The organism is Mangrovicoccus algicola (genome assembly GCF_014903745.1).
GTDB classification, from domain to species: Bacteria; Pseudomonadota; Alphaproteobacteria; order Rhodobacterales; family Rhodobacteraceae; genus Mangrovicoccus; species Mangrovicoccus algicola.
In genome coordinates this window covers 1-55,562 of sequence record NZ_JACVXA010000027.1, presented here as the reverse complement: position 1 = coordinate 55,562, position 55,562 = coordinate 1, and the positions used below count along the sequence as shown (strand labels likewise).

The 55,562-nt window shown below is 68.0% G+C and carries 51 protein-coding genes, 1 tRNA gene and 1 pseudogene (1 of these 53 running past the window's edge); 19 read left to right on the top strand and 34 right to left on the bottom strand.

Annotated features, from left to right (window positions below):
* The 3 genes in view from ccmC to ICN82_RS10485 are tightly spaced (each overlapping or abutting the next) and all read left to right on the top strand, a layout consistent with a single transcriptional unit that may run on beyond the window.
* Positions 1 to 365, top strand: the final stretch of a protein-coding gene (gene ccmC / locus ICN82_RS10495; protein ID WP_193182443.1) for a heme ABC transporter permease CcmC. It extends 388 nt beyond the left edge of the window; 365 of the gene's 753 nt are visible here — the last part of the coding sequence; the start codon falls outside the window, past its left edge; its stop codon occupies positions 363 to 365.
* Positions 365 to 517 (top strand): heme exporter protein CcmD, encoded by a 153-nt coding sequence (gene ccmD, locus ICN82_RS10490; RefSeq protein WP_193182433.1) that lies wholly within the window; start codon positions 365 to 367, stop codon positions 515 to 517. Before ccmC ends, ccmD begins: the two co-directional genes overlap by 1 nt.
* A complete protein-coding gene (locus ICN82_RS10485; protein WP_193182431.1) occupies positions 510 to 1,046 on the top strand; it encodes a DsbE family thiol:disulfide interchange protein in 537 nt (178 codons plus the stop codon). The genes ccmD and ICN82_RS10485 overlap by 8 nt, the downstream gene beginning before the upstream one ends.
* Before the next feature lie 111 nt (positions 1,047 to 1,157).
* On the opposite strand, the gene ICN82_RS10480 is transcribed toward ICN82_RS10485, so the two are convergent.
* On the bottom strand, positions 1,158 to 2,111 hold the full coding sequence (locus tag ICN82_RS10480) for a glycosyltransferase family 2 protein (RefSeq protein ID WP_193182429.1): 954 nt from the start codon (positions 2,109 to 2,111) through the stop codon (positions 1,158 to 1,160).
* 155 nt (positions 2,112 to 2,266) lie between these two features.
* Between ICN82_RS10480 and ICN82_RS10475 the strand changes: the two genes are divergently transcribed.
* Positions 2,267 to 2,695, top strand: a complete 429-nt coding sequence (locus tag ICN82_RS10475) for a PRC-barrel domain-containing protein (protein WP_193182427.1) — start codon at positions 2,267 to 2,269, stop codon at positions 2,693 to 2,695.
* 94 nt (positions 2,696 to 2,789) lie between these two features.
* On the opposite strand, the gene eno is transcribed toward ICN82_RS10475, so the two are convergent.
* The 4 genes from eno to ICN82_RS10455 form a co-directional block, all read right to left on the bottom strand.
* Entirely contained in the window at positions 2,790 to 4,064 is a 1,275-nt protein-coding gene (gene eno, locus ICN82_RS10470; RefSeq protein WP_193182425.1) for a phosphopyruvate hydratase, read from the bottom strand.
* A 39-nt stretch (positions 4,065 to 4,103) separates the two neighbouring features.
* Entirely contained in the window at positions 4,104 to 4,994 is an 891-nt protein-coding gene (locus tag ICN82_RS10465; RefSeq protein ID WP_193182423.1) for a DMT family transporter, read from the bottom strand.
* 3 nt (positions 4,995 to 4,997) lie between these two features.
* The gene (locus ICN82_RS10460) at positions 4,998 to 5,417 is read right to left on the bottom strand and encodes a Fur family transcriptional regulator (protein WP_193182421.1); all 420 of its coding nucleotides are present in this window, start codon (positions 5,415 to 5,417) and stop codon (positions 4,998 to 5,000) included.
* 147 nt (positions 5,418 to 5,564) lie between these two features.
* Positions 5,565 to 6,266 carry a DUF533 domain-containing protein gene (locus tag ICN82_RS10455; protein WP_193182419.1) on the bottom strand — a complete coding sequence of 234 codons (702 nt, stop codon included), beginning with the start codon at positions 6,264 to 6,266 and terminating at the stop codon, positions 5,565 to 5,567.
* A gap of 175 nt (positions 6,267 to 6,441) precedes the next feature.
* Here ICN82_RS10455 and ICN82_RS10450 point away from each other — a divergent pair, with 175 nt between their 5' ends.
* Positions 6,442 to 7,320, top strand: a complete 879-nt coding sequence (locus ICN82_RS10450) for a DMT family transporter (RefSeq protein WP_226898420.1) — start codon at positions 6,442 to 6,444, stop codon at positions 7,318 to 7,320.
* On the opposite strand, the gene ICN82_RS10445 is transcribed toward ICN82_RS10450, so the two are convergent.
* The 3 genes from ICN82_RS10445 to ICN82_RS10435 all read right to left on the bottom strand — a co-directional run bounded on the left by ICN82_RS10445 (position 7,317) and on the right by ICN82_RS10435 (position 15,386).
* Entirely contained in the window at positions 7,317 to 8,744 is a 1,428-nt protein-coding gene (locus ICN82_RS10445; protein ID WP_193182416.1) for a protein adenylyltransferase SelO, read from the bottom strand. The genes ICN82_RS10450 and ICN82_RS10445 overlap by 4 nt on opposite strands.
* 85 nt (positions 8,745 to 8,829) lie before the next feature.
* Positions 8,830 to 13,536: a translocation/assembly module TamB domain-containing protein gene (locus ICN82_RS10440; RefSeq protein WP_193182414.1), complete on the bottom strand. Its 4,707-nt coding sequence runs from the start codon at positions 13,534 to 13,536 to the stop codon at positions 8,830 to 8,832.
* The gene (locus tag ICN82_RS10435; protein ID WP_193182404.1) at positions 13,536 to 15,386 is read right to left on the bottom strand and encodes an autotransporter assembly complex protein TamA; all 1,851 of its coding nucleotides are present in this window, start codon (positions 15,384 to 15,386) and stop codon (positions 13,536 to 13,538) included. Before ICN82_RS10435 ends, ICN82_RS10440 begins: the two co-directional genes overlap by 1 nt.
* Before the next feature lie 142 nt (positions 15,387 to 15,528).
* Between ICN82_RS10435 and ICN82_RS10430 the strand changes: the two genes are divergently transcribed.
* A complete protein-coding gene (locus ICN82_RS10430) occupies positions 15,529 to 16,443 on the top strand; it encodes an NAD(P)-dependent oxidoreductase (protein ID WP_193182402.1) in 915 nt (304 codons plus the stop codon).
* Between the two features lie 168 nt (positions 16,444 to 16,611).
* Here the strand turns inward: ICN82_RS10430 and phoB are convergent, their stop codons facing one another.
* The 10 genes from phoB to ICN82_RS10380 form a co-directional block, all read right to left on the bottom strand.
* Entirely contained in the window at positions 16,612 to 17,301 is a 690-nt protein-coding gene (gene phoB, locus ICN82_RS10425) for a phosphate regulon transcriptional regulator PhoB (protein ID WP_193182399.1), read from the bottom strand.
* A gap of 4 nt (positions 17,302 to 17,305) precedes the next feature.
* Positions 17,306 to 18,019: a phosphate signaling complex protein PhoU gene (phoU, locus tag ICN82_RS10420; RefSeq protein ID WP_193182398.1), complete on the bottom strand. Its 714-nt coding sequence runs from the start codon at positions 18,017 to 18,019 to the stop codon at positions 17,306 to 17,308.
* A gap of 68 nt (positions 18,020 to 18,087) precedes the next feature.
* Positions 18,088 to 18,885 (bottom strand): phosphate ABC transporter ATP-binding protein PstB, encoded by a 798-nt coding sequence (gene pstB, locus ICN82_RS10415; protein ID WP_193182396.1) that lies wholly within the window; start codon positions 18,883 to 18,885, stop codon positions 18,088 to 18,090.
* A gap of 18 nt (positions 18,886 to 18,903) precedes the next feature.
* Complete coding sequence (gene pstA, locus ICN82_RS10410) at positions 18,904 to 20,265, bottom strand: phosphate ABC transporter permease PstA (RefSeq protein WP_193182393.1); 1,362 nt, start codon at positions 20,263 to 20,265, stop codon at positions 18,904 to 18,906.
* The gene (gene pstC, locus ICN82_RS10405; RefSeq protein ID WP_193182391.1) at positions 20,265 to 21,464 is read right to left on the bottom strand and encodes a phosphate ABC transporter permease subunit PstC; all 1,200 of its coding nucleotides are present in this window, start codon (positions 21,462 to 21,464) and stop codon (positions 20,265 to 20,267) included. The genes pstA and pstC overlap by 1 nt, the downstream gene beginning before the upstream one ends.
* An 85-nt stretch (positions 21,465 to 21,549) precedes the next feature.
* On the bottom strand, positions 21,550 to 22,590 hold the full coding sequence (locus tag ICN82_RS10400) for a substrate-binding domain-containing protein (protein ID WP_193182389.1): 1,041 nt from the start codon (positions 22,588 to 22,590) through the stop codon (positions 21,550 to 21,552).
* Positions 22,591 to 22,745: 155 nt separating this feature from the next.
* Complete coding sequence (locus tag ICN82_RS10395; protein ID WP_193182388.1) at positions 22,746 to 23,768, bottom strand: ATP-binding protein; 1,023 nt, start codon at positions 23,766 to 23,768, stop codon at positions 22,746 to 22,748.
* Between the two features lie 94 nt (positions 23,769 to 23,862).
* Positions 23,863 to 24,390, bottom strand: a complete 528-nt coding sequence (locus ICN82_RS10390) for a gamma carbonic anhydrase family protein (protein WP_193182386.1) — start codon at positions 24,388 to 24,390, stop codon at positions 23,863 to 23,865.
* Positions 24,387 to 25,034: a guanylate kinase gene (gmk, locus tag ICN82_RS10385; RefSeq protein WP_193182384.1), complete on the bottom strand. Its 648-nt coding sequence runs from the start codon at positions 25,032 to 25,034 to the stop codon at positions 24,387 to 24,389. Before gmk ends, ICN82_RS10390 begins: the two co-directional genes overlap by 4 nt.
* Before the next feature lie 9 nt (positions 25,035 to 25,043).
* Positions 25,044 to 25,931 (bottom strand): endoribonuclease YicC domain-containing protein, encoded by an 888-nt coding sequence (locus ICN82_RS10380; RefSeq protein WP_193182382.1) that lies wholly within the window; start codon positions 25,929 to 25,931, stop codon positions 25,044 to 25,046.
* A 145-nt stretch (positions 25,932 to 26,076) separates the two neighbouring features.
* Between ICN82_RS10380 and ICN82_RS10375 the strand changes: the two genes are divergently transcribed.
* Entirely contained in the window at positions 26,077 to 26,838 is a 762-nt protein-coding gene (locus ICN82_RS10375; protein ID WP_193182381.1) for a PAS domain-containing protein, read from the top strand.
* Positions 26,839 to 26,937: 99 nt separating this feature from the next.
* Here ICN82_RS10375 and ICN82_RS10370 read toward each other — a convergent pair whose 3' ends face one another.
* On the bottom strand, positions 26,938 to 28,314 hold the full coding sequence (locus tag ICN82_RS10370) for a class II 3-deoxy-7-phosphoheptulonate synthase (RefSeq protein WP_193182379.1): 1,377 nt from the start codon (positions 28,312 to 28,314) through the stop codon (positions 26,938 to 26,940).
* Positions 28,315 to 28,484: 170 nt separating this feature from the next.
* Between ICN82_RS10370 and ICN82_RS10365 the strand changes: the two genes are divergently transcribed.
* The 6 genes from ICN82_RS10365 to ICN82_RS10340 all read left to right on the top strand — a co-directional run bounded on the left by ICN82_RS10365 (position 28,485) and on the right by ICN82_RS10340 (position 34,738).
* Positions 28,485 to 29,492, top strand: coding sequence for a GlxA family transcriptional regulator (locus ICN82_RS10365; RefSeq protein WP_193182377.1), 1,008 nt, complete (start codon positions 28,485 to 28,487; stop codon positions 29,490 to 29,492).
* Between the two features lie 117 nt (positions 29,493 to 29,609).
* Positions 29,610 to 30,791 (top strand): ABC transporter substrate-binding protein, encoded by a 1,182-nt coding sequence (locus tag ICN82_RS10360; protein WP_193182375.1) that lies wholly within the window; start codon positions 29,610 to 29,612, stop codon positions 30,789 to 30,791.
* Between the two features lie 86 nt (positions 30,792 to 30,877).
* Complete coding sequence (locus ICN82_RS10355; protein WP_193182373.1) at positions 30,878 to 31,657, top strand: ABC transporter ATP-binding protein; 780 nt, start codon at positions 30,878 to 30,880, stop codon at positions 31,655 to 31,657.
* A complete protein-coding gene (locus ICN82_RS10350; protein ID WP_193182371.1) occupies positions 31,654 to 32,364 on the top strand; it encodes an ABC transporter ATP-binding protein in 711 nt (236 codons plus the stop codon). The genes ICN82_RS10355 and ICN82_RS10350 overlap by 4 nt, the downstream gene beginning before the upstream one ends.
* Positions 32,365 to 32,435: 71 nt before the next feature.
* Positions 32,436 to 33,446, top strand: coding sequence for a branched-chain amino acid ABC transporter permease (locus ICN82_RS10345; RefSeq protein WP_193182369.1), 1,011 nt, complete (start codon positions 32,436 to 32,438; stop codon positions 33,444 to 33,446).
* Positions 33,443 to 34,738, top strand: a complete 1,296-nt coding sequence (locus ICN82_RS10340) for a branched-chain amino acid ABC transporter permease (RefSeq protein ID WP_193182367.1) — start codon at positions 33,443 to 33,445, stop codon at positions 34,736 to 34,738. The genes ICN82_RS10345 and ICN82_RS10340 overlap by 4 nt, the downstream gene beginning before the upstream one ends.
* 38 nt (positions 34,739 to 34,776) lie before the next feature.
* Here the strand turns inward: ICN82_RS10340 and ICN82_RS10335 are convergent, their stop codons facing one another.
* The 9 genes from ICN82_RS10335 to chvE are packed head-to-tail and all read right to left on the bottom strand — an operon-like array spanning position 34,777 to position 45,710.
* Complete coding sequence (locus tag ICN82_RS10335; RefSeq protein WP_193182365.1) at positions 34,777 to 35,766, bottom strand: aldose epimerase family protein; 990 nt, start codon at positions 35,764 to 35,766, stop codon at positions 34,777 to 34,779.
* Positions 35,763 to 36,614, bottom strand: coding sequence for an SMP-30/gluconolactonase/LRE family protein (locus ICN82_RS10330; protein ID WP_193182362.1), 852 nt, complete (start codon positions 36,612 to 36,614; stop codon positions 35,763 to 35,765). The genes ICN82_RS10335 and ICN82_RS10330 overlap by 4 nt, the downstream gene beginning before the upstream one ends.
* Positions 36,615 to 36,638: 24 nt before the next feature.
* Positions 36,639 to 38,165 carry an aldehyde dehydrogenase (NADP(+)) gene (locus ICN82_RS10325; RefSeq protein WP_193182359.1) on the bottom strand — a complete coding sequence of 509 codons (1,527 nt, stop codon included), beginning with the start codon at positions 38,163 to 38,165 and terminating at the stop codon, positions 36,639 to 36,641.
* Between the two features lie 16 nt (positions 38,166 to 38,181).
* A complete protein-coding gene (locus tag ICN82_RS10320) occupies positions 38,182 to 39,123 on the bottom strand; it encodes a Gfo/Idh/MocA family protein (protein WP_193182357.1) in 942 nt (313 codons plus the stop codon).
* Positions 39,110 to 40,852: an L-arabinonate dehydratase gene (gene araD, locus ICN82_RS10315; RefSeq protein ID WP_193182355.1), complete on the bottom strand. Its 1,743-nt coding sequence runs from the start codon at positions 40,850 to 40,852 to the stop codon at positions 39,110 to 39,112. Before araD ends, ICN82_RS10320 begins: the two co-directional genes overlap by 14 nt.
* Before the next feature lie 7 nt (positions 40,853 to 40,859).
* Complete coding sequence (gene araD1 / locus ICN82_RS10310; protein ID WP_193182353.1) at positions 40,860 to 41,840, bottom strand: AraD1 family protein; 981 nt, start codon at positions 41,838 to 41,840, stop codon at positions 40,860 to 40,862.
* A 3-nt stretch (positions 41,841 to 41,843) separates the two neighbouring features.
* Positions 41,844 to 43,049, bottom strand: a complete 1,206-nt coding sequence (gene mmsB, locus ICN82_RS10305) for a multiple monosaccharide ABC transporter permease (RefSeq protein ID WP_193182350.1) — start codon at positions 43,047 to 43,049, stop codon at positions 41,844 to 41,846.
* Positions 43,046 to 44,584 (bottom strand): multiple monosaccharide ABC transporter ATP-binding protein, encoded by a 1,539-nt coding sequence (gene mmsA / locus ICN82_RS10300; protein WP_193182348.1) that lies wholly within the window; start codon positions 44,582 to 44,584, stop codon positions 43,046 to 43,048. The genes mmsB and mmsA overlap by 4 nt, the downstream gene beginning before the upstream one ends.
* Before the next feature lie 58 nt (positions 44,585 to 44,642).
* Complete coding sequence (chvE, locus tag ICN82_RS10295) at positions 44,643 to 45,710, bottom strand: multiple monosaccharide ABC transporter substrate-binding protein (protein WP_193182342.1); 1,068 nt, start codon at positions 45,708 to 45,710, stop codon at positions 44,643 to 44,645.
* A 142-nt stretch (positions 45,711 to 45,852) separates the two neighbouring features.
* Here chvE and ICN82_RS10290 point away from each other — a divergent pair, with 142 nt between their 5' ends.
* From ICN82_RS10290 to ICN82_RS10265, 5 genes are all read left to right on the top strand, one after another.
* Entirely contained in the window at positions 45,853 to 46,863 is a 1,011-nt protein-coding gene (locus tag ICN82_RS10290) for a LysR family transcriptional regulator (RefSeq protein WP_226898419.1), read from the top strand.
* A 147-nt stretch (positions 46,864 to 47,010) separates the two neighbouring features.
* Positions 47,011 to 48,582, top strand: a complete 1,572-nt coding sequence (locus tag ICN82_RS21620) for a haloacid dehalogenase type II (protein ID WP_330998987.1) — start codon at positions 47,011 to 47,013, stop codon at positions 48,580 to 48,582.
* The gene (locus tag ICN82_RS10275; RefSeq protein ID WP_193182340.1) at positions 48,579 to 49,553 is read left to right on the top strand and encodes a threonine ammonia-lyase; all 975 of its coding nucleotides are present in this window, start codon (positions 48,579 to 48,581) and stop codon (positions 49,551 to 49,553) included. Before ICN82_RS21620 ends, ICN82_RS10275 begins: the two co-directional genes overlap by 4 nt.
* A gap of 125 nt (positions 49,554 to 49,678) precedes the next feature.
* Complete coding sequence (locus ICN82_RS10270; RefSeq protein WP_330998986.1) at positions 49,679 to 50,062, top strand: ArsR/SmtB family transcription factor; 384 nt, start codon at positions 49,679 to 49,681, stop codon at positions 50,060 to 50,062.
* Positions 50,059 to 50,415 (top strand): DUF1636 family protein, encoded by a 357-nt coding sequence (locus tag ICN82_RS10265; RefSeq protein WP_193182338.1) that lies wholly within the window; start codon positions 50,059 to 50,061, stop codon positions 50,413 to 50,415. Before ICN82_RS10270 ends, ICN82_RS10265 begins: the two co-directional genes overlap by 4 nt.
* Before the next feature lie 3 nt (positions 50,416 to 50,418).
* Here ICN82_RS10265 and ICN82_RS10260 read toward each other — a convergent pair whose 3' ends face one another.
* The 4 genes from ICN82_RS10260 to ICN82_RS10245 form a co-directional block, all read right to left on the bottom strand.
* Positions 50,419 to 50,835 carry a gamma-glutamylcyclotransferase family protein gene (locus tag ICN82_RS10260; RefSeq protein ID WP_193182336.1) on the bottom strand — a complete coding sequence of 139 codons (417 nt, stop codon included), beginning with the start codon at positions 50,833 to 50,835 and terminating at the stop codon, positions 50,419 to 50,421.
* Positions 50,823 to 51,524, bottom strand: coding sequence for a GNAT family N-acetyltransferase (locus ICN82_RS10255; RefSeq protein WP_193182334.1), 702 nt, complete (start codon positions 51,522 to 51,524; stop codon positions 50,823 to 50,825). The genes ICN82_RS10260 and ICN82_RS10255 overlap by 13 nt, the downstream gene beginning before the upstream one ends.
* A gap of 85 nt (positions 51,525 to 51,609) precedes the next feature.
* Positions 51,610 to 52,500, bottom strand: a complete 891-nt coding sequence (hemF, locus tag ICN82_RS10250; RefSeq protein ID WP_193182332.1) for an oxygen-dependent coproporphyrinogen oxidase — start codon at positions 52,498 to 52,500, stop codon at positions 51,610 to 51,612.
* A gap of 70 nt (positions 52,501 to 52,570) precedes the next feature.
* A complete protein-coding gene (locus tag ICN82_RS10245; protein ID WP_193182330.1) occupies positions 52,571 to 53,050 on the bottom strand; it encodes an acyl-CoA thioesterase in 480 nt (159 codons plus the stop codon).
* Positions 53,051 to 53,228: 178 nt separating this feature from the next.
* On the opposite strand from ICN82_RS10245, the gene ICN82_RS10240 reads away from it, so the two are divergent.
* Positions 53,229 to 53,303: transfer RNA gene (locus ICN82_RS10240), tRNA-Glu, on the top strand.
* Between the two features lie 113 nt (positions 53,304 to 53,416).
* On the opposite strand, the gene tolB is transcribed toward ICN82_RS10240, so the two are convergent.
* Both tolB and ICN82_RS10230 read right to left on the bottom strand, forming a co-directional pair.
* On the bottom strand, positions 53,417 to 54,751 hold the full coding sequence (gene tolB / locus ICN82_RS10235) for a Tol-Pal system beta propeller repeat protein TolB (protein WP_193182329.1): 1,335 nt from the start codon (positions 54,749 to 54,751) through the stop codon (positions 53,417 to 53,419).
* Positions 54,748 to 55,562 (bottom strand): annotated as a pseudogene (locus tag ICN82_RS10230) (cell envelope biogenesis protein TolA); the annotation flags it as partial. The gene tolB and the pseudogene ICN82_RS10230, both read right to left, overlap by 4 nt.

Genomic DNA, 55,562 nt, shown 5'->3' with positions numbered 1-55,562 from the left:
CCTTCCTGATCCTGTGCCTCTTCTACCTGGGCTATATCGCCCTGTGGCAGGCGGTTGAGGATCCCGATACCGCCGCCGACCTGACCTCGGTTCTGTGCCTCGTGGGATCGGTCTTTGCCATCCTCAGCCGCTACGCGGTGAATTTCTGGAACCAGGGGCTGCACCAGGGCGCCTCGGTGATGCGCGTGGGCGCCGTCACCGGCAGCGATACCGAGGAAAAGGTCTCCAACATCTTCTTCGCGCCGCTGGCGGTGTCGATGGCGGGGTTCGTGCTGCTATTCTTGGCGCTGGTGCTGCTTCGGACACGCACGGAAATCTACCGTCGGCGCCTGCGCGCGATCGAGGCGCGGGAAAGGATGGCATGATGCCGGATCTGGGAAAATACGCGGGCGCGGTCCTGTCCGCCTATGGCGTATCGCTGCTGCTGCTGGCCGCGCTGGTGGGGGTCAGCCTGCTATCGGCGCGCCGCGCGGGCCGGGCGCTGAGGGATGCGGAGGCACGGCGTCGCGATGGCTAGGGTTCCGCCGCTCGTCCTGCTGCCGCCGCTGGTCTTTGCCGGGCTGGCCGCCGCCTTCTACCTGGGGATGCAGCGCGAGGATCCCGATGCGCTGCCCTCCGCGCTCGAGGGGCGCGCCGCCCCCGCCACGGCGCTGGAGCCGCTGGGCAGCCTGCCCGAATTCGACCCCGCGACGCTGTCCGACGGGCAGGTGAAGCTGGTCAATTTCTGGGCCTCCTGGTGTGCGCCCTGCCGGGTGGAACATCCCAATCTCGAGGCGCTGGCCGAAGAGGGGATCCCGATCTACGGCATCAACTACAAGGACCAGCCCCGGCAGGCCCTGGCCTTCCTGGCAGAACTGGGCAACCCCTATGCCGCGCTGGCGCAGGATGCGGCGGGACGGGCCGGGATCGACTGGGGGCTCTACGGCGTGCCGGAGACCTTCGTGATCGACGGGACGGGCAGGGTGATCCTGCGTTTCCCCGGGCCGCTGACCGGGCGCGTGATCGAGGAAACGATCCGCCCGGCCCTGGCAAGGGCGCGGGGCTGATCCCAGCCCGCGCGCCTTGCGGCCCCGGCTGACGGTTGCAACCTGCAACCATCGCAGCGACGGATCATCGGCGCCTCGCCGTTCGGATGATCGTCGGCAAAGGTCGGTTTTTCAGATCCCGCAGGTCGCGAAGCTTTCGGGCAGGACATGACGGTTCTGCCGCATCTCATGTTCGGTTTGCTTTGACACGTGATCCAGGACGCGCTTCTTTTTCGGCGCGCGCAGGCGCAGGCGTTCGGGCCCATCCCCGCCGCCGATCGTCACCGCACCTGTCCTGCCGAACATCTGCCGGGCCACCGCATCCCCCGACAGGGGCTCTCCGGCCGGCATGCGCTGTTCCATCTTGGCCAGCTGCCCTTCGGCGATCGTGTCGTCCCATTTCCACGAATCCCAGGCCCCGGGCTGTGCATCCGTGTCGCGACGCCGTTGCTGACGCGTCAGGAACCGCCCAGCATCGATGAATTTCATGTGGACGAGGTACAGCTCGGGGTCGAAGACGAAGGGCTCCGTCACCGCATGGGGTGACATGGTCGCGGCATGCCCCAGAAGATGTGGCTTGGCATAAAGAGGGTTCAGCACGACATTGCGCCGCTGCTTGAAAATCGGAGCGCCAAGATCCAGAGATGACTCGTTGGCGCGGTCATGAAACAGGTCCAGACCGATACCGGCCACGATCCTGCCATCTGCAGCACGCGCGCGGATATAGGCCTCCAGATCGGCATGGATTGCCGGATCCGCAACGAAGATCTCGTCGGTGTCGTTGAACAGCACCACGTCGTAATAGCCGAAAAGCCCGGCAATGATTCCGTTGATCGCGATAAAGCGCTGCCGGTCGAAATGCACCGCCTGCCGGGCCTGCGACGTGTCTTCGCGCAGGGGCAGGCGGAAGACATTGACGCAGCCCCGGCCCAGTTCGGGCGGCAGCATCTCCCGCGGCGGCCGGGCCGATCCGTTGTCTAGAATGAACAGGTTCTCCGCGCCGAATTGGCGCGCGTAATACCGGAACCAGATCGGCAGGAAGAAATCCTCATCCTTCATCATGGTCACGCAGGCGATCTTGGTCATGGGCTTTCCGGGGTCTTTCGTATTGTGCATCCGCCGAACGGGCCGACTGTGCCCGGCATGCCGCCTCCCGGCAAGCGTCCATCGTGCCGCCCCCGGAACCGTCAGGGGGGGCTTTGCATTAACCGGGCATGAAACGCCAATCGAAGGAGCTTTCCATGACCCGTTTCGCCATTCCCGCCCTCGCCGCCGCGACTGCCATTGCCGCCGCGCCGCTCTGGGCCCAGGATACCGCGATCGACCCGGGCAACCTGATCCTCGCCGACGACCTGGACGGGGCAGAGATCTATTCGGATTTCGAAAGCGGCAACTGGGCGGAGGAACCCAGCGTCAGCACGATCGGCGACGACTGGAAACCGATCGGCCATATCGAGGATGTGGTGCTCGACATGAATGGCGACATGTACGGGATCGTGGCCGATATCGGCGGCTTCCTCGGGATCGGCGACCGCCATGTCCTGTTCGAAATGAACAATGTCATGATCCTGCCGAAGGCGGAGGGCAGCGACGACTACCAGCTGGCGGTGCGCGCGACGCAGGAAGAGCTGGAAGCGATGCCCGAGGTGGAAAAGGGCTGGCTCGACTAAACCGGTCGGCAGCCGCTGGACGCAACGCAAAGGGGGCCTTTCGGCCCCCTTCTTCGTATCCCGGCATCCGGCAGCCGCCGGTTGCAATCTGCAATCAACGCAGGATGGAACGGCCCGCATATTCGGCGGTGGCGCCCAGCATCTCTTCGATGCGGATCAGCTGGTTGTATTTTGCAAGCCGGTCGGAGCGGGCCAGGGACCCGGTTTTGATCTGTCCGCAATTGGTCGCCACGGCGAGATCGGCAATCGTGGCATCCTCGGTCTCGCCGGAGCGATGCGACATCACGTTCGTGTAGCGCGCGCGATGCGCCATGTCGACGGCCTTGAGGGTCTCGGTCAGGCTGCCGATCTGGTTCACCTTCACCAGCATGGAATTCGCCACGCCCTGCGCGATGCCGTCCGCAAGGCGCAGCGGGTTGGTCACGAACAGGTCGTCGCCGACCAGCTGCACCTTGTCGCCGATCTCGTCGGTCAGCAGTTTCCAGCCTTCCCAGTCATCCTCGGCCATGCCATCCTCGATCGAGATGATCGGATAGGCGTCGCACAGCGCCTTGAGATAGGCGACATTCTCGGCCGGGCTCAGCGACTTGCCTTCGCCCTTCATCTCGTATTTGCCGTCGCGGAAATACTCGGTCGAGGCACAGTCCAGCGCAAGGAAGATGTCCTCGCCCGGCTTGTACCCGGCCTTCTCGATCGATTTCAGGATGAAATCCAGCGCGTCGTTGGTGGAGGCCAGTTCCGGGGCAAAACCGCCCTCGTCGCCCAGGCCGGTGGACATGCCCGCCGCCGACAGTTCCTTTTTCAGGGTGTGGAAGACCTCGGATCCCATGCGAACGGCCTCGCGGATATTCTCCGCGGCGACCGGCATGATCATGAATTCCTGGATGTCGATCGGGTTGTCGGCATGTTCGCCGCCATTGATGATGTTCATCATCGGCACCGGCAGGACCCGCGCGGAGGTGCCGCCGACATAGCGATACAGCGGTTGCATGGTGAAATCGGCGGCCGCCTTGGCACAGGCCAGGCTGATCCCGAGGATCGCGTTGGCCCCCAGCCGTCCCTTGTTCGACGTGCCGTCCATCTCGATCATGGCGGCGTCGATGGCGGCCTGTTCGGTCACGTCCATCCCGACCAGACCCTCGGCCAGTTCGCCATTGACCGCGGCCACGGCCTTCAGCACGCCCTTGCCCATATAGCGCGCCTTGTCGCCGTCGCGCATTTCCACCGCCTCATGCGCGCCGGTGGAGGCCCCCGAGGGGACGGCCGCGCGGCCGGTGGTTCCGTCCTCGAGGATCACGTCGACCTCGACGGTCGGATTGCCGCGGCTGTCGAGAATCTCGCGGCCGATGATGTCGATGATCGTGCTCATGGTGTTGCTCCCTCTCGGAAAAACCTGTCCGCGCCCCTGTTAGCCTGCCTTCAGCGCGGAGGAAAGTGGGCGACTGCGCGCATGCCGTTCGCGATGCAGCGTATAGAGTCCCGAACCCAGGATCAGGGCGGCCCCGACCATCATCGGCAGGTCGGGCCTTTCCCCGAAGACGACGAAGCCCAGGGTGATTGCAAACAGCAACCGCGTGTAGCGGAAAGGGGTCACGACGGCGACTTCGCCGATGCGCATCGCCTGGGTGATGGCGAAATATCCGCAGATCCCGCAGCAGGCCGCCATGAGCAGAAGCCAGAGGTTGCGCGATGCAACCGGTGCGGCCCCCTCGAGGAAGGGCGTCAGTATGCCGCCCGCCACGGCCATGGCGCAGAACCCGTAGAAGGCGATCAGCAGGGACGGGATCTCGCGCGGGACCGCCCGCGTTGCCAGGTCCCGCGCGCTCATGCTGGCCGTCGCCGCCAGCGCCAGGAGGGAGACCGGGTCAAAACTGTCCAGCCCGGGGCGGATGATGACCAGCACCCCGGCAAATCCGGTGGCCAGCGCGGCCCAGCGGCGCCAGCCGAACACCGCCCCGAACAGCAGCACCGCCCCGAATCCGACCATCAGCGGCGCGGCCTGCATGATTGCCGAGGCGGTGGACAAGGGCATGCTGACGATGGCCGCGACCATGAAGACGGTTCCCGCGATCTCGGCGATGGTGCGCAGCAGCAGCGGCCGGTTCAGGAAGGCGGGCGAGACGACGCGGATGCCGCGCCGGCGGCACAGAAGCCAGAAGAACACCGCGCCGCAAAGGCCGACGAAGATCAGCACCAGCCCCGCGGGCATGGAGGCCGCCAGCGTCTTGACCAGCGCATCCTCCAGCGCGAAACTTGCCATGGCCAGGATCATGAAGCCGATCCCGCGAAGGTTTTCCAAGGGTCAGGCCCCCGGTTTCTTGGCGGGGACGCCGTAGAGTTCCAGGCGGTGACCCTTGAGGCGGTAGCCCAGCTTGGCCGCGATGCGTTCCTGCAGCGCCTCGATCTCGGGATCGACGAATTCGATCACCTCGCCGGTATTGAGGTCGATCAGGTGGTCGTGATGGTCGCGGTCGGCGGGTTCGTACCGGGCGCGCCCGTCGCCGAATTCCCGCTTCTCCAGGATCCCCGCCTCCTCGAAGAGCTTGACCGTGCGATACACCGTGGCGATGGAGATATTCGCGTCCACGGCCTGGGCGCGGGCATAGAGTTCCTCGACATCCGGATGGTCCTGCGTGTCCTGCAGCACCATGGCGATGACCCGCCGCTGTTCCGTCATCCGCAGGCCCTTGGCCTCGCAGAGCGCGATGATCCCGTCCGCCATGTATCCGTCCTCCGGCTCTGCGCCGCTTTCCGTGCGTGGCGGCAGATAGGGCGAGACGCGACCGTTTTGCAACCGTCGCGGCGGCGCCTTGATGCAGGCCGCGCTTGGCGGTTGCCGGTTGCAACCTGCAACCGGCGGCGCATGCACTCAGCGCGCGGTCACGCCCATCCGGGCATGGATCGCCTCGCGCGTGGCGGGATCGAGCTGCAGCGCAGCGGCAAGCGTGTCGAGATAGCGGATCTCCGCCTTGCTGTCGACGGTGATGGCCATCAGCGATACCGCATAGACTTGGGCGCGGCTCTGCTCGTTCGCATCCCGTGCCAGCGCCATCGGATCCAGCGGAGCGGCCAGTTCCGCGCGGACGAAGGCGATCTCCTCGGGGCTGGCGTCACCCAGATGGCCCAGGATCTTCTCCTGTTCGGCCGCGTCGATCTCGCCATCGGCCTTGGCCGCCTGGATCATCGCCCGGATCATCAGGCGGGCATTCTCCTCGGCCATCTGCCCCGCCGCGGTTCCCTCGGTCATCGAGAAGAAGAGATCCGCCGTCGTGCCGCCCGTGGCCGCCGCCATGCCCGACATCGCGTTCATCATGCCGCCCAGACCGGCCAGTTCGGCCGGATCGCGCCGCGCGCCCAGCCCGAAGCGGGACATCATGTCCTCGACCGCCTTGCCGCCGCCGGGCAGGCCCATCTTCTCCGCCATGGAGGCCATCTGCGCGGCCATGTCCGTGCCGGATTTCTCCATCGCGCCGCGCAGCCCCTGCATGCCGCCGGAATTGCCGAAGCGCGACAGCCCGCGGGCGGCGGCAAAGCCGATGCCCAGGCTGACCAGGGTTTTCATGAAGCTCATGATCTCTCTCCCATCCGCCCCGATTGCAGAATGAAACCGGGGTCCGTTGCTACGGTTGCACTTCGCAACCGGCGTTTCAAAGGAGAATTTGGCCCGGGCCCGCCCTTGACTTGCACCGGGAAAAGACTTCTGCACGGCGCGAGGAACAAAGGGCAGGGCGATGCGCAAGGACAGGATGGATTTGGCAGGAGCGGCCGGGCTGGTCCTGTTCGCGGCGGTCTTCGCGCTGAACCAGGTGGTGATCAAGATCACCAATGGCGGGTTCCAGCCGATCTTCGGCGCCGGGCTGCGCGGGCTGGGGGCGGCGATCTGCCTGCTGGTCTGGATCCGCTGGCGGCGCATCCCGATCCGCCTGCCGCGCGAGGCGCGCAAGGGCGCGGTGCTGATCGGGTTGTGTTTCACAACCGAGTTCCTGTGCCTGTTCCTGTCGCTGGACCTCACCAGCGTGTCGCGCTCGGTCGTGATCTTCTATTCAATGCCGGTCTGGCTCACCCTCGCGGGGCATTTCCTGATCCCCGGCGAGCGGATCACGCCGATGCGCGCCGCCGGGCTGGCCTGCGCACTGGCCGGGGTGGGGATCGCGCTGGCCGATCGCGGCGGCGGGCAGGCCAGCCTGGCGGGGGACCTGCTGGCGCTTGGCGCGGCGCTGGGATGGACCGGGATCGCGCTCTGCGCCCGGGTGACCCCGCTGCGCGACGTCCGTCCGGAGGTGCAGCTTCTGTGCCAGCTGGCGATCTCCACCGTACTGCTTCTGGCCCTGTCCCCGCTCTTCGGCCCGTTCCTGCGCGACCTGCAGGCGATCCACCTGTGGGGGCTGGGATTCCAGGCAGTCGTCGTGGCTTCGGGAGGCTTCCTGTTCTGGCTCTGGGTGCTATCGATCTACCCGGCCGGGCCGGTGGCCAGCTTCAGTTTCCTGACGCCGGTCTTCGGGGTCGTCCTGGGCTGGCTGATCCTCGGAGAACCGCTGGGGCCGGGCATCTTCCTGGCACTGCTCCTGGTGGCGGCGGGGCTGCTTTTGATCAACCGCCCCGTCCGCGGCGTGCGCACCGCCTAGGTGCCGCAGAAGGTCCGCAGGACCTCCTGACCCGGCTGCGGTGGCAGATCGAAACCGGCGGGCGGGGCCGCGTAGGGATCGGTCACCGCCGCCAGGAGCGCCGAGAACGGGTCGAGATCCCCGGCGACCGCCGCGGCGATGGCCTCCTCGACCAGGTGGTTGCGGGGAATGACCGCAGGGTTGCACCTTGCCATCATGGCGGTATCGGCACCGCCCTGGCGGTCGAGCCGCGCCCGGTATTGCGCCAGCCAGTCCCCCAGCGGCGCGGGATTCGCGAAGGCGCCCGCCGGATCCCCCCCGGCCAGCGCGCGGAAGGTGTTGGTGAAATCGGCGCGGCCGGTTTCCATCGCCGAGAGCAGGCCCAGGACAAGCCCCCAATCCTCCTCCTCGGCGGTCACGAGCCCCAGCTTGCCGCGGAATTTCGCGAGAAACGCCGCCTCGTAGAGATCGGGAAACCGATGCACCGCCTCCGTCGCCAGGGCCACCGCCCGGTCGCTGTCGGCATGGATCAACGGCAGCAGGCAGGTGGCGAATTGCGCGAGGTTCCACGCGGCGATCCCGGGCTGTGCGGCATAGGCATAGCGGCCGTGATGGTCGATGGAGGAAAAGACCTTGCCCGCCTTGTAGATGTCCATGAAGGCGCAGGGCCCGTAATCGATCGTCTCGCCCCCGACATGGCAATTGTCGGTATTCATCACGCCATGGATGAACCCCAGCGCCATCCAGTCGGCGACCAGCCGGGCCTGCGCGGCGACCACCTCGCCCAGAAGCTCCAGCGCGCCGTCGGCCCCGGGATAATGGCGCGCGCGGACATGATCGGCCAGCAGCGCGACCGCCTCGGCATCGCCGCGGGCGGCGAAATACTGGAACGTCCCGACCCGGATATGCGAGGAGGCCACGCGGGTCAGCACGGCGCCGGGCAAGGGACCCTGTTCGCGCAGCACCGTCTCGCCGGTGCTGACGGCGGCCAGGGCGCGGGTTGTCGGCACGCCCATCGCATGCATCGCCTCGGAGACCAGGTATTCGCGGATCACCGGGCCCAGCCAGGCCCGGCCGTCGCCCATGCGCGAGAAGGGCGTGCGCCCGGCCCCTTTCAGCTGGATGTCCCGGCGCTGGTGGTTGCAATCCACAACCTCCCCCAGAAGGATTGCGCGCCCGTCGCCCAGCTGCGGATTCCAGCCGCCGAACTGGTGCCCGGCATAGGCCTGGGCCAGGGGATCTGCGCCGTCGCGCACCCGGTTGCCCGCCAGCACCTCCAGCCCTTCGGGAGAGGCCAGGGCGGCCGGGTCGATGCCCAGCTGGAGAGCCAGCGCATCATTCACCCGGATCAGCCCGGGCGCGCGCACCGGTTCGGCCGGCTGGCGCGCGTAGAACCGGTCGGGCAGGCGGCCATAGCTGTTGTCGAAGGGGATATGCAGGGTCATGGCGGGCTCCGTTTCCTGCCCCCGATATGGGCAGGACCGGGCCCGGGGTCCAGACCGGGGGCGACGATCCGCCCCCGGGCCGCGTTCAGTAGTCGCGTTCGAAGGAGAATCCCAGCCGCGTGTCGCCTTCGCTGTCGAACCCGCCCCGCGCCGTCAGGCTGGGGGTGATCTCGTAGTTCAGCCGCACCCGGCTGGTGCCGCCGGCGCCCACGGTGACGTCGGTATAGACATCCTCGGAGAGGTACTTGCCGGCCGTGACCTCGGTATTGCCATCGTCATCGGCGCCGACATTGAGCTGATCGACCCCGACGCCGTCGCGCAGCTTGCCGAAGACGCCGCCGCCACCGCCGGTCAGCGTGTTGATCGCCGACAGGAGCTGCGCGACCTCCAGCGGCGACAGCTCGCTGATCGGACGGCCGAAGAACAGATGCGACAGCACCTCGTCCTCGGGCAGTTCCGGGCTGGAGGAGAATTCCAGTTCCGGGTCGTTGACGGGTCCCTCGATCAGGATCTGCGCATCGATGGGCGCGTCCTGCGAGGTGGCGACCATGTAGACATCGGGCACCAGATCGCCGCCCAGGGTGATCTCGGCCGTGTCCAGATTGAGCACCTGGGTCAGGATGTCCATGCGGCCGCGGACGACCTCGAACCGGCCCGAGGGGATGATCCGCTGGGTGGTGCCGCCGATATTCAGCGAGCCGCCGAATTCGGTATCCAGTCCGCGGCCGCGCACGAAAATCCGCGCGGGCGCCGAGATGGTGACATCCAACGGATAGGCCACGGGCGCGCCGGTGGTGCCGTCGCCCGCATCGGTCTGGATCAGCCCGGCGCGGTCGCGGGTGGCCCGGCTGTCCGAAGGTTCGCCCACATGCGTCATGTCGGGGATGGGGCCGCCGCCGCCCATGGCGGAGGGGATCTCGATCTCGGCGCGGTCGATATCGATCTGGCCGTTGATGGAGGCGCCCCCCGCCAGCGGACCTTCCAGGTCGATGCGCCCGCCCAGGTCAATGGTGTAGAGGCTGGGATCGACGAGCTTCAGCTGGTTCAGCGCCACCGCGATATCGCCGTTGAAGGGCGCGGCCAGATCGACCGGACCCGACACGGTGATGGTGCCGCCGGTTTCCAGCGCGGCGCGGAAATCCAGGTTGGCCCGGGACTGGGCGAAGCCCAGATCAAGCGCCATCTGGTTCAGCACGATGCGCGAGGTCGGATCGACGAACCGCGCCCCGGCAAAGCCCACCGTTCCCGAAAGCGCATCCAGCCCCGGGGCCCCGGCGAGACGCAGGTCGATGGAGGCCGCCCCGGTCAGGGACCGCGGCGCGATGAAGGCATTGGCCAGCGTCAGCGGGATCCGCCCGGTGATGCCCAGATCCGACGTGCCGTCCGGCCCCCAGGCGCGCCCGTCGATATCGGCGGACAGCCCGCCGGGGCCCGTCGCGGTGATGTCGGTGAAGAAATCCGTGCCATTGCCCGAAACCTTGCCCGAGACCGAGGCCGGGCCGGGGATCTGCGGCACGAAGACGCCGATATTCGAGATCCCGGCATCGATGTCGATATCCAGGTTGGTCGGCGCCACGTCGCCCGAGACCTGCGCGCGCAGCCCCGCCGGGCCGTTGGCGCCCAGGTCGACGGTCCAGGCGCTGCCGGCGCCGCGGGCATTGCCCTCGACCGTCAGCGGACCGGAGAGCTGCGGCACGAAGAGGCCCAGATCGGCCAGCCGTGCGGTCAGGTCCAGGTCGCCGCCCTCAGGGGCATAGGTGCCGCCGCCCTGCACCTGCAGGTCGGGATTGTCGATCTCCAGCCGCTCGATCGTGATCGTGCCGTCGCGGCGGCGCGCGGCTGCGTCGATGCGGGTCGTGCCGTCGAGAAGCTGATCGACCTGCGGGTTGCCGATGGCGATATCCTGGCCGTTGCCGGTCAGCGCGCCGTCGAAATCGCCGGTCGCGCTGTCGAACCCGCCGGAGACATCCGCCGTCAGCGTGCCCGCCAGCGGCATCCCCGCCAGACCCGCCAGCCGCGACAGGTCGCCGGTATCCAGCGCCAGCTCCGCCGTCGCCGAGAGCGCCGCGTTTAGCCCGCGCAGCGCGGCCTCGCCGGTGGCCGTCAGATCGCCCGCGGACAGGTGCAGGTCGGGAATGTCCAGCGTCCCGGAGTCCTGCGCATAGACCAGGTTGGTGTCCAGGCTGACCGGCGATCCCAGCTTGTCGGTGATCGCCGCGCCCCCGGCATCCAGCGTTACCGCGAAATTCGGCGCCGTGCCCGTGGCCGAGGCCGTGACCTCCACCGGGCCGTCCAGATGCGGCACGAAGGGGTTGATCTGCCCCAGCCAGGCGCGCAGGTCCAGGTCCGCCGCCTCGGGCGAAAGCTGGCCCGCGCCGGTCAGCGCAAGGGCCGGGTTGTGGATGTCCAGCCGCTCGATATCCAGCGAAGTGCCCGCGCCGGTCGCGGCGATGTCGATCACCGTCTCGCCGGCCAGCAGCGGATCGATCTGCGCATTGCCGATGGCGATATCGCGGCCGGTCCCGGCCAGCGTGCCGCCGAAGGACGTGTCGATGCTGTCGAAGCTGCCCTCGAGATCGGCGGCCAGCTGACCGGCCAGCGGCATCCCCGTCAGCCCGGAGAAGCGCGACAGGTCGCCGGTATCGAGGCTGAGCTCGGCATCCGCGGCCAGCGCGTCATCCTTCAGACCGCTCAGCCAGACCGTCCCGTCCGCCGCCAGATCGCCCGCGCGCAGCGCGAGATTGCGGATATCGACCGTGCCGGCCGCGCCGACATAGGCGATGTCGGAGCTCAGCGAGACCGGATCGCCCAGCTGCGCGGTGATCGCCTCGCCGCCCAGGTCCAGCTCCAGCCGGTAATCGGGGGCGGCGCCGCTGACACCGGCGCTCAGTTCCAGCGGACCGGAAAGCTGCGGCGCGACAAGGTTGGCCTCGGCCAGCCGCGCGGTCAGGTCCAGATCGGCGGTGGAGGAGCTGAGCTCGCCGGTGCCCTGCGCCGTGATCTGCGCGGTCTCCAGCATCAGCTCCTCCAGCCGGATCCCCGAAGCCGAGCGCCCGGCCTTCAGCGCCACGCGCGAGGCGCCGGCGATCAGCGGGTCGAGCTGCGGGTTGCCGATGGCCAGGTCCTGCGCGTCGCCCGAGAGATCGACGTCGAAGGCGCCGGTCAGCGCCGCAAAGCGCGCCTTCACCGCGCCGTCGAACCGGCCCTCCAGCGGCTGCGCCACGATCGGCGCGAACCGCGCCAGATCGCCGGTGCTCAGCTGTGCATCGGTGGTGATCTCGATATCGCCATTCTGCACGCCCGCGACGTCAAGGATGCCTTGCAGCGACAGATCCCCGGAGGACAGCCCGAGATTGCGGATTGCAACCGCCCCGGTGGCGGCATCGAAATTCAGGTCCGCATCGAAGGCGACCGGCTGGATCGTGCTGTCCAGCGCCGGATCGCCCACCGAGATCCCGTCGAGCCGCGCCGCGACGTGGCTGGCGAGATTGGCGAGCCCGGCCGGGGTGTCGGCCGTGGCGATGCTGCGTTCCAGCGTCCCGTCGAGATCCAGGTCGGACTGGGCGATGAAGATCTCGCCCTGGCGCAGCTGCGACAGGGCGATCTTCGCGGCGAAGGTGTCGCCCTGGGAGGCGTCGTAATCCACGGACAGATCGGCCGAGAGCAGCCGGGTCTCCGCGCCGGGGACGGGCAGGGTGACCAGCTGGTCGTCGCCGGTCCCGATGCCGCCGCGGATGCTGACCAGCCGGGGCAGGCCGCCGGGATCGAGCGCGACATTGCCCGTCAGGTTCAGCGCCCGCGAGGACAGGTTGAACTGCGGGATCTGCGTGCCTGCCTCCGGGTTCAGTTCGACCCGCGCCTCCAGCCCGACATCGGTGCCGAAGAAGTCGCGGTATTCGGGAACGAAGAGCGGGGTGATGTCGCCGCCCAGATCGGCATCGATCACCGTCACGACCGGCCCGGCCGTGCCGTCGCTCTGGCCCACCTCGACCTGGCCCGCCAGGCGTTCCTGCCCGTCGGTGGCCAGCTGGATATCGGCGGTGAAATCCGACAGCGGCGCATCGCCCTTGACCGACAGGTCGACCGAGGGGGCGCCGGGAAACTTGGCCAGCGTGGCGATCAGGCCTCCCTGATCCTCCTCCACGTCGAGATTGACGGTCAGCTGCCGCGTCTCGTTGACATAGCCGGTATCGACCAGGATGAGCCCGCGGATCGCGTCGGTGCGTTCGATGCGCAGGTCCAGGTTGCCTTCGCCGCCGATCAGCCGGGCCGCGCCCTCGATCGACATCTGTGCATCCTGGCCCACCAGCGCCGCGCCCAGGTCCAGTTCGGCCAGGCTCAGCTGGCCCAGCTCGATGGAGACGGGCAGCTCGGGCAGGGCGAAGGGGGCCGCGGGTTCCGCCTCCGCCTCGATCGAGGGCGTCTCGGGCGGGGGCGTGACGGGCGCGCGCTGCAGGTCGACCGAGCCGATCGCCAGGCTGTCGATTTCCACCCGCTTGCGCAGCAGCGCCAGCCGCCGCCAGTTCATCGTGACATCGTTGATCGCCAGCCAGGTGCCCTGGTCATCGGCCACCTCGATCGTGGCGATCTTCACCTCCGAGCTCAGCGCGCCTTCCAGCCCGATGATGCGCACCTCGCGCCCGTCGCCGCCAAGCGCGTTCTGGATGATGCCTTCGAGGAAGCCGGGATCCTGGGTGTCCTCCTCCTGCTGCGCCAGCATCGGCGCGGCGGGCAGGGCGATGGCCAGGGCCAGCAGGACGGGGGTGATATGCTTGTTGCTCATCAGGGTCATCAGAAGGCCTGTCCCACGCCGATATAGAGATCGACCCGCGAGAATTCCTCCTCAGGGCCCAGATAGGGCGTGGCGATATCGACCCGGATCGGGCCGATCGGGGTGGCGTAGCGCACGCCCAGGCCCACGCCGGAATGATAGTTGCTGTCCTCGTCGACCCAGGCATCCGCCCCGACCATGCCGTAATCATAGAAGGCCACGACGCCGAGACTGTCGGTGACGCGGGTCCGGATCTCTCCCGAGAGGCCCAGGAAGCTGCGCCCGCCGACCGTGTCGCCGTCATAGGTGCTGCCGCCGAGTCCCTCGTATTCCTGGCCGCGCACCGTGTCGCCGCCGCCCGAGAAGAACAGGAATTCCGGCGGCGTGCCTTCCAGCGACGCCCCGGTGACGGCGCCCAGCTGAAGGCGCCCCGCCAGGGTCAGCGGTGCCTCGGCGCCGAAACTGTAATAGGCGCGGTTGTCGAGATCGAGCTGGACCAGGCTCTCGGAGCCGTTCACCCCGTACATGGGCGTCGCCTTGTAGTTCAGATAGGCGCCGTAGAGGGGATCGCCCTCGTCGTCGCGCAGGTCCCATTCCAGCCGGGAGGGAAAGGCCAGGTGGTTGAATTCGCGCGTCCCGAAGGCATCCTCCACGTAGGAATAGCGATAGCCGCCGGCGATCTCGCCCAAGAGGTCGTCGCTGAAATAGCGCGTCAGCCCGATGCCCAGCGTGGCGATCTTCTCCTTGTAGTCGGGTTCGTCATCCAGCTTGATATTGGCATAGGCGAAGGCCACGTTGTCCGGCCCCAGGAAGGCGGGACGGCTCAGGCGCACGCCGAAATCATAGTCGATCCCGCTGCCTGCGGTGCCAACGCCCACCGTTTCGCCGCCGATATTCTGAATCTCCGCATCGAAGCGCAGCTGCTCGGCGCCGCCGAAGAGGTTGCGGTGCAGCCAGAATCCCGAAAGCAGCATGCCGTCCAGCGTCGAGTATTCCGCCGCGACGCCGAAACGATGCAGCGGCAGGTCGATCACCGTCAGCGTGTAATCCAGCGTGCCGTCGGGATTGGGGGTCTCGGCCTCCAGAAGGCTCACCGTGCGGAAGGCCCCGGTGCGGCGCAGGCGGTTGGCGGCGTCATTCAGTTCCTGCGGCGAGAAGATCTCTCCCTCGGGCAGGCCCAGGATCTCGCGCAGGCGCTTCTGCTTGACCTTGGACTGGCCCTCGATCGTCACCGTGCCGAAGCGCAGCTGCGGCCCGGGGCGCAGTTCGATATCGACATCCAGCGCCGCCTCGGGGTGATCGGCGACGATTTCCTCGTCGCCCAGCTCGGCCTTGGCATGCCCGGCCTCGCGCCATTCGCTGACCGCGGCATTCGCGGCCGAACCGATCAGCCCGCTGCGCGCGGGTTCGCCGGGCGCGAAACCGTCCACCAGCGGATCGCCCGCCGCCGCGGCCTCGGGTTCGCGCGGGGCGACCTCGGTGCGTCCGAATCGGAACTGCTCGCCCGGCGTGACGGTGATGGTGATGGCGCCGATCTCGCCCGGGACGGAAAGCGGGCTGATCTCGCTGGCCTCGCGGCCGTCGACGGCGACATTGACCACCGGTCCGTAATAGCCTTCGCCATACATCACGCTGACCATCTGGCGGTAATCCGACAGCGCGGCGGCAAAGATGTCCTGGCTGTCCGCGATCTCCTCGTCCAGGGCCCGTTTCGAGGCCGAGGCAAGCTCCATCTGCGATCGCAACTCCTCGGCGACATCCTCGGGCACGCCCTTGACGACGATATCGACCGAGGACAGCGCCAGTGCGGGCCCCGCAAGACAGGCCAGCACGGCGCCTGCCGCATATCCGAGTTTCGGGACAGATTGCACGAGCAGCCTCCAATTCTCTGCCGGTTTGCCCGGCTTCGTGGTTAACGTCGCCTGTTTACTTGCCTGCCTCAAGGTGTTTTCGCTTGTCCGGCCAGACTGGAAGGCGGCCGTTGCGGGGTGGAGACAGCGGGCGGCCCGCCAGATGAGGGGCGCAAAGAGGAAGGAGCCAAGAATGGCGAAGGTAGCATTTCTCGGACTTGGGGTGATGGGATACCCGATGGCCGGTCACCTGGTGAAGGCCGGGCACGAGGTTGCAGTCTACAACCGCACCGCGGCCAAGGCCGAGGCCTGGGTTGCGGCCCATGGCGGGCGCGCGGGCGCCACCCCGAAGGAGGCCGCGGCGGGCTGCGATTTCGTGATGACCTGCGTGGGCAATGACGATGATCTGCGCTCGGTGGTCCATGGACCGCAAGGCGCGCTTGCCGGAATGGCGCCGGGCGCGGTCCTGATCGATCACACCACCGCATCGGCCATCGTGGCGCGCGAGATCGCGGCCGAGGCCGCGTCGGCCGGGATCGGTTTCGTCGACGCGCCGGTCTCGGGCGGCCAGGCCGGGGCCGAGAATGGCCAGCTTGCCATCATGTGCGGCGGCGCCGAGGCGGATTTCGCCAAGGCCGATCCGGTGATGCAGGCCTATGCCAAGGCGACCGAGCATTTCGGCGAGGCCGGCGCGGGACAGCTGACCAAGATGGTCAACCAGGTCTGCATCGCGGGCATCGTCCAGGGCGTATCCGAAGGGTTGCATCTTGCAATCGAGGCGGGGCTGGACGCCAAGAAGGTCGCCGCGCTTGTCGCCCAGGGCGCGGGCGGCTCCTGGCAGCTGACGAACCGGGCCGAGACGATGGTCGACGGCAAGTTCGACTACGGTTTCGCGGTGGACTGGATGCGCAAGGATCTGGGCATCGCGCTGGAACAGGCCAAGGCGATGGAGATGAGCCTGCCGGTCGCGGCGCTGGTCGATCAGTTCTATGGCGACGTGCAATCCCTGGGCGGCGGGCGCTGGGACACGTCAGCCCTGATCCAGCGGCTGCGTCTGCTGAAGAACGGCAGCCTGTGAGCGCCTGAACGGCGCCCCGGAGGGCCCTTCGGGGCCCTCATGCCTCTTCCCTAGAACCGTGATTATGTCACGTCATGATAGCAAAGCTATCCATGACTTACATAATCAATCCAATGATTTCCGGTAATTAAGGGGTGAAGTTAACTTGAAACCACTCCGTATCGGCCATCATCCAAGGGCATAGCCTGCGCCGCGCACGGTCCGGACCGGATCCTCGCCGCCATGCTGGCACAGCGCCTTGCGCAGCCGACCGATATGGACATCGACCGTGCGCGTGTCGACATAGATGTCGCGGCCCCAGACCCGGTCCAGAAGCTGTTCGCGGCTCCAGACCCGGCCGGGTTTCTCCATGAAAGTCGACAGCAGCCGGAACTCCGTCGGTCCGAGCTTGAGAGGCTTCTCGGCGCGGAACACCTTGTAGCTTTCCGCATCGAGAATGATGTCCTCGAATTCCAGCGTCTCGCCGACCGTGGCGGGACGCGTGCGGCGCAGCTGGGAGCGCACCCGCGCCATCAGCTCCGCCACGGAATACGGTTTCGTCACGTAGTCATCCGCGCCCGTTTCCAGCCCGCGCACCCGGTCGCCTTCATCGGCCCTGGCCGAGATCATGATGATCGGCAGGTTGCGCGTCTCGGCCCGGCTCTTGATCTGGCGGCAGACCTCGATCCCCGAAACGGAGGGCAGCATCCAGTCGAGAACGACCAGATCGGGGCTGTCCTCGGCCAGAAGCATCAGCGCCTCTTCGCCGTCCGCGGCCTCGATGACGCGGAAGCCGCTGGATTCGAGGTTGTAGGACAGAAGATCGCGCTGTGCCGGTTCGTCATCGACGACAAGGACGGTGGGCTGGGACGGAGACATGCGGTTATTCCTCGGCGACCTTCTGGAAGGACGTGCGGTCGGCCTTGGGGCGTTCATCCGCCGGCAGGCTTCCGGTGACCAGGTAGACGACCTGCTCGGCGATGCCGGTGACGTGGTCGCCCATGCGTTCGATGTTCTTGGCGATGAAGTGCAGATGCATGCAGCCGGTGATGTTGCGCGGGTCTTCCATCATGTAGGTCAGGAACTGGCGGAACAGCGCGTTGTACATCTGGTCGACCTCGGCATCGCGCAGGATCACGTCCTCGGCCAGCTTGGGGTCGCGCTTGATATAGGCATCCAGCGCGTCCTGCAGCATCAGCTCCACCGCCTGGGCCATCCGGCGGATCGCGGGCGAGGTGTCGTGGATCTGGCTCATCTGGGTCAGCACGGTGGCGCGCTTGGCGATGTTCTTGGAATAATCGCCGATCCGTTCCAGGTTGCCCGAGACTTTCATCACCGACACGATGGTGCGCAGATCGACCGCGGTGGGCTGGCGCATCGCGATGACGCGGATCGCCTCTTCGTTGACGCTGGTTTCCAGGTCGTCGATGGCCTTGTCATTGGCGCGCACGGCATCGGCCAGCGTCTCGTCGCGCTCGTCCAGCGCCCGGGCCGCATCGGTGATCGCCGCCTCGACGAGGCCGCCCATTTTCATGATCGTCGCCTGGATCGATTCCAGGTCGCGGTCGAAGGCGGTTTGGATATGAGTTTCCGGCATTTCTTTTGCCTCATCCCTGAATGGGACAGGGATCGCCCTGCCCCGTTGAATGCGAAGACGGTCCGGCCTCAGCCGATCCGGCCGGTGATGTAGCTTTCGGTGCGGCTGTCCACGGGGTTGGTGAAGATCTGCCCCGTTTCCCCGAACTCGACCAGATTGCCGAGATGGAAGAAGGCGGTCTTCTGGCTGACCCGCGCGGCCTGCTGCATCGAATGGGTGACGATGACGACCGAATACTGTTCGCGCAGCTCGTCGATCAGCTCCTCCACCTGCGCGGTGGCGATCGGGTCGAGCGCCGAACAGGGTTCGTCCATCAGCAGCACCTCGGGTTCTGTGGCCACGGCGCGGGCGATGCACAGGCGCTGCTGCTGGCCGCCCGAAAGCCCGGTGCCCGGCGCGTCCAGCCTGTCCTTGACCTCGTCCCAGATCGCGCCCCGTCGCAGCGACTTCTCGACGATCTCGTCGAGCTCCGCCTTGTTGCGGGCCAGGCCGTGGATGCGCGGCCCGTAGGCCACGTTGTCGTAGATCGACTTGGGGAACGGGTTGGGTTTCTGGAACACCATGCCGACCTTGGCGCGCAGCTGCACCGGGTCGACCTTCTTGTCGTAGATGTTCTCGCCATCGAGCAGGATCTGGCCCTCGACGCGGCAGATGTCGATCGTGTCGTTCATCCGGTTCAGGCAGCGCAGGAAGGTCGATTTCCCGCAGCCCGACGGCCCGATGAAGGCGGTCACGGTCTTGTCCTGGATCTCGACGGAGACATCCTTGATGGCATGCGAGCTGCCGTAGAAGACCTGGACATTGTCCGCCTTGATCTTGATGTCCTTCTGGTCGAGGTGGCGCTCGGTGATGCGCATGTCGTCCATGTGGGTCACTCCAGTTACTTACCAGCGGCGCTCGAAGCGGCGGCGGAGGATGATTGCGACGAGGTTCATGATCACCAGGAACACGAGCAGCACGATGATGGCGCCCGAGGCGCGTTCGACAAAGGCCGGATCCGCGCGGTTGGTGAAATTGTAGACCTGGACCGGAAGGCCCACGGCCGGATCGAGGATGCCCTCGGGATAGTCGCGCACGAAGGCGACCATGCCGATCAGCAGCAGGGGCGCGGTTTCCCCCAGCGCCTGCGCCAGCCCGATGATCGTGCCGGTCAGGATGCCGGGCATGGCCAGCGGCAGGACATGGTGGAACACGGCCTGCATCTTCGAGGCGCCGACGCCGAGCGCGGCATCGCGGATCGAGGGCGGGATGGATTTCAGCGCCGCGCGCGTGGCGATGATGATGGTGGGCAGCGTCATCAGCGTCAGCACCAGCCCGCCCACCAGCGGCGAGGAGATCGGCAGATGCATGAAGTTGATGAAGACCGCCAGCCCGAGGATCCCGAAGACGATGGAGGGCACCGCCGCGAGGTTCGAGATGTTCACCTCGATGATGTCGGTCAGCCAGTTCTTGCGGGCGAATTCCTCCAGGTAGATCGAGGCGCCGACGCCGATCGGCACGGCGATGACCAGAACGATCAGCATCATGTAGGCCGACCCGATCAGCGCGACGCCGATGCCCGCCGCCTCGGGGCGGTTCTCGGAAGCGTCCGGCCCGAAGACGAAGTCCCAGTTGAACCGTTTCTCCATCTGGCCGAGATCCAGAAGCTCGTCTGCAGCGTTCAGCTGGGCGACATCGACGCGGCTGTCCAGCGCCGCGCTTTCGCGCGTGACCTTGCCCTTGAGGTACTGGTCGATCCGCGCATTGGCGAGGAAATCGAATTCGATCGTCTCGCCGATCTCCTCGGGATTGGCCAGCACGTAGTCGCGCAGCGTCGTGGGCGCGGCCGAAGACACCATCGCGGCCAGCAGCTGCGGCGTGATCTCGGGCGCGGGCCCGGCGGCCAGTTCCTCGGCCTGGGCCTGCAGCGATCCCTGGATCAGCGGCGCATAGCCGAAGGTCAGGACCTTGGACAGCTCGGCGCGCACCGCGTCGGGATCCTCCATCAGGCGGGCGTCATTGGGGTCGACGATGGCGGGATCGAGATAGATCTCGACCTTCAGATAGGTCTGCTGGAAGGCGCTCAGGCCGCTGCCCAGGATCGAGGCCAGAAGGCAGACCAGGGCGATGACGCCGATGCCGACGGCGCCCAGCCCGTAGAGGCGGAACCGTTTCTCGGCGGCATTGCGGCGGCGGGTGCGGTCGCTTTCGGCATAGAGCGAGCTCTTGCCGGGCAGGCCCGCGGCGGAGGCGGAGATATCGGACATCAGTCGTACTGCTCCCGGTACTTGCGCACGATATAGAGCGCCAGGATGTTGAGGCACAGCGTCAGCACGAAAAGCGTGATGCCGAGCGCGAAGGCAACCAGCGTCTCGGGCGCGGCGAAATCGGTATCGCCGGTCAGCTGCGAGACGATCTTGACGGTGATGGTGGTCATCGCCTCGAACGGGTTCAGGCTGAGCTGGGCCGCGGCCCCTGCCCCCAGCACCACGATCATGGTCTCGCCGATGGCCCGCGACGCGGCCAGAAGCACGGCGCCGACGATGCCGGGCAAGGCCGCGGGCACGATGACCTGCTTGATGGTCTCGGAGCGCGTGGCGCCCAGCCCGTAGGAGCCGTCGCGCAGGCTTTGCGGCACCGCGTTGATGATGTCATCCGACAGCGAGGAGACGAAGGGGATCAGCATGATGCCCATGACCAGGCCGGCGGTCATCACGGACCGCGAACTGTCGCCGATGCCCAGCGGCCCGGCGAAATAGTCGCGCAGGAGCGGCCCGACGGTGATCAGCGCGAAGAGGCCGTAGACGATGGTCGGGATGCCTGCCAGCACCTCGATCGCGGGCTTGGCCACGCCGCGCATGGCGGGGCTTGCATATTCCGACAGGTAGATCGCGGCGAACAGCCCGATCGGCACCGAGACGCAGAGCGCGATGAAGGACACGTAGAGCGTGCCCCACAGAAGCGGCAGCATCCCCAGTTCGGAATTGCCGGAAAACCGCGGCGTCCATTCGGTGCCGAAGAAGAAATGCGTCCAGGAATACTGGGAAAAGAAATTGGCGGTCTCGAACAGCATGGACAGCACGATGCCCAGCGTCGTCAGGATCGCGACCGAGGAACAGAATATCAGGATGCCGCGGACCTTGGCCTCCACGCTGTTGCGCGCGCGGAATTCAGGCGCGATCGATCCCAGCGCCACGACCACGGCCGCCGCAGCCGCGGCCAGCGCCACGACCCCGCCGATCCAGGACAGGCTGCCTGCCAGGCCCGAGCCGAACAGCGCCCAGAGGGCGAGGATGACGATTCCGCTGAGAAACCCCGCCAGGGCGACGTTCCAGCCGTAGAAGGACACGAGCGAATGCAGCGCGCGGGTCTCGCCGCCGACCGCGGCAACCGCCTTGCGGCGCCCCAACACATAGCCTGCGGCCGAGAGGACCAGCAGGAGAATAACGAAATACGAAAGAGCCATATCCCTACCGTCTGGACTGTCATGGACTCGAAAAAGGGGGCGGCCGCATGCATGCGCGCGGCCGCCCCCCGGGAAGGTGCGAGGATTAGGAGCCCGAGCCCATGGTCACTTCATCGGCGACGGCCTTCTGGGTGTCGGCCAGTTCCGGATCGGCGACGAGGCCGTAATTGGCCAGCGGGCCGCCCGGGCCTGCAACGGCGTCGGAGACGAAGAACTCGGCATATTCCTTCAGGCCCGGGATGGTGCCGATATGCTGTTTCTTGACGTAGAAGAACAGCGGGCGGCTGACCGGGTATTCGCCGGAGGCGATCGACTCGGTGGAGGGCATCACGCCGCCCATGGTCGAGACCTTGATGATGTTGGTGTTGTTCTCGTAGAAGGCCAGGCCGAACACGCCGAAGGCACCTTCTTCGCCCTGGATCGAGGTCAGGGTCTCGGTGTAGTCGCCGTCGATGTCGATGGAGGCGCCGTCGGTGCGGATGCTCATGCAGGCTTCCTCGGCCGCATCCTCGTCACCGCCATTGATCTCCAGGATGGCTTCCATGGCGCCGGACTCTTCGCAGCCTGCCAGGATCACCTTCTCCTCGAAGACTTCGCGCGTGCCGTGCTTGGTGCCGGGGATGAAGGCCTTGATGGCGACATCCTCGAAATCCTCGTTGACTTCGTTCCACGAGGTGTTCGGGTTGGCGACCATTTCGCCGTCGACGGGCAGCTCGGCGGCCAGGGCGTTGAACCAGTCGGACGGGGTGAATTCGAATTCCGCGTCGTTGACTTCGTTGGCGAAGACGATGCCGTCATAGCCGATGCGGACTTCCATGACGTCGGTCACGCCGTTCTCGGCGCAGGTCTGGAGTTCGCTCTCGCGGATGGCGCGCGACGCGTTGGCGACGTCGATGGTGTTTTCGCCCACGCCTTCGCAGAACTGCTTGAGACCGGCCGAGGAACCGCCGGACTGCACGACCGGGGTCGGGAAGCCCATGTTCTCGCCGAAGGCTTCGGCAACAATGGAGGCATAGGGCAGGACGGTCGACGACCCGGCCACCTGCACGGTGTCGCGAGCGGCGGCGGCGGTGGCGGAAACGGCAGCAATCGCCAGGACGGAGGCGCTCAGCTTCACGGTTTTCATGTGGATGCTCCAGCTAGAATATCTTGCGCGCCCCCACTGGGAAGCGCGAGACCGGCCATAATGGGCTGCGATATCCCTTTTGTGACAGTTTCGTAACAGTTTTATGACACAGCCCGTTAACCGCGGGTCAGGGCCGAAATTACCTGCCACGGCCCTCATCCTGTCGGCAGAAGCACCGAAAAGCAGCTGCCCTTGCCGATCTCGCTGTGGATCTTCAGCCGTCCCTTGTGACGATTGACGATGTGCTTGACGATCGCCAGGCCCAGCCCTGTGCCGCCCACCGCCCGCGACCGGTGGCTGTCGACGCGGTAGAACCTCTCGGTCAGACGGTGGCTGTGCATCTCGTCGAAGCCCTGGCCGAAATCGCGGATATCCACCTGCAGCGCGGGCAGGCCCAGGATCGGGTCGCGCGCCACCTCGCTCAGCGACAGGATCACCCGGCCGCCGTCATGGCCGTATTTGATCGCGTTCTCGGTGAGGTTGACGAAGACCTGCATCAGCTGGTCGGGATCGCCCAGCAGCCAGCGTTCCTCCGCCGCCGTCTCAATCAGGAGCTCCACCCCCGCCGCCTCTGCCGCCGGGCCCAGCGTGCGGATCACCGATTTCAGGATCGCGTGCAATTCCACCCGTTCGGTGGGCCGGATGCGTTCCTCGCCCTCGACCTGGCTCAGCGACAGCAGGTCCCCGACCAGCCGGATCATCCGCCCGGCCTCCTTCGACATGGTCGCCAGGAACCGGTCGGCGGCCGCCTGGTCACCGCGCGCCGGGCCCTGCAGGGTTTCGATGAATCCCTGGATCGCGGTCAGGGGCGTGCGCAGTTCATGGCTGACATTGGCGACGAAATCGCGGCGCATCTGCCCGGCCGTCTCCAGCGAGGTGACATCCTGGAAACTGACCAGGACGCCGCCCTCGCCGGTCGGCGTGCAGATCGCGCGATAGATGGTTTCATGCGCGTGGTCGCGGCGGATATAGCGCGCCTCGCTCACCCTGCCCTGCGCCGCGCAGTCGCTGATCGCCTGAAGCAGCGGCGGCTGGCGGATGACGGTCACGACATGGCGGCCGACCTGGTCCTTGCCCAGCAGCCCGGTGGCCAGCGGGTTCAGCGCCAGCACGCGCTCGCGCGCATCGGTGACGACGATGGGCATCGGCACGGCCGACAGGATGGCATAGGTGGTCATGGGGCTATCCGCGCTGGGAAGATTGCGCGGTCCTCCTAGCCGAGCCGCGCGCCCCGGGCCAGTGCGCGAAGCCGCGCGGCCGGGCCGGATGGCGTCACATCGCGCGCAGCCCGTCGCGATAGCGCCGCATCCGCGCGGCATAGGCCCGGGCCGAGGCCAGGAGCCCGTCGATCTGCTCCGCCTCCAGCGCGCGCACCACCTTGCCCGGCATGCCCATGACCAGCGACCCGTCGGGGATCTCGCGCCCCTCGGGGATCAGCGCGCCCGCCCCGATCAGGCAGTTCCGGCCGATCCGCGCGCCGTTGAGCACCGTGGCCCCCATGCCGATCAGGCTCTGCGCACCGATGGTGCAGCCATGCAGCATCGCCTTGTGGCCGATGGTGCAATCGGGCCCGATCTCCAGCGGGAATCCCATATCCGTATGCAGCACGCAGTTTTCCTGCACGTTGCTGCCCGCCCCCACGGTGATGGTCTCGTTGTCGCCGCGCAGCGTCGCGCCGAACCAGACCGACGCGCCTTCGCCCAGGACGACCCGGCCGATCAGGTTGGCATCGGGGGCCACCCAGACATCGCCGCCGGCGGGCAGCTGCGGCGCGTGGCCATCCAGGGCGTAAAGCGTCATTGTCCCGCCTCGAATTCGTCGTTCAGCGCGCGCACGCGGTTGATCAGGTCGGGCTGGCGCGACCGGCGCAGCCGCTCGGCGGTGACGATGGCGCGCAGCTCCGCCTCCGCCCGGTCGATATCGTTGTTGATCAGGACATAGTCGTATTCGGCCCAGTGGCTGATCTCGTCGCGCGAACGCGCCATGCGCTTGGCAATCGTCTCGGCGCTGTCCTGGGCGCGCGATTCCAGCCGCCGGTGCAGTTCCGCGATCGAGGGCGGCAGCACGAAGATCGACACGACATCCTCGGCGCGCGCCGAGTTGCGCACCTGCTGCCCGCCCTGCCAGTCGATGTCGAACAGCACGTCACGCCCTTCGTTCATCGCGGCAAAGACCGGCGCGGCCGGCGAGCCGTAGAGATTGCCGAAGACCTCGGCATGTTCCAGCATCTCGCCCGCATCGACCATGCGCAGGAAGTCATCGCGCGTGCGGAAATGGTAATCGGTGCCGTCCACCTCGCCCGGACGCGGGGCGCGCGTGGTCGCCGAGACCGAGAAGCCGATGCGGCTGTCCCAGGCACGCAGCCGCCTGGCCAGGGTCGATTTCCCCGCGCCCGAGGGCGAGGACAGGATAATCAGGAGGCCGCGGCGGTCGGGGCTGGGCATGGGTCCGGTCTACTCCACGTTGTCGATATGTCCGCGCAATTGGTCTATGGCCGTCTGGAGGTCAAGCCCGAGCCGCGTCAGTTCCAGGAAATGCGCCTTCTCGCGCAGCCGCCCCGTCTCCCGCGCCAGTTCCTCCGCCAGCAGCGCAAGGCGCGCCCCCGCGGGCTGCGGGTCCTGCAGGATCGCGCGGATCGCGGCGGCATGGGCCTCCAGCCGGTCGAGTTCGCCCGCCACATCGGCGCGCGCGGCAAGCGCGGCAAGCTCCTGCTCCAACCGCCCGGGATCCAGTCCCGGCGCCTGGGACAGCACGCGCCGCACCGCCACGGCGAACTGGTCGGCCAGGTAGAGCCCGCGCCGCCGGTCCAGCGCCCGCGCCTCCCGCGCCAGAGTCTCCACCTGGTCGAGCTGGATGCAGATCTTGCGTTCCAGCCCCCGCCCCTCGGCCCGGCGCTGGCCGCCGAAGACCGCCAGGGCCGCACGCAGCCCGCCCAGCAGTTTCTGGCGATCCGCCTCGGCGGGCGGGCGCGGCCGCGGCGCGGGACCGCCCAGCGAGCCGTTGAGGATATCCGCCACCCCCGTGCGCGCCAGCTGCACCCCGGATTTCATCGCCGCCATCTCCAGCGCGGCAATGGCGGCGAAAAGCTGCGCCAGCTCCTGCGGCCCGGGCAGGACCGCGCGCGCCGCCGCGGGCGGGTGCAGCACCGCCTCCACCTGGCCGCGCCGCATCGCGGCACGGATCATGTCGCGCGCGGGCGGATCCAGCCCCTCGCAGCCCGGCGGCAGGGCGATCTCCACCGCCAGCCGGTCGCGGCAGCCGCCGCGCAGCATCCACAGCCAGGTCCCCCCCGCGGCGGCAACCTCCTGAGTCGCATGGGCTGTCATCGCGGCGAGGCTCATGGGTTAACCAATCCTTAGCTTTGACGGGGCAATTGTCTCAAATTCATGCCATATTCCCGTCAATACGGCGGGGCCTGCCGCAGCCGCGCAAAAGCCTTTGGGCGACACATCAGATTCATGGTAGATATAGAGGACCGGGTGGGACATGGCGAATGACTGGACGCAGGATACCGGGATCGTATCCCTGAAATCCTACAAAACTACGATGCAGCACAGCGCAATTTCGCAACTCGAAGCCTATTGGAACGGCCTGCGCGCCGGCCGGGTCGTCCCGAGCCGTTCCGACGTGGATCCGCGCGGCATCGACCGCGCGCTGGAATATGCCTTCATCCTGGAACGCATCGCCCCCGGGATGGCCCGGTTCCGCCTGGCGGGGATGCATCTGAACGACCTGATGGGGATGGAGGTACGGGGCATGCCGCTGACCTCCTTCTTCGTACCCGATGCGCGCCGGCAGGTATCCGACGCGCTGGAACACGTATTCGAGGAGCCGTCCATCGCACGGTTCGCCCTTCTTGCCGAACGGGGCATCGGCAAGCCGCAGAACGAAGCCCAGCTTCTGATCCTGCCCCTGAAATCCGACCTCGGCGATGTCAGCCGCGCGCTTGGCTGCCTGGTCTGCGACGGCGAGATCGGCCGCACGCCGCGCCGCTTCGCCATCACCGAAATGGCCGTGGAGCCGCTGATCGCCGGGATCGAACCCGCCCAGGCCCCGCTGCCCGGCAGCCGCCGTCCCGCCGCCCCCGGCCCCGCTTCTTCCGGCCCCGGCCCGCGCAAGCCCGCAACGCCGCCGCTGATCCCGGGCCTCGCCGAAACCGGCACTCCCTTCGAAGGCAAGAATGACGCGCCCCGCCCGGGCAGGCCCACCCGGGTGCCGTGGCTGCGCGTCGTCACCCCCGAGGACTGATCCCCCCGCCGCATCGGGCCCGCCGCCCGGCCCCCGGCTCCGCCATGAAAAACGCCGCCCCGGGGGGCGGCGTCTGCAATTTCGGCACTGGCGCCCGGTTCAGGAGGCGGCCGCGGCGCGCTGGCGCTCCTGGTGCAGGACATTGAGTTCCTCCGCGACGAGGAAGGCCAGTTCCAGCGACTGGCTGGCATTCAGCCGCGGATCGCAGGCGGTGTGGTAGCGGCTGGACAGGTCGTCATCGGTGACGGCGCGGACGCCCCCGGTGCATTCGGTCACGTCCTTGCCGGTCATCTCGAAATGCACGCCGCCGGGGATGGTGCCCATGGAGCGGTGCACGCGGAAGAAATCCTGCACCTCCTGCAGCACCGCCTCGAAGGGCCGGGTCTTGTAGCCAGAGGACGACTTGATCGTGTTGCCGTGCATCGGGTCGCAGGACCACACGACATTGGCGCCCTCGGCCTTCACCGTCTCGATCAGCCGCGGCAGGTGGTCGTCGGTCTTGCCCGCGCCGAAGCGCGCGATCAGCGTCAGCCGCCCCGGATCGTTCAGCGGGTTCAGCCGCGCCATCAGCACCTTGAGATCCTCCGCCGTGGTGGAGGGGCCGCATTTCAGGCCGATCGGGTTGATGACGCCTTCGCAGAACTTCACATGCGCGCCGTCCGGCTGCCGCGTGCGGTCGCCGATCCAGATCATGTGGCCCGAGCCCGCCACCGGTTTGCCCGAGGTGGAATCGATCCGGCACAGCGCCTCTTCGTATTCCAGCAGAAGCGCCTCGTGGCTGGTGAAGAAATCGACCGTGCCGACCGCCTGCGTCGCCTCGCGCGTCACGCCGGCGGCATCCATGAAGGCCAGCGCCTGCGAGATCTGCTCGGCCATGGCGCGGTATTTCTCGGCCTTCTCGCCCTCGGTGAAGCCCAGCGTCCAGGTATGGACCTGGTGCATGTCCGCATAGCCGCCCTGGGAGAAGGCGCGCAGCAGGTTCAGCGAGGCCGCGGCCTGGGTATAGGCCTGCAGCATCCGCTGCGGATCGGGGATCCGCGCCTCGGGCGTGAAGGCGATGTCATTGACGATGTCGCCGCGATAGCTGGGCAGTTCGACCCCGCCCACGGTCTCCATCGGCGCCGAGCGCGGCTTGGCGAACTGCCCCGCCACGCGGCCGACCTTGATCACCGGCACCTTGGCGCCGAAGGTCAGCACCATCGCCATCTGCAGCATCACCTTGAACGTGTCGCGGATCGAATCCGCGCCGAATTCCTGGAAGCTCTCGGCGCAGTCGCCGCCCTGCAGCAGGAAGGCCTCGCCCTTCGCCGCCTGGCCCAGCCGCGCGCGCAGCGTGCGGGCCTCCCCGGCAAAGACCAGGGGCGGATACTTGGCCAGGCGGGCCTCCACGGCCTCCAGCGCGGCCGCGTCGGGATAGTCCGGCATCTGCACCCGCGGCAATGCTCTCCAGTCCGACTTTGTCCAACCCTTGGTCATGGTTTTCTCCCTTCTCCATCCCCCGCGCGGGTCACGCGGGGTCCGCATGCTGTGCGGGCTGGCGCCCCGGCTGTCAACCCGTAGCTGTCCCCGCCGCCGGCGGGGGTGTCTTGCGCGGCCGGGGCAAACCTGCTTGGCTGTGCCGTCCCGTCCCGACAAGGGCCCGATCCATGGCAGACTGCCCCGACCAGATCCCCCCCGGCCCTGTTCCCCGGCACGTCCTCTTCGTCCTGCTGCCCGGCTTCACGCTGATCAGCCAGGCGGGGGCGCTGGACTGCCTGCGCCTGGCCAATCGCGCGGCGGGGCGCACGCTCTATACCTGGCGCATCGTCGCGCAGGACGGGGCCGACACCGCCTGCTCGGCCGGGCCGGTCATCCGCCCCGACGGCGCGCTCCCGCAAACCCGGCCCGGCGACATCGCGGTGCTCTGCGGCGGTCTGGGCATCCGCGACCGCGCCGATCCCGCGCTGCTGGACTGGCTGGTCCGTGCCGCGGCGCGCGGCACGGTGATGGCGGGGATCTGCACCGGGAGCTACCTGCTGGCGCGCGCGGGGCTGCTGGAGGGACGGCGGGCGACGATCCACTGGGAGAACGCCGAAAGCCTGGCACGGGACTTTCCCGCGATCCTGCTGACCCGCGCGGTCTTCGTCGAGGATGGCAACCGGCTGACCTGCGCGGGAGGCACGGCGGTGATCGACATGATGCTGAGCCTGATCGCGCGCGATCACGGGCCGGGCATCGCCGCCGATGTCGCCGACCAGCTGCTGCATTCGGCGATCCGCAGCGGCCAGGACATGCAGCGCCTGTCGCTGCCCTCGCGCATGGGCGTGCGCCATGACGGGCTGGCGCGGGTGATCGGCCGGATGGAGGCCAGCGTCGCCGCCCCGCCCAGCCCCGCGCTTCTGGCGGCCGAGGCGGGGCTGTCGGTGCGCCAGCTGGAACGGCTGTTCCGCCGCTATCTGGGCCGCTCGCCCAAGCGCTATTTCCTGGAACTGCGCCTGCAGAAGGCGCGCCAGCTGCTGCTTCAGACCGAGATGGGCGTCCCCGGCGTGGCGGCGGCCACCGGCTTTGCCAGCGCCACGCATTTCTCGCGCTGCTACCGGGCGCAATACGGCACCACGCCCTATCGCGACCGCGGTGCCGAAGCCCCGGCCGCCCCGCCTGCACCGAAGGGCTGAGCCGACGGGCCCTTTCGCCGCATCGGCGGCCGTTGCGGCAGGCAGCACGGGGACTTCCCTTTGTCCGGACCCGCGGCTAGCCTCCGCTGCAAACATGCTGAAAACAGGGAGTCAGTCATGAAATCGCTTCTCAGCGCCAGCGCGCTTCTCGCGCTCGTGGCCGGGTCGGCGCAGGCCGAGGTCAAGCTCGGCGTGCTTCTGGGCTTCACCGGCCCGCTGGAATCCGTCGCCCCGCCCATCGCCGCCGGGGCCGAGCTGGCCGCCGCCGAGATCTCGGAGACCGGCAGCTTCCTCGGCGGCGAGACCGTCGCGCCGGTGCGCGGCGATTCGACCTGCATCGACGCCTCCGCCGCCACGGCCGCGGGCGAACGCATGGTCACCGCCGAGGGCGTGACCGGCATCGTCGGCGCGATGTGCTCGGGCGCCACCGGCGCGGTGCTGGCCAATGTCGCCATCCCCAACGGCATCGTCATGATCTCGCCCTCGGCCACCTCGCCGGGGCTGTCGACGGTCGAGGATAACGGCCTGTTCTTCCGCACCGCGCCTTCGGATGCGCGCCAGTCGGTGGTGATGGCCGAGATCCTGGGCGAAAAGGATATCGACGAGGTCGCCGTGACCTATACCAACAACGATTACGGCAAGGGGCTGGCGGACAGTTTCCAGGCCGCGTTCGAGGAGGCCGGGGGCACGGTCACCATCTCGGCGCCCCATGACGACGGCAAGGGCGACTATTCGGCCGAAGTCGGCGCGCTGGCCTCGGCGGGCGGCCAGGTGCTGGTCGTGGCGGGCTATGTCGACCAGGGCGGCTCGGGCATCATCCAGAGCGCGCTGGACACCGGCGCCTTCGACACATTCGTGCTGCCCGACGGCATGGTGGCCTCGGCCCTGACCGAGAAGTTCGGATCCGATATCGACGGCTCCTTCGGGCAGCTCGCCGGCTCGGATTCCGAGGGCGGCGCCGCATTCGAGGCGCTGGCGGAGGCGGCCGGTTTCGACGGTACGGCGGTCTATGCCAAGGAAGGCTATGACGCCGCCGCGCTGATCCTGCTGGCGATGCAGGCCGCAGGCTCCTCCGAGGCCTCCGCCTACAAGGACAAGATCACCGAGGTGGCCAATGCCCCCGGCGAGAAGATCTTCCCCGGCGATCTGGCGAAGGGGCTGGAGATCCTCGCCTCCGGCGGCGACATCGACTATGTCGGCGCCTCCGATGTCGAGCTGATCGGCCCCGGCGAGGCGGCCGGGCGCTTCCGCGAGGTCTCGATCGAGAACGGCGAGATCACCACCACCGGCTATCGCTGACGCGGCGTTGCGGGGTCCGGCGGCTTGCCCGGGCCCCGCTTTGCTGCTAGCCGCCCTCGATCACGCTTCCGCGAACGGGCCTGTTCATGATTACTGTCGACAACCTGGTCATGCGCTTCGGCGGCTTCACCGCCGTCAACGGGGCCTCCCTGACCATCCGCGAAGGATCGATCACCGGGTTGATCGGGCCGAACGGTGCAGGAAAAACTACGCTTTTCAATTGCATAGCAGGCGTTCTTAAACCGACCTCCGGGACCGTGACCATGTCCGGCGAGGCGATCACCGGCCTGGCGCCGCACCAGCTCTTCCACAAGGGGCTGCTGCGCACCTTCCAGATCGCCCATGAATTTTCGTCGCTCAGCGTGCGCGAGAACCTGATGATGGTGCCCGCGGACCAGTCGGGCGAGACGCTGTGGAATACCTGGACGCGACGGCGGCGCATCGCGGCGGAAGAACGCGCCAACATGAAGAAGGCCGACGAAGTTCTTGAATTTCTGACCATCGACCATTTGGCCGACGAAAAGGCCGGGGCGCTGTCCGGGGGACAGAAGAAACTCCTGGAACTGGGCCGCACCATGATGGTCGATGCCAGGATCGTCTTTCTCGACGAGGTCGGCGCCGGGGTGAACCGGACGCTTCTGAACACGATCGGCGACGCGATCCTGCGGCTGAACCGCGAACGGGGCTATACGTTCTGCATGATCGAGCATGACATGGATTTCATCGCGCGGCTCTGCGACCCGGTCATCTGCATGGCCGAGGGCGGCGTCCTCGCCGAGGGCAGCATCGCCGAGATCAAGGCGGATCCGCAGGTGATCGAGGCCTATCTCGGCACCGGGCTGAAGAACAAGGTGACGGCGCAATGAGCGGGCCATTCCTCGAGGCCACGGGCCTGCGCGGCGGCTATGGCGCGGCCGATATCCTGCATGGCTGCAACCTGTCGGTCGAAAAGGGCAGGATCGCGGTGATCGTCGGTCCGAACGGCGCGGGGAAATCCACCGCAATGAAGGCGGTCTTCGGCATGCTGCCGCTGCGCGAGGGCCGCGTGATGCTGGGTGGGCGCGACATCACCGGGCTGACGCCGCAGGCGCGGGTGGCGGCCGGGATGGGCTTCGTGCCGCAGGTGCGCAACATCTTCCCCACCATGACGGTGGAGGAGAACCTCGAAATGGGCGGCTTCCTGCGCCGCGACGACATCCGCCCCACGATCGAGCAGGTCTATGACCTATTCCCGATCCTCGGCGACAAGCGGCACCAGGCGGCGGGCGAATTGTCGGGCGGCCAGCGCCAGCAGGTCGCCGTCGGACGCGCGCTGATGACGCGGCCGCAGCTTCTGATGCTGGACGAACCCACTGCCGGGGTCAGCCCGATCGTCATGGACGAGCTGTTCGACAGGATCATCGAGGTCGCGCGGACCGGCATCTCGATCCTCATGGTCGAACAGAATGCCCGCCAGGCGCTGGAGATCGCCGATACCGGCTATGTGCTGGTCCAGGGGGCGAACCGGTTCACCGATACCGGGGCCGCGCTGCTGGCCGATCCGCATGTGCGCGCAAGCTTCTTGGGGGGCTGACTGCGGTTGCAGATGAAAACCATCTTTCACCAGATTGTCGAACCGACGTTTTTTCCGAAAGGATCAGCCGCGTGGATCTACTGAACGCGCTCGTCGCGCTGACCAATTTCGTCATCGTCCCCGCGACGGCCTATGGCGCGCAGCTGGCGCTCGGCGCGCTCGGCGTGACCCTGACCGTGGCGGTTCTGCGCTTCACCAATGTCGCCCATGGCGACACGATGGCCTTCGGCACGATGGTCACGATCCTGGCGACCTGGGGTCTGCAATCGCTGGGCATCTCGGCAGGCCCCCTGCCGACCGCGTTGATCGCCCTGCCCGTCGGCATCGCCGTGACCGCATGGTTGCTTCTTGCAACCGACAGGATGGTCTACCGCTTCTACCGCAGGAACCGCGCCTCCTCCGCGATCCTGCTGATAGTCTCCATCGGCGTGATGTTCGTGATGAACGGCATCGTCCGCCTGGTCATCGGCGTCGATGAACAGCGGTTCGACGATGGCGCGCGCTTCCTCGTCTCCGCCCGCGATTTCAAGGAAATGACCGGGCTGGACGAAGGCCTGGCCATCCGCAGTTCGCAGGCCATCACCCTGGTCACGGCGCTGACGGTGATGGTCGCGCTGTTCTGGTTCCTCAACCGCACCCGCAGCGGCAAGTCGATGCGCGCCTTCGCCGACAACCGCGACCTGGCCCTGCTGTCGGGGATCGATCCCGACCGGGTCGTGCGCATCACCTGGGTGCTGGTCGCGGCGCTGGCCACCATTGCCGGCACGCTTTACGGTCTGGACAAGTCCTTCAAGCCCTTCACCTATTTCCAGCTGCTGCTGCCGATCTTCGCGGCTGCCATCGTCGGCGGGCTGGGGAGTCCGGTCGGCGCGATCGTCGGCGGGTTCATCATCGCCTTTTCCGAGGTCGGCCTGACCTATGCCTGGAAAAAGGTCCTGGGCTACACCCTGCCCGCCGGACTGGCGCCGGACGGGCTGGTGCAGCTTCTGGGCACGGAATACAAGAACGCGGTCAGCTTCCTCATCCTCGTGCTGGTGCTGCTGATCAAGCCCACCGGCCTTTTCAGGGGGACCTCGACATGACGGCCCGCACCATCGCCATGTTCCTTCTGGTGCTCCTGCTGATCCTGCTGACCGGGTTTCTGCAAAGCTGGAACACCGCCCTCTACATCCTGAACATGGGTCTCGTCTCGGCGATCATGGCCCTGGGCCTGAATGCCCAATGGGGGTTTGCCGGGCTGTTCAATGTCGGCGTGATGGGATTTGTCGCGCTTGGCGGGCTGGCCGCCGTGCTTGTCTCCGAACCGCCCGTGCCCGAAGCCTGGGCGGCGGGAGGGCCGCGGCTGCTGCTTGCGCTCGGGACCGGGCTTGCGACGATTGCACTGGTGGTTGCGGTCCACAAGCGCATCGGAAAACGCTGGTTGCGGATTGCAACCACGGTGATCCTGGCCTGCCTGGGATTCGCGCTCTACCGCATGCTTTTCGATCCCGCCCGCGATGCGATCGAGGCCGTCGACCCCGCAACGACCGGTTTCCTCGGCGGGCTTGGCCTGCCCGTGCTGATCGCCTGGCCGGTCGGCGGGCTGTTTGCCGCCGGGGCCGCCTGGATCATCGGCAAGACCGCGCTGGGGCTGCGCAGCGACTATCTCGCGATCGCGACGCTGGGCATTTCCGAGATCATCATCAGCATCCTGCGCAACGAGGACTGGCTGGCGCGGGGCGTCAAGAATGTCGTCGGCATCCCGCGGCCGGTGCCCTACGAGATCGACCTGCAGCAGGATCCCGGTTTCGCCGGCACCGCCGCGGGGCTCGGGCTGGACCCGGTCACGGCCTCGACGCTCTATGTCAAACTGCTCTATGCCGGGCTCTTCGCCATCGTCCTGGTCGCGCTGGTCGTGCTCAGCCAGCTGGCGCTGAACGCGCCCTGGGGCCGGATGATGCGGGCGATCCGCGACAATGAGACAGCCGCCGCGGCGATGGGCAAGGATGTCACGCGCCGTCACCTGCAGGTCTTCATCCTCGGATCGGCCGTCTGCGGCCTGGCCGGGGCGATGATGACCACGCTGGACGGACAGCTGACGCCCGGCACGTATCAGCCGCTGCGCTTCACCTTCCTCGTCTGGGTCATGGTCATCGTCGGCGGGTCGGGCAACACGCTGGGCGGGGTGCTGGGCGGCTTCCTGGTGTTCTTCCTGTGGGTCCAGGTGGAACCGCTGGGCCAGGCGCTGATGCAGGTGCTGACCCTGCCGCTGCCCGATGGCGCGCTGAAGGGTCATCTGCTGGAAAGCGCGGCGCAGATGCGGCTGCTGACCATGGGGGTCGTGATGCTGTTGGTGCTGCGCTTTGCCCCGCGGGGGCTGCTGCCTGAACGCTAGAGCGGACGGAACGGCGGTTGCGAAATGCAACCGCCGGATCACATCCGGCGGAAGACATAGCGCAGCTCCTGCCGGGATGTCTCTCCGGCAGGCAGGATGCCATGGGCGGCGCCCGCGAGGTTCGGCGCATCCGGCCAGAGCTGCGCCTCCAGGGCGACGCCGCTGCAGCGACCATATCGGCGCCCCTCAAGCCCGCGCTCCAGATCGAGATGTGCCCCGTCATAAAGCTGCAGCCCCGGCTCGGTCGTCTCGACGGTCAGGCTGACCGATCCCGCTCCGCCGCAAAGGATGGCCACCGGGCGCAAGGCGTCCCGGGCGCGGCCGGTACAGAAATTGTGGTCATAGCCCCGGTCTCCGATCGGGCGGGGCGCGCGGAAATCGAAACCGGTCCCGGCGACGGGCGCGATCTCGCCCGTGGGGATCAGATCCTCGTCCACCGGCAGGTAATGCGCGGCCATGATCTGAAGGACATGGCTGCGGATGGAGGCCGCGCCATCCAGGTTGAAATAGCTGTGCTGGGCGAAATTGCAGGGCGTCGCATGGTTGCATTGCGCAACCACCGAAAGGGCCAGGACACCGTTCCCCGGCAGGAAAAACCGCGCCTCCACGCTCATGTCTCCGGGAAATCCCATATGCCCGTCAGGCAGATGCAGGGAAAACGTCACGTGGTCCCCGCCCAGATCGGCGATGCGCCACAGCATCTGGCCGCTGCCCCCGGTGCCGCCATGCAGCAGGTGGCGCCCGCGGAAATTCCGATCCGCCTGGAAGGACGTGCCCGCGATGGCGAAGCGCCCGCCGCGGATGCGGTTGGCAAAGCGTCCGACAATCGCGCCGGAATAAAGCAGCGCGTCGAGATAGGGGCCGAATTCCTCCGCCCCGAGCACCAGGGGGTGACCGACGCCCTCCATCCTGAGGTCCTGCAGCGTCGCCCCCCAGGTGAGGAAGGCGGCCCGCAACCCGCCCCCCTCGATCACCACCCGCTCTACCGGCCGGCCGTCCGGGGCCCGGCCGAATTCCGAGACGGTCACGCGATCACCCGGTGCTCTGCCTGGCCCGCGACACCGGCATCGGCGATGACATAGGTCAGGCCCTGGGCGGCATCCGGTTCCGCGATGGATTGCAGCGCCGAGGTGCAGAACAGCGTCCGCCGGTCGGGGCCGCCGAAGGCCGGGCAGGAGGAATGCAGCCCCGGCACGGCGATGGCGCGGTCGAACACGCCCTCGGGCGTATAGCGCGCCACCCGGCCCGAGCCCCATTGGCCGGTCCAGAAATGGTTCTGGGAATCGATGACGGCGCCATCGGCCTTGTGCCCCGTCCCGGCAAGATCAAGGAAGACCTCCGGCGGTCCGGCAGGCCAGCCTTCCGCGTCCAATTCGACCCGCATGACCTTCAGCGTCGGCGTGTCGGTGAAATAGGCCGTGCGCCCGTCCGTGCCGAAACAGATCGCGTTGGAGGTGGTGATGTCGCCGTAGAGCTTTTCCAGCACCCCCTTGTGATAGCGCCAGATCGCCCCTTTCGGACCGCCCCCCGCCTTGGCCATGGTGCCGATCCAGAATCCGCCCATCGGATCGGCGCGCCCGTCATTGGACCGGTTCCCGGGCAGATCCGCCTCCAGCGGGCAGACGGGCTCATGCTCCCCGGTTGCAATGTCGAAGCGACGCAGCGCCGTTTCGGTTGCAATCAGCAACCGGTGCTCGTCGATCCAGCCCGCCGCCGAGAGATGTTCGTCGAACCGCCATTCCAGCGGCCTGTCCCCCTGGCGCGACAGGATGCGGTTGCCGATGATGTCGAACCAGAACAGCTGGTTCCTCAGCGGGTGCCACAGCGGTCCCTCGCCGAGCAAACAGGGCCGGGCATCGTAGATCTCCATCTCCATCGTCTTCTCTCCTGCGCAGCGCGATCAGATCGCCTGAAGATCGCCCGGCAGAAGCGCCGCGGGCAGGTTCTGGTAGCAGACCGGCCGCAGGAAGCGGCGGATCGCCATGGTGCCGACCGAGGTGGCGCCGAAATTGGTCGAGGCCGGGAAGGGCCCGCCATGGACCATCGCATCGGCGACCTCGACGCCGGTGGGGAAGGCATTGGCCAGCACCCTGCCCGCCTTGCTTTCCAGCACCGGCATCAGCGGCCGGGCTGCCTCGATATCGGCATCCTCCATCAGCAGCGTCGCGGTCAGCTGGCCATGCAGGCCCTGCGCCACCTTCAGCATCTCCGCCGGCGCCGCCGTGCGGATCACGATGGCGGCCGGTCCGAAGACCTCGCGCGCCAGATCGGGCCGGGCGAGCCAGTCGGCCGCCGATGCCTGGAACACGGCCGGAGCCCCCTCGCGCGGGCCGCAGGCCTGGGCGGCGGTCAGCCGGTCGAGCCCGGCGCCCGAGAGCGTCTCCACGCCTTGCGCATAGGCCGCGGCCGTGCCGCCGGTCAGCATCGGCTGCGCGACGGTTTCATTCAGCAACCCGGCGGCCGCCGCCAGGAAGGCATCGCCTTCGGGCCCTTCGGGCAGCACCACGATGCCGGGATTGGTGCAGAACTGCCCGACCCCCATGGTCAGCGACTGTGCCCAGCCCTCGCCCATCGCGGCGCCGCGCGCGGCCAGGGCGGCGGGCATCACGAAGACCGGGTTCAGAGAGCCCAGTTCGCCGAAGAACGGGATCGGCTCGGGCCGCGCCATGGCCAGGTCGAACAGCGCCTTGCCGCCGCCGAAGGAGCCGGTGAAGCCCACCGCCCGGATCGCCGGATGCTGCACCAGCGCGCCCCCGGCCTCGTTGGTATTGGACTGCACCATGGAGAAGACGCCCGCGGGCATGCCGGTCGCCCTGATGGCGGCATCGATGGCCCCGGCGACCAGTTCGCAGGTGCCGGGATGACCGGGATGGCCCTTGTAGACGACCGGGCAGCCGGCCGCCAGCGCGGCGGCGGTATCGCCCCCGGCCGTGGAGAAGGCCAGCGGGAAATTCGAGGCGCCGAAGACGCCCACGGGCCCGACCGGGCGCTGCATCAGCCGCAGGTCCGGCCGCGGCAGGGGCGCGCGGTCGGGCAGCGCCGGATCATGGCGGATGTCGAGATAGGCGCCGTCGCGGAGATGGCCCGCGAAAAGGCGCAGCTGTCCGCAGGTGCGGCCGCGCTCGCCCTCCAGCCGGGCGGCAGGCAGGCCGGTTTCGGCCCCCCCAATCGCGGTCAGCTGGGGACCGCGCGCCTCGATCTCCTCCGCGATGCGCTCCAGCAAGGCGGCCCGGTCCTCGCGCGAGGTCCAGCCATAGGTGGCGAAGGCCTCGGCGGCGGCGGTGGCGGCGGCATCGATTTCGGCCGCGCCGCCCGCGCAATAGTCCTGCCCCTCGCCGGTGACGGGATCGGAGCGGAAGGTGCCGTCCGAGGCGGTCCAGTTGCCGGCGATCAGGTGACGGCCGGTCAGGGTCGGGATGTCGGACATGGGGGTCTCCCTTCGGTCAATCGTGAAACGGTTCGGTCAGGTTGCGGCGCCCCGTCAGGAAGGCATCCGCCACATGCAGAAGCGGCGCGACATCCACGTCGCTCTGCCCGGCCGCGATCAGCCCGGCGAAACGGCGGTAGAGGCCGGGATACTCGCCCGAACCTGCAACCTCCTGCGCGGTGCCGTCAATCGCCAGCCGCGCCCCCCCGTCGGAAAGCCGCAGGCTGCCGACATCGGTCTCGGCCAGGATGTCCCAGGTCTGGGGGCCGGTCTGGCGCCAGTCGAATTCGGCCTCCACCACCAGCCCGTCCGCCCCGGCAAAGCGCAGGTCGGCGGCGATGGGCTGGGCGCGGTTTTCCGGGAATGTCAGCTCCGCCGCGGTCACATGCACCGGCGCGGGCAGGATTTCCGTCAGGATGGACAGCGCGTTGATCCCCGGATCGAAGACGCCCAGCCCCCCCGGTTCCCAGATCCAGTCCTGGCCGGGATGCCAGTGGCGCACGTCCTCCTTCCAGTCGATGCGGACGCGGCGGATCGCCTTCCCGGCCAGAAAGGATTTCGCCGTTGCCACCCCCGCCGCCTGGCGCGAATGCCAGGTGGCGAACAGCGTCACGCCCTGCGACGCGGCCAGGTCGCGCAGGCGCAGCACCTCCGTGACGGTGGCGCCGGGAGGCTTTTCCAGCATCACGTGACGCCCGGCGCGCAGGGCGGCGGCGGCGGCCTCGAAGCGCACCTGCGGCGGCATGCACAGCGACACGGCCGCGATATCGGGCCGCGCGGCCAGCAGGGCCTCCATCGTCGCGTGGTTCTCCACCCCCTCGATCCCGCCGGAGCGGCTGACCGTGGCGGCAAGGCCCAGCCCCGGATCGGCGGCGATGGCGGGAATGTGCTGGTCGCGGGCGATCTTGCCGATCCCGGCCAGCGCGATGTCGAGAATCGCGGTCTCAGTGGCTGTCACGGGGCACCTCCCTGCCGCGGCATCCTTTCAGGAAATCGAGATCGGCGCCGGTATCGGCCCCCTCGACATGGGTGCGGAACAGCCAGTCATAGCCGCCCGAGGGCTGGTCGGGCAGAGGCTGCCACGCGGCCAGGCGCGCGGCAAGCTCGGCCTCGGGGATATCCAGATGCAGACGCCGTGCCGCCACGTCGATCTCGATCATGTCCCCCGAACGCACCACGGCCAGCGGCCCGCCCACCGCCGCCTCGGGCGAGGTATGCAGGATCACCGTGCCATAGGCGGTGCCGGACATGCGCGCATCGGAAATGCGGACCATGTCGGTGATGCCCTTCTTCAGCACCTTCGGCGGCAGGCCCATATTGCCCACCTCGGACATGCCGGGATAGCCGCGGGGGCCGCAATTCTTCAGCACCATGACGCAGGTCTCGTCGATATCCAGCGCATCGTCATTGATGCGGGCCTTGTAGTCGTCGATATCCTCGAAGACCACCGCACGGCCGCGATGCTGCATCAGCTGCGGACTGGCGGCCGAGGGTTTCAGAACCGCCCCCTTCGGCGCGAGATTTCCCTTCAGCACCGCGATGCCGCCCGAGGCGGTCAGCGCCTTCTCCACCGGCAGGATCACGTCCTCGTTCCAGTTGACGGCGTCGCGGACCTCGTCCCAGATCGTGTCGCCCGAGACGGTCAGCGCCTCCTTGTGGAGCATCCCCGCCTCGCCCAGCCGTTTCAGCACCACGGGCAGGCCGCCCGCATAGAAGAACTCTTCCATCAGGTACTTGCCCGAGGGCATGAGGTTGACCACGGTCGGCACGTCGCGGCCCAGCCGGTCCCAGTCGTCCAGGCTCAGATCGACGCCGCAGCGCCCGGCCATGGCCAGCAGGTGGATGACGGCATTGGTCGAGCCGCCGATCGCGCCGTTGCAGCGGATGGCGTTCTCGAAGGCCTGTTTCGTCATGATGTCGGAGGGTTTCAGGTCGTCCTTGACCATCTGCACGATGCGCCGGCCGGTCATCTGCGCCATGACGCGGCGGCGCGCATCCACCGCCGGGATGGCGGCATTGCCCGACAGCGCCATGCCGAGCGCCTCGGCCATGGAGGCCATGGTGGAGGCCGTGCCCATCGTGTTGCAGGTGCCCGAGGACCGGCTCATCGCCTGTTCGGCCTCCAGGAAATCCTGCTGGCTCATCTTGCCGGCCTTGATATCCTCGGACATCTGCCACAGCGCGGTGCCCGATCCGACGCGCTCGCCGCGGAACCAGCCGTTCAGCATCGGCCCGCCGGTGACGACGATGCTTGGCAGGTCGGTCGAGGCCGCGCCCATCAGGAGGCTCGGCGTGGTCTTGTCGCAGCCCACCAGCAGCACCGCGCCGTCGATCGGCTGGGCGCGCATCACCTCCTCCACCGCCATGGCGGCAAGGTTGCGATACATCATCGCCGTCGGCCGGAAGGTGTTTTCCGAGGCGGAGAAGACCGGGACCTCCACGGGAAATCCGCCCGCCTCCCAGACGCCGGCCTTCACCTTCTCGGCCAGTTCGCGCAGATGGCCGTTGCAGGGGGTCAGGTCCGACCAGGTGTTGAGGATGCCGATCACCGGGCGGCCGTCGAACAGGTCATGGGGATAGCCCTGGTTCTTCAGCCAGCCGCGGTGATAGATGTTGTCGCGTGATGTGCCGCCATACCATTCCTGGCTGCGCAGGCGGCGGGGCCAGGTGGCTTTCTCGAATGTCATCTCTGCCTCACAAGGTCCTGACTTCTGCGCGCCCCTCGCGGGGCGCGGCCTGTTTCAGCGGGTTTCTCAGCGGCAGCCCGAAGGGCGCGGCCTCGATTTCGAACAGATCGCCATCCTCCGTTGCCACCCCCGCGCCGAAGCTGAGCGTGGCGGTTCCGAACATGTGGACATGCACGTCCCCGGGCTGGCGGAAGAGGCCGTATTTGAAATGGTGGTGTTCCAGGTTCGCCAGGCTGTGGGACATGTTCGCCTCGCCCGAGAGGAACGGTTTCTCGAACACGATCTCGCCGCCGCGGCGGATGCGCGACAGGCCCTCCACGCTGGCGGGCAGCGCGCCGATCAGCAGTTCCGGCCCGATCGCCGCGGGGCGCAGCTTCGAATGGGCCAGCCACAGGTAATTGGCCCGCTCCGTCACGTGGTCGGAGAATTCATTGGCCAGGGCAAAGCCGATCCGGTGCGGCGTGCCGTCGGGACCGATGACATAGACCCCCGCGATCTCGGGTTCCTCGCCGCCATCCCCGGCGAAACCGGGCGAGACCAGCGCGGCCCCGGGGGCCACCAGCGCGGCGCCGTTTCCCTTGTAGAACCATTCGGGCTGCACCCCCGGCGCGCCATCGGCGGGCTTGCCGCCATCCAGGCCCATGCGGAACATGCGCATGCTGTCGGTCTCAGCCTCGGCCGCGGCATGCATCGCATCCCGGGTGGCCGCCGACCCCAGATGGGTCAGCCCGGTGCCGCTGAGATGCAGATGCGCCGGATCGGGATGGGTGACGGGCGGCAGCAGCCGCCTGTCCTCGTAAAGCTGCGCCAGATCGACCGCCCGGCCCAGCCCGATGGCCGCGACGCGGTCCCTGAGACTGTCGCCGCGGGCGATGCAGTCCAGCGCCAGCTGGTGCAGGCTCGCCCCGGTGGCCAGTTCGAAGGCCTCCGTGCCGTCGCGCACGACGACCTGGGCGCGGCCGCTCTTGTCATATTGCGACAGCAGCATCGCCTAGCCCCGCTTCTTGTTCATCACGTCGAAGATGACGGCGGCCAGCAGAACCAGCCCCTTGATGCATTGCTGCCAGTCGATGCCGATACCGAGGATCGACATGCCGTTATTCATCACGCCCATGATGAAGGCGCCAACCACCGCGCCGATCACGGTGCCCACCCCGCCGGACATCGAGGCCCCGCCGATGAATACCGCCGCGATCACGTCCAGCTCGAATCCGAGCCCGGCCTTGGGCGTGGCGGTGTTCAGCCGCGCGGCGAAGACGATGCCTGCCAGCCCCGCCAGCAGTCCCATATTGGCGAAGGTCAGGAAGGTCAGGCGCGGCGCGTTGATCCCCGAGAGCATCGCCGCCTTCTCGTTGCCGCCGACGGCATAGATGCGCCGCCCGATCGTCGTCTTCGAGGTCAGGAAGGAATAGACCGCGATCAACAGCGCCATGACGATGAAGACATTGGGCAGCCCGCGGAAATCGGCCATCAGGAAGGACATCCAGACCAGCGCCGCGAAAATCAGCCCGTTCTTGGCGGCAAACAGCGCGAAGGGCTCGTCCTCCACCCCCGCCGCCTCGTGCTGGCGCCGGGCCCGCACCGCCAGCGCCAGCAGCCCCGCGGCCACGGCCACCCCGATCAGGAGCGACAGCAGGTTGAACCCGTCCAGGCCGAAGGGATCGGCGATGAAGCCGCTGGCGATCAGCCGGAAGGCCGGCGGGAACGGCCCGACCGACTGCCCCGCCAGCAGGGCCAGCGTCAGCCCCTTGAAGACCAGCATCCCCGCCAGCGTCACGATGAAGGAGGGAATGCGGAAATAGGCGACCCAGAACCCCTGGGCCATGCCGATCACCGCGCCGACGCCGAGGCAGAGGATCCCGGCAATCGGCCAGGGAATGCCCCAGTTGACGATCATCACCGCCGCGACCGCGCCGACGAAGCCCATGACCGAGCCCACCGACAGGTCGATATGCCCCGCGACGATCACCAGAAGCATGCCGATCGCCATGATGACGATATAGCTGTTCTGCAGGATCAGGTTGGTCAGGTTGACCGGTTTTAGAAGGATGCCGCCGGTGGCGATCTGGAAGAAGGCCATGATCACCACCAGGGCGATCAGGATGCCGTATTCGCGCACATGCTTGCGCAGGAAATCCAGGGCCCCCGCGCCGCCCGCGGCCTTGCCCGGTCCGGTGCCGGAAGTCGTATCGGTCATCTGCGCTCCCCCGCCGATTTGATGATGGTGGCCATGATCCGTTCCTGGCTGGCCTCGCTGGTGGGCATCTCGCCGACGAAGCGGCCCTCGTTCATGACATAAAGCCGGTCGGTGATGCCCAGAAGTTCGGGCAGTTCCGAGGAAATGACGATCACCGCCTTGCCTGCCGCCGCCAGGTCGCGGATCACGCAGTAGATTTCATATTTCGCCCCCACGTCGATGCCGCGGGTGGGTTCGTCCAGGATCAGCACGTCGGGATCGGCGAACAGCCATTTCGACAGCACGACCTTCTGCTGGTTGCCGCCCGAGAGGTTCACCGTCTCCTGCTCGATCGAGGAAGACTTGATGTTCAGCCTTCCGCGATACATCTCGGCGACCTCGGCTTCGCGGTTGCTGTCCACAACCATGCCGTCGGCGATCTTCTCCAGCCGGGCCAGCGGCACGTTCCGGCGGATCGTGTCATCGAGGACCAGGCCATAGCCCTTGCGGTCCTCCGTGGCATAGGCAAGCCCGATATCAATGGCTTGCCGGACGGTTTTCATCTGAACCCGCCTGCCGCCGATCTCCACATTGCCGCTGATATCCTGGCCATAGCTGCGGCCGAACAGGCTCATCGCCAGTTCCGTGCGCCCGGCCCCCATCAACCCGGCAATGCCCAGCACCTCGCCCCTGCGGACATGGAAGCTGACATTGTCGACCACCCTGCGCGCGGCATGGACCGGGTGGTGCACGGTCCAGTTCTCGACCTTCATCGCGATCTCGGGGGTCGCGTGGTCGATCTTGGGCGGATAGCGGTCATCCAGCGCGCGGCCGACCATGTCGCGGATGATGCGGTCCTCGCTGACCCCGTCGCGGCAGTCGATCCGCGCCACCGCCGCCCCGTCGCGCAGCACGGTGATCGTGTCGGCCACTTTCGAGACCTCGCCCAGCTTGTGGCTGATCAGGATCGAGGTGATGCCGCGCGCCTTGAATTCCAGCAGCAGCTCCAGCAGCTTCTCGCTGTCCTGCTCGTTCAGCGACGATGTCGGCTCGTCCAGGATCAAAAGGCGCACATCCTTGGACAGCGCCTTGGCGATCTCCACCAGCTGCTGCTTGCCCAGGCCCAGCTGATCGACCGGCGTCTCGGGCGCCTCGCGCCCCAGCCCCACCCGCGCCAGCAGGCCCCGCGCCTGCGCGTTGGTGTCGTGCCAGTCGATGATGCCCTTCGCGGCCCGCTCGTTGCCGAGAAAGATGTTCTCGGCGATCGACAGGAGCGGGATCAGCGCCAGTTCCTGGTGGATGATGATGATCCCCGCCGCCTCGCTGTCGCGGATCGAGCCGAATTGCTGGACCTGCCCGTCATAGACGATGTCGCCGGTATAGGATCCGTGCGGATAGACGCCCGACAGCACCTTCATCAATGTCGATTTGCCTGCCCCGTTCTCGCCGCACAGCGCGTGGATCTCGCCCTCGGCCACTGCGATATCCACCCGGTCCAGGGCCTTGACGCCCGGGAATTCCTTGGTGATCCCGCGCATCTCCAGAATGTTCGTCATGACTGCCCCCCATCCGCGGACCGGTCCCCGCCGCCCCGGGCGGGAACCGGCGGGCGGATCACTTCACCTGATCTTCGGTGTAGTAACCCGAGCCGAGGATCACCTCTTCCCAGTTGGCTTCGGTCACGGCGACCGGAGACAGCAGGTAGGACGGCACGGTCTTGACGCCGTTGTCATAGGTCTCGGTATCGTTGATCTCGGGTTCGGTGCCTTCCAGCAGCGCATCGACCATGCCCACCGTCACCCGCGCCAGTTCGCGCGTGTCCTTGAAGATGGTGGAATACTGGTCGCCGCGCAGGATCGCCTTGATCGACGGGATCTCGGCATCCTGGCCGGTGACGATCGGCATGGGCATGTCGTCGCCCGAGCCGTAGCCCACGCCCGACAGCGAGGAGATGATGCCGATGGACAGCCCGTCATAGGGCGACAGCACGCCATGGACCCGCTCGTCGGTATAGCTGGCCGACAGAAGGTTATCCATCCGCGCCTGGGCCAGCGAGCCGTCCCAGCGCAGCGTGCCGACCGTGTCCATGCCGCTCTGGCCCGAGGGGATGGCGATGTCGCCCGCATCGATCAGCGGCTGGATCACCGACATGGCGCCGTCATAGAAGAAATAGGCGTTGTTGTCGTCGGGCGAGCCGCCGAAGAGTTCCACATTCCATGGCTTGGTGTCGGGGAAGCGTTCCTTCAGCCCCTCGACCAGGGTCGTGGCCTGCTGCACGCCGACCTGGAAATTGTCGAAGGTCGCGTAATAGTCGACATCGCCGGAATCGCGGATCAGCCGGTCATAGGCGACGACCTGGATATCCGAGGCGGCGGCATTGGCCAAAGCGTTCGACAGCGTGGTGCCGTCGATCGCCGCGATCACCAGCACGTCGACGCCCTTGGTGATCATGTTCTCGATCTGCGCCAGCTGGTTGGGGATGTCGTCCTCGGCATATTGCAGGTCGGTCGTATAGCCCGCCGCCTCGAACTGCTCGACCATGCTCTGCCCGTCCGAGATCCAGCGGGCGGAGGATTTCGTCGGCATGGCAATGCCCACATAGCCCTTGTCATCGGCGGCAGCGGTGCCCGCGACAAGCGCGGCAAGCGCGCTGGTGGCCAGCGCACGGGTAATCGTTTTCATGTCTCTCTCCCTGTGTTCCGCGCGCTCCTTCGTTCCTCCCCCGGATCGCGCGGACGTCCCTTTGTCCCGCCGGACGGCCTGCGGCCGGTCCGGCCCCTCTGTCTAGGGTTGCATTGCCATCGCATTCAAATCAGGAATGGGGATGGCAACATACCATGACGGGTATATCGTGATGAGCGACGGAGACCGCGCGGGCGGGCGCGACGACCTGGTGCGGCGCGGGCTGCGCTTTTCCCAGCTGCGGCTGCTGGCGGCCTTGAAGGAGACCGGGCAGATCTCGGCCGCGGCGGCGCAGCTGGCCATCACCCAGCCCGCCGCCTCCCGCCTGCTGGCCGAACTGGAGCGGCTGGCGGGCGCCCGGCTCTACGAACGCCATGCCCGCGGCATCACCCTGACCGAGGCCGGCGAAAGGCTGGCGGGGCGCGCGCGGCAGGTGCTGGGACAGCTGGACGATGCCCGCGCCGAATTGCAGGATCTGGGCGCGGGCGCGGCGGGCGAGGTGCGCATCGGCGCCGTGACGGGCCCGGCGCTGGAACTGGTGCTGCCCGCGATCCGCGAATTGCGCGTCACCTATCCCGGCATCCGCATCTCGGTGCTGGTGGACACGTCGGACCGGCTGGCCGAGGCGCTGGCGGCGCGGAGCCTGGATTTCTACCTCGGCCGCCTGCATGAGGCGATCGACGCGCGGCGCGTGGAGATGCGTCCGATCGGCCCCGAACCGGTGGCGCTGATCGTGCGGCGCGGCCACCCGCTGTCCCGGCAGCCCGCGCCCCGCCTGGAGGACTGCCTGGATTATGACTGGGTGATGCAGCCCCCCGGCGGCCTGCAGCGGCGCACGGTGGAAACCTGGCTTCTGCAACGCGGCCTGCCGCTGCCGGGGCGCATTCTGGGCACGGCCTCCCTGCTGCTGACGCTGGCGCTGATCGCCGAAACCAATGCCATCGCCCCCGTGGCCCGCGCCGTGGCCCTGTTTCACGGCGGCACGGGGGGCACGGGCGGCAATTACGAGATCCTGCCCGTGGCCGAAGATCTGGCCGTGGCGCCCTATTCGCTGATCCGGCTGCGCGACCAGCCGCTCTCGGCGGCGGCCGAGCGCGTGATCGGGCTGATCGGACGCAAGATCGACGCGCTGCCGCCCGTGGTTGCAGAGTGAAACCCCTGCCCCCGCAGCCGCGGGATGCCCGGTTTCCGCCCGGCCCCGCAACAGGTTGCCGCATTTGACCCTGCGCAAGGACAATCGACGAAATCCGCGCTTCTTGTCCCGGCAAAGACGTGCAAGGCTTCGGCCGTGGAGGTGGGCATGACAATCGGAACCGTCGTTTTCGACGCCTACGGGACGTTGTTCGATGTCGCCGAGGGCGCGCGCCGCCTTGCGGCGGACCCCGGCTCCGGGCACCTGGCCGCCGTCTCTGCCGCGCTGGCGGAAAGCTGGCGGCGCAAGCAGCTGGATTACGCCTGGCTGCGCAGCCTGGGCGGACAGAAGGCCGATTTCTGGCAGATCACCGGCGATGCGCTGGACTGGGCGCTGGAACGGCACGGTTTCGATCCGGCCGACGGCTCGGGGCTGCGCGACCGGCTGCTGTCGCTCTATCGCGACCTGCCGCCCTTCGCCGATGTCCCGGCCACCCTGGCGGCCCTCAAATCTTCCGGGCTCCAGCTGGCCGTGCTGTCCAACGGCACCCGCGAGATGCTGGATCAGACGCTTGCCGCCGCCGGGCTGCGGAACCGGTTCGACGCGCTGCTGGCCGCGCCCGAAAGCGGCGCGTTCAAACCCGATCCGCGCGCCTATGACCTGGTCGGCGCGCAGTTCGGGCGGCCCCGCTCCGAGGTGCTGTTCGTCTCGGCCAATGGCTGGGACGTGGCGGCGGCGGCCAGCTACGGGTTCCGCACGGTCTGGATCAACCGCGCGGGCCTGCCGCGCGACCGCCTGCCCGGGCGCCCGGACATGACCGAACCCGACCTGCGCCGCATCCCCGACCTGGCAAGGACCATGCGCCACAACCTGCGCGACAGCCCCTCGCGCTTCGGGCGGACGGAGTATTTCACCAATCGCGACGGGCTCCGCCTGGCCTATCGCGCGGATGGCCCGGCGGAGGCGCCGGTGCTGCTGTGCCTGGCCGGGCTGACGCGCAACCTGTCGGATTTCGACCCGGTGGCGCGCGATTTCTCGGACCGGGTGCGGGTGCTGCGGCTGGACACGCGCGGACGCGGCCAATCCGACTGGGACCCCGATTACCTCAATTACAACCTGATCCGCGAAAGCCATGACGCGATCGACCTGCTGGATCACCTGGGGATCGCGCGGGCGGCGATCCTGGGCACCTCGCGCGGCGGGCTGATCGCCATGGCGCTGGCCGGCGGACACCGGAACCGCGTCACCGGCGTGTGCCTCAACGATATCGGCCCCGAGATCCAGCCCGAGGGGCTGGCCGCGATCGGCCGCTACCTGGGACGCCGCCCCGGCGTGGACAGCTACGAGGCGGCGGCCGAGACCTTCGCGCGCTGCAATGCCGCCGCCTTCCCGGGGGTCGGGACCGCCTGCTGGCAGGACCATGCGCGGCGGATCTTCTGCGACAGTCCCGACGGGCTGGACCTGCGCTATGATCCGCTGCTGCGCCGGTCGATCCTGGAACAGTCGGCGACCGATGCGATCCAGGATCTGTGGCTGCTTTTCGGCGGGCTGCGGGGCTTGCCGCTGGCGCTGATCCGTGGTCAGAACTCGGACATCCTATCGGCCGCGACCGCCGGGGAAATGCGGCGCCGCCGCCCGGACATGATCTATGGCGAGGTCCCCGGCCGCGGCCATGTCCCCTTCCTCGACGAACCGCAAGCACAGGCCGTGATCTCCGCCTTTCTCGAAGGACTGCCATGACCCCCGACCTGATCGCCGCCGCCCGTGACCGCCTGAAGGGTCATGCCCGCGTCACCCCGATGCTGTCCTCGCCCTTTCTCGACGAGATCGCGGGGCGGCGGGTGCTGGTGAAGGCCGAATGCCTGCAGCATACCGGGTCCTTCAAGTATCGCGGGGCGCGCGCGGCAATCAGCGCGCTGGACCCGGCGACGCGCGCCCGCGGGATCTGCGCGGCCTCCTCGGGCAACCATGCCCAGGGCGTGGCGCTGGCCGCGCGCGAGATGGGGGTCCGCGCGGTGATGCTGATGCCCGCCGACGCCCCGCGCATCAAGCTGGAGAACACCCGCGCGCTGGGCGCCGAGGTCGTGACCTATGACCGCGCCACCCAGGATCGCGATGCGCTGATGCTGGCGCTGGAGGCCGAGCGCGGCATGACGCTGGTGCGCCCCTTCGACGATGCGCAGGTCATCGCGGGCCAGGGCACCTGCGGGCTGGAGATCGCCGAACAGGCCCGGGACGCGGGCGTGGAGACGGCGGATGTGCTGGTCTGCTGCAGCGGCGGCGGCCTGACCGCGGGGATTGCCGTGGCGCTGGCCCGGGAGGCGCCGGGCCTGCGCGTGCGCCCGGTGGAGCCCGAGGGGTTCGACGATACCGCCCGGTCGCTGCGCTCGGGCCGGCGCGAGACCAATCCGCGCCAGTCCGGCAGCCTGTGCGACGCGATCCTGGCCCCCGCGCCGGGCGAACTGACCCTGCCGGTGATGCTGCGCCATTGCGGTCCGGGCCTGACCGTGACGGATGACGAGGCGCTGCGCGCCATGGCCCTGGCCCTGCTGCGGCTGAAGATCGTGGTCGAACCCGGCGGCGCCGCCGCGCTGGCCGCTGCCTTGTTTTGCCGCGAAAGCATTCAGGGCGAGGCGGTTATCGTCACCGCCAGCGGCGGCAACTGCGATCCCGCCCTGCTCTCGCGGGCCATGACACTGCCGCAGGATTAAGCCCTCACGAGAAAATGTCCCTTATTTCCGTGATTTGGCGCAATCCATGCTTTCCATGTAAATTATTCGCTTATATGTGGGCCTACGTGATCTGTTGTCACGCGTGACAGAGGCTGACGAGTGTAATGACCGAAACAGTAACCCAGCTTGACTACCCGGCCAGTGCCGATTCCCATCTGGACCTGCCCCCCGGCGCGGTCCTTCAGGCGGATATGGCCGATCAGGCGGAAGCGGCAAGTTCCTACCTGAAGGCGCTGTCCCATCCCGGACGGCTGATGATCATGTGCTACCTGATCGAGGGCGAGAAGACCGTGACCGATCTGGAACTGCTGCTGGGGGCACGCCAGTCCTCCGTCAGCCAGCACCTTGCCCGGCTGCGCGCCGACAAGCTGGTGCGCACCCGCCGCGACGGCAAGGCGATCCACTATTCGCTGGCCGATGAGCGCGCCAAGCGGGTGATCGCGATGATGCACGACCTGTTCTGCCGGACCGCACCGAAATCGGCATGACCACCATCACCGTCTGCACGACCTGCCGCACCGCCGAGGGCCGCGCGGACCGGACGCTCCCCCCGCAGGGGGAAGCGTTCCTGGCGCAGCTGGCCGCCGCGGCCATGCCGGGCGTGACGGTTCGCGGCACGGCCTGCCTGATGGGCTGCGATCAGGGCTGCACCCTGGCGATCTCGGATCACGGCAAGCTGTCCTATGTTCTGGGCCGCTTCGGCGGCGATGCGCAGGATGCCGGGGCGGTGGCCGACTTCGCCCGCTTCCACGCGGAAAGCGGTACCGGCCAGGTGCCCTTCCGCCAGTGGCCGCAGGGGGTGAAGGGGCATTTCATCGCCCGCATCCCGCCGCTGGACTGAGCCTCAGCCCTCCCAGGAAATGAAATCCCCCGACGGGATGCGCCGGGCGCCCTCCAGCGGGCCGTGCCACGCATAGAGCCAGGCCGCCACCCTGCCCTGCGGCCCCGTCACCTCGCGGCATTCGCGCCGGAACGGCGAGGCTGCCGGAACCGCGGGATCGTAGCCCTCATAGGCATCCAGCGCCTTCAGCAGGCTGCTCCCCGCGGGAAGGGCCAGGAGATCGCCCCGCACCTGGTCCCCCGCAGCGCGCGCCGCGACAAGCCCCGGATACCAGGACAGCAGGTAAAGCCGTCCCGCCACGGTGGCCGGGCCCAGCACCTGCGCCTCGCGCAGCAGGTGCCGCGCGGCGGCTGCATGGGCCACGGCCGGGCGCAGCGTGCCGTAGACGAAGACCAGGTCGATGCCGGTCAGCCCCGGCATTCCGCCAGGCTGCAGCGCTGCCGCCCATCCGCATCGAAATTCTCCGGCGCCAGCCAGGCGGCGAAGCCTGCCCGGAGGCGCGGCCAGTCCCGGTCGGTCGCCGCGAACCAGGCGGTATCGCGATTGCGGCCCTTGTAGACCGTGGCCTGCCGGAACGTGCCCTCATAGCTGAACCCCAGCCGTTCCGCCGCGCGCCGCGACGGCCCGTTCAGCGCATCGCATTTCCATTCATAGCGGCGATAGCCCAGCGTATCGAAAGCATGGCCCATCATCAGCGCCATCGCCTCCGTGGCCATGGCCGTGCCCTGCAGCGCCCCGGAGAACATGATGAACCCGACCTCGATGCTGCCCGCCTCGGGGGTGATGCGCAGGAAGGAGGCAAAGCCCAGCACCGCCCCGCCATCCTGCGCGGCGATGGCGAAGAACAGCGGATCGCGGCTGTCGCAGGCGCCCGTGATCCAGGCCTCGAACCCGGCCGCATCGGGAAACGGCCCCTGCGGCATGTAGGTCCACAGCGCGGCATTCTGCGTCCCGCCGACACGCGCGAACAGCCCCGAGGCATGATCCGGGCGCAAAGGCTCCAGCCGCACCAGCCGCCCCTCCAGAACCACGGGCTCCGGGCGCGGCCGCGGCAATGCCAGGGCGACCTCCTCGCCGATCGGCTGGCCGTAATCGTTCATCCTGCTCATTGCGCGCGCTCCCCGGCGTTTTGCGATCAATGGACCGCCATCGCCGCGCAGGCCAGTGCCAGCACGGGCGAAGGATGAGACCAGTTCAGATCCACTTGGCCAGGGGCGGCAGGCTCATCAGCACGGCATTGGCATCATGGCCGGTTTCCAGCCCGAATTTCGTGCCCCGGTCATAGACGAGGTTGTATTCGGCATAGAGCCCGCGATGCACCAGCTGGGCCTGCCTTTCCGCCTCGCCCCAGGCCATGTCGCGCCGCCTCTCGACCAGCGGCAGGAAGGCCGGCAGGAACGCCTCGCCCACCGCGCGGGTGAAGGCGAAATCCGCGTCCCAGTCGCCGGTATGCAGGTCGTCGTAGAAGATCCCGCCGACGCCGCGGGCGCGGTTGCGGTGGGGAATGAAGAAATACTCGTCCGCCCAGGCCTTGAAGCGGGGATAGTACCCGGCGTCATGGGCATCGCAGGCGGCGCGCAGCCTGTCATGGAAATGGGCGGTATCCTCGTCATAGTCGAGGCAGGGATTCAGGTCGGCGCCGCCGCCGAACCAATGCGCGGCCGGGGTCCAGAACATGCGGGTGTTCATGTGCACGGCCGGGCAATGCGGGTTCTGCATATGCGCCACCAGCGAGATGCCCGAGGCCCAGAAGCGCGGATCGCCCGACAGGTCCAGATCCTTGCGCGCCGCCATGGAACGCTGCGCCTTCTCGCCCAGCACGCCATGGACGGTGGAGACATTGACGCCGACCTTCTCGAAGACGCGGCCGCCGCGCATCACCGACATCAGCCCGCCGCCGGCATCCGATCCGTCCGGCGAGGCGCGGCGGGTTTGCGTCACCTCGAACCGTCCGGCGGGCTGATCCGCGAAGGGACCGGTGGACTGGCTGTCCTCCAGCGCCTCGAACGCGGCGGTGATGCGGTCGCGCAGGCTCCGGAACCAGTCGGAGGCGGCGGCCTTCTCGCGGGCGAAATCATCGGTCATTCGGGAACGCTCCTCGTCTCGTGCGCCCGATCTAGACCACTCCGCCCGCCCCTTCAAACGGCTTCGCGCCTCAGATCCGCCCCTCGGAGGCCTTCTGCATCTCCTCGGAGAACTGGCGGCGCAGGCGGCGGCGGACCTCGGCGGCGCGGTGACGGGCCTGTTCCTCCTCGGTCAGCACCTGCAGCGGCGGCACCTCGGCGGGCTTGCCGTCGTCATCGACGGCGACCATGGTGAAATAGCACGAATTGGTGTGGCGCGAGACGCCCGAGCGGATATCCTGCGCCTCGACCCGGATGCCGATCTCCATCGAGGTGCGCCCGACATGGTTGACGCTGGCCTTGAAGCTGACGAGCTCGCCGACATTCACCGGCTGCTTGAAGGTCACCTGATCCACCGACAGCGTCACCGCATAGCGTTTCGAGAAGCGCGAGGCGCAGGAAAAGGCCACGCGGTCGAGGAGGTTCAGAAGCGCGCCCCCATGCACCTTGCCGCTGAAATTGGCCATGTCGGGGGTCATCAGGACGGTCATCTCAAGCTTGCGGGGATCCATCTGGCTCACTCGTCGAATTGCTGGTCCGGCCCAGTCTAGAGCCTGGCCCGGCGGGCACAACCTGCGGTGCCGCGATGCCTCTGCCCCCGTGGCCGCCATGCCCCGAAATCTTCGCGGCGCCCGCATTTGTGCCTTGCAACCGCCGCGCAGGTTTCCTAGAAGCCCCCGTACCAAGCGCGGTCCGTTCGTCTATCGGTTAGGACGCCAGGTTTTCAACCTGGAAAGAGGGGTTCGATTCCCCTACGGACTGCCACTTTCCCCCGCCGACATCATGATGCCGACGCGCCTGCACCCCTCGGGTCGCAAGCCGTGCCCGCGCGCCGCCCCGATGCGAAGAGGCCCCGCCTCGCGGCAGGGCCTCCGGTGTCATTTCATCAGCGCAGACCAGGCCGGGTCCGATCCCGACCCTTCGGTGGGCACGCGCTGCAGGTTGCGCCCGGTGATGTCCACCGAATAGATCTGTGCCGCGCCGCCCGAACCGGGGGTCTCGCGGGTGAACATCAGCACCCGGCCATTGGGCGCCCAGGTCGGTGCCTCGTCGAGGAAGGCGGCCGTCAGCAGGCGTTCCTCCGACCCGTCGGGACGCATCACGCCGATATGGAACCGGCCCTGGTTCTGCTTGGTGAAAGCGATGTAATCGCCCTTGGGCGACCAGACCGGGGTGCCGTAGCGCCCGGCGCCGAAGCTGATCCGCTTGGGCTCGCCGCCGCCTGCGGGCATGACGTAAAGCTGCGGCGCGCCGGAGCGGTCGCTTTCGAACACGATCTGCCGCCCGTCCGGCGAGAAGCTGGGCGCCGTCTCGATCGAGGCGGCATCGCTCAGCCGCGTGCGCGACCCCGACCCCAGGTCCAGACGGTAGAGATCGGTATTGCCGCCCTGCTCGAAGGAGAACAGGATCGCCCGCCCGTCAGGGGCATAGCGCGGCGAGAAGGTCATCGATCCCGGCTGGTCATCCACCGCGGTGACGCTCAGCGAGTTCAGGTTCATCTCGTAGATATGCGGAAAGCCCGAGGAATAGCTGGTATAGAGCACCCGCGTGTTGTCGGGCGAGATCCGCGGGGCGATCACCAGGTCGCGCCCGTCGGTGAGGTATTTCACATTGGCGCCGTCCTGGTCCATGATCGCCAGCCGCTTGACGCGCGCATCCTTCGGCCCGGTCTCGGCGACATAGACGACGCGGCTGTCGAAATACGGCCCCTCGCCGGTGATCCGGCTGTAGATTGCATCCGCCACTTTATGCGCGATGCGCCGCCAGCCATCGGGACGGCCGCTGAATTGCAGCCCCTCGCCCAGCTGCTGTTCCGAGAAGATGTCGAACAGCCGGAACTTCACCGTGATCTGGTCGCCGGTATGCTCCAGCTGGCCGGTGACCAGCGCCTGGGCATTGATCGTCTTCCAGTCGGCATAGGCGACGGGGCTGTCGAAATTCGTGACCGGCGAGATGAAGGCCTCGCGGCCGATGGCGCGGAACAGGCCCGTGCCTTCCAGGTCGTTGCGGATCACCCCCAGCATGTCCTGGACCATGGCCTGGCCCTGCATCGAGGAGGTGACGAATTCCGACAGCGCGATCGGCACGGGCTCGATCACGCCATCGGTGATCTCGATGCGCAGCGGGCCGCGCGCCTCCTGTGCCAGGGCGGGTGTCAGGGCGGGGGCCGCGAGGATCAGCGCGGCAAGGCAGGCGGTGGTGAGGCGTCTCATCGGAGGCGCATCCTTTCGGGGTTGAAGACCAGTTCGATCTGCCGCCACTGGTCGTATTTGTCCACAGGCAAGGGATAGCCCGTCCGCTGGCATTGCAGAATTGCCCGCCGCGCGACCTCGTAGGCCTGCGACGCGGCATCGGCACCGCCCCCGGCATAATCGGTCATCCGCAGCGAACCGGCAACCGGCTTGCCGTCCGGGCTCATGTCCATCGCCACCGTCACCGTCACCCGCGCGGCCTCGGTCGAGAGCGCGTTGAAGTTCCAGCATTGCGACACCGCGATCATGAAGGCATCCGTCTCCGCCCCGGTCATCGGCGCGCTGGATCTCGCGGGCGCGACCGGTTCCGGCGTGGTCTGCGCCTCGTTCAGCGCATCGGCGATGGCATCTGCGATCGGATCGCTGGGGGCGGGTTCGGGTTCGGGCGCGGGCGCCGGCTCCGGCTCGGGCGCCGGTTCAGGTTCGGGCGCCGGTTCAGGTTCGGGCGCCGGTTCAGGTTCGGGCGCCGGGGGCTCCGGCACGGGCTCGGCCTCGGGCACGGGCGCAGGCGGCGGCGCGCGGCGTTCGGGACGCGGCGCCGGTCGCGGCGAGGTCGGCGCCACCGGGGTCTCCACCTCCTCGGTCTCCACCGCCTCCGTCACCACCTGGGGCGAGGCCTCCTCGGGCGCCTGGGCGGGTTCCTCGGGCTCGGGCCGGGGCGGCGCGGACGACGGCAGCGCCGCCACCGGCGGCACCGGCGCGGGGCCCTCGGGCAAGGGCGACTCCGGCGAAGGCGTGGGCGCCACGCGCTTGACCGGCGGCGGCGGGGTTG

Excerpts from the sequence above, each read along its gene's own strand:
- ccmD (WP_193182433.1), top strand. The coding sequence starts at position 365 with ATGCCGGATCTGGGAAAATACGCGGGCGCGGTCCTGTCCGCCTATGGC.
- ICN82_RS10485 (WP_193182431.1), top strand. The coding sequence starts at position 510 with ATGGCTAGGGTTCCGCCGCTCGTCCTGCTGCCGCCGCTGGTCTTTGCC.
- ICN82_RS10480 (WP_193182429.1), bottom strand. The coding sequence starts at position 2,111 with ATGACCAAGATCGCCTGCGTGACCATGATGAAGGATGAGGATTTCTTC.
- ICN82_RS10475 (WP_193182427.1), top strand. The coding sequence starts at position 2,267 with ATGACCCGTTTCGCCATTCCCGCCCTCGCCGCCGCGACTGCCATTGCC.
- eno (WP_193182425.1), bottom strand. The coding sequence starts at position 4,064 with ATGAGCACGATCATCGACATCATCGGCCGCGAGATTCTCGACAGCCGC.
- ICN82_RS10460 (WP_193182421.1), bottom strand. The coding sequence starts at position 5,417 with ATGGCGGACGGGATCATCGCGCTCTGCGAGGCCAAGGGCCTGCGGATG.
- ICN82_RS10455 (WP_193182419.1), bottom strand. The coding sequence starts at position 6,266 with ATGAGCTTCATGAAAACCCTGGTCAGCCTGGGCATCGGCTTTGCCGCC.
- ICN82_RS10450 (WP_226898420.1), top strand. The coding sequence starts at position 6,442 with ATGGATTTGGCAGGAGCGGCCGGGCTGGTCCTGTTCGCGGCGGTCTTC.
- ICN82_RS10445 (WP_193182416.1), bottom strand. The coding sequence starts at position 8,744 with ATGACCCTGCATATCCCCTTCGACAACAGCTATGGCCGCCTGCCCGAC.
- ICN82_RS10440 (WP_193182414.1), bottom strand. The coding sequence starts at position 13,536 with ATGACCCTGATGAGCAACAAGCATATCACCCCCGTCCTGCTGGCCCTG.
- ICN82_RS10430 (WP_193182402.1), top strand. The coding sequence starts at position 15,529 with ATGAGGGGCGCAAAGAGGAAGGAGCCAAGAATGGCGAAGGTAGCATTT.
- phoB (WP_193182399.1), bottom strand. The coding sequence starts at position 17,301 with ATGTCTCCGTCCCAGCCCACCGTCCTTGTCGTCGATGACGAACCGGCA.
- phoU (WP_193182398.1), bottom strand. The coding sequence starts at position 18,019 with ATGCCGGAAACTCATATCCAAACCGCCTTCGACCGCGACCTGGAATCG.
- pstB (WP_193182396.1), bottom strand. The coding sequence starts at position 18,885 with ATGGACGACATGCGCATCACCGAGCGCCACCTCGACCAGAAGGACATC.
- pstA (WP_193182393.1), bottom strand. The coding sequence starts at position 20,265 with ATGTCCGATATCTCCGCCTCCGCCGCGGGCCTGCCCGGCAAGAGCTCG.
- pstC (WP_193182391.1), bottom strand. The coding sequence starts at position 21,464 with ATGGCTCTTTCGTATTTCGTTATTCTCCTGCTGGTCCTCTCGGCCGCA.
- ICN82_RS10400 (WP_193182389.1), bottom strand. The coding sequence starts at position 22,590 with ATGAAAACCGTGAAGCTGAGCGCCTCCGTCCTGGCGATTGCTGCCGTT.
- ICN82_RS10395 (WP_193182388.1), bottom strand. The coding sequence starts at position 23,768 with ATGACCACCTATGCCATCCTGTCGGCCGTGCCGATGCCCATCGTCGTC.
- ICN82_RS10390 (WP_193182386.1), bottom strand. The coding sequence starts at position 24,390 with ATGACGCTTTACGCCCTGGATGGCCACGCGCCGCAGCTGCCCGCCGGC.
- gmk (WP_193182384.1), bottom strand. The coding sequence starts at position 25,034 with ATGCCCAGCCCCGACCGCCGCGGCCTCCTGATTATCCTGTCCTCGCCC.
- ICN82_RS10380 (WP_193182382.1), bottom strand. The coding sequence starts at position 25,931 with ATGAGCCTCGCCGCGATGACAGCCCATGCGACTCAGGAGGTTGCCGCC.
- ICN82_RS10375 (WP_193182381.1), top strand. The coding sequence starts at position 26,077 with ATGGCGAATGACTGGACGCAGGATACCGGGATCGTATCCCTGAAATCC.
- ICN82_RS10370 (WP_193182379.1), bottom strand. The coding sequence starts at position 28,314 with ATGACCAAGGGTTGGACAAAGTCGGACTGGAGAGCATTGCCGCGGGTG.
- ICN82_RS10365 (WP_193182377.1), top strand. The coding sequence starts at position 28,485 with ATGGCAGACTGCCCCGACCAGATCCCCCCCGGCCCTGTTCCCCGGCAC.
- ICN82_RS10360 (WP_193182375.1), top strand. The coding sequence starts at position 29,610 with ATGAAATCGCTTCTCAGCGCCAGCGCGCTTCTCGCGCTCGTGGCCGGG.
- ICN82_RS10355 (WP_193182373.1), top strand. The coding sequence starts at position 30,878 with ATGATTACTGTCGACAACCTGGTCATGCGCTTCGGCGGCTTCACCGCC.
- ICN82_RS10350 (WP_193182371.1), top strand. The coding sequence starts at position 31,654 with ATGAGCGGGCCATTCCTCGAGGCCACGGGCCTGCGCGGCGGCTATGGC.
- ICN82_RS10340 (WP_193182367.1), top strand. The coding sequence starts at position 33,443 with ATGACGGCCCGCACCATCGCCATGTTCCTTCTGGTGCTCCTGCTGATC.
- ICN82_RS10330 (WP_193182362.1), bottom strand. The coding sequence starts at position 36,614 with ATGGAGATGGAGATCTACGATGCCCGGCCCTGTTTGCTCGGCGAGGGA.
- ICN82_RS10325 (WP_193182359.1), bottom strand. The coding sequence starts at position 38,165 with ATGTCCGACATCCCGACCCTGACCGGCCGTCACCTGATCGCCGGCAAC.
- araD (WP_193182355.1), bottom strand. The coding sequence starts at position 40,852 with ATGACATTCGAGAAAGCCACCTGGCCCCGCCGCCTGCGCAGCCAGGAA.
- araD1 (WP_193182353.1), bottom strand. The coding sequence starts at position 41,840 with ATGCTGCTGTCGCAATATGACAAGAGCGGCCGCGCCCAGGTCGTCGTG.
- mmsB (WP_193182350.1), bottom strand. The coding sequence starts at position 43,049 with ATGACCGATACGACTTCCGGCACCGGACCGGGCAAGGCCGCGGGCGGC.
- mmsA (WP_193182348.1), bottom strand. The coding sequence starts at position 44,584 with ATGACGAACATTCTGGAGATGCGCGGGATCACCAAGGAATTCCCGGGC.
- chvE (WP_193182342.1), bottom strand. The coding sequence starts at position 45,710 with ATGAAAACGATTACCCGTGCGCTGGCCACCAGCGCGCTTGCCGCGCTT.
- ICN82_RS10290 (WP_226898419.1), top strand. The coding sequence starts at position 45,853 with ATGGCAACATACCATGACGGGTATATCGTGATGAGCGACGGAGACCGC.
- ICN82_RS21620 (WP_330998987.1), top strand. The coding sequence starts at position 47,011 with ATGACAATCGGAACCGTCGTTTTCGACGCCTACGGGACGTTGTTCGAT.
- ICN82_RS10275 (WP_193182340.1), top strand. The coding sequence starts at position 48,579 with ATGACCCCCGACCTGATCGCCGCCGCCCGTGACCGCCTGAAGGGTCAT.
- ICN82_RS10270 (WP_330998986.1), top strand. The coding sequence starts at position 49,679 with ATGACCGAAACAGTAACCCAGCTTGACTACCCGGCCAGTGCCGATTCC.
- ICN82_RS10265 (WP_193182338.1), top strand. The coding sequence starts at position 50,059 with ATGACCACCATCACCGTCTGCACGACCTGCCGCACCGCCGAGGGCCGC.
- ICN82_RS10260 (WP_193182336.1), bottom strand. The coding sequence starts at position 50,835 with ATGCCGGGGCTGACCGGCATCGACCTGGTCTTCGTCTACGGCACGCTG.
- ICN82_RS10255 (WP_193182334.1), bottom strand. The coding sequence starts at position 51,524 with ATGAGCAGGATGAACGATTACGGCCAGCCGATCGGCGAGGAGGTCGCC.
- hemF (WP_193182332.1), bottom strand. The coding sequence starts at position 52,500 with ATGACCGATGATTTCGCCCGCGAGAAGGCCGCCGCCTCCGACTGGTTC.
- ICN82_RS10245 (WP_193182330.1), bottom strand. The coding sequence starts at position 53,050 with ATGGATCCCCGCAAGCTTGAGATGACCGTCCTGATGACCCCCGACATG.
- tolB (WP_193182329.1), bottom strand. The coding sequence starts at position 54,751 with ATGAGACGCCTCACCACCGCCTGCCTTGCCGCGCTGATCCTCGCGGCC.